Annotated in this window: 46 protein-coding genes and 2 riboswitches (2 of these 48 only partly in view); of the genes, 11 read left to right on the top strand and 35 right to left on the bottom strand. The window is 34.8% G+C overall.

The window, feature by feature from the left end:
- A protein-coding gene (locus tag DMB71_RS16270; protein WP_111367861.1) for a DMT family transporter crosses the window boundary here: on the bottom strand, window positions 1-8 show its start. The gene continues 859 nt to the left of window position 1, outside the view; the window shows 8 of its 867 coding nt (coding positions 1-8); its start codon is at window positions 6-8; the stop codon falls past the left edge of the window.
- A 97-nt stretch (window positions 9-105) separates the two neighbouring features.
- Here DMB71_RS16270 and DMB71_RS16265 point away from each other — a divergent pair, with 97 nt between their 5' ends.
- Window positions 106-483: a heavy-metal-associated domain-containing protein gene (locus DMB71_RS16265; protein ID WP_111367859.1), complete on the top strand. Its 378-nt coding sequence runs from the start codon at window positions 106-108 to the stop codon at window positions 481-483.
- Window positions 484-778: 295 nt separating this feature from the next.
- On the opposite strand, the gene gldD is transcribed toward DMB71_RS16265, so the two are convergent.
- The 4 genes from gldD to mutY are packed head-to-tail and all read right to left on the bottom strand — an operon-like array spanning window position 779 to window position 4,184.
- Window positions 779-1,339, bottom strand: coding sequence for a gliding motility lipoprotein GldD (gene gldD, locus DMB71_RS16260; RefSeq protein ID WP_066032864.1), 561 nt, complete (start codon window positions 1,337-1,339; stop codon window positions 779-781).
- 1 nt (window position 1,340) lies between these two features.
- Window positions 1,341-2,636 carry a gliding motility-associated protein GldE gene (locus tag DMB71_RS16255; protein WP_111367857.1) on the bottom strand — a complete coding sequence of 432 codons (1,296 nt, stop codon included), beginning with the start codon at window positions 2,634-2,636 and terminating at the stop codon, window positions 1,341-1,343.
- 27 nt (window positions 2,637-2,663) lie between these two features.
- Complete coding sequence (locus DMB71_RS16250; protein ID WP_111367855.1) at window positions 2,664-3,101, bottom strand: single-stranded DNA-binding protein; 438 nt, start codon at window positions 3,099-3,101, stop codon at window positions 2,664-2,666.
- Window positions 3,102-3,137: 36 nt separating this feature from the next.
- Window positions 3,138-4,184 (bottom strand): A/G-specific adenine glycosylase, encoded by a 1,047-nt coding sequence (gene mutY, locus DMB71_RS16245; RefSeq protein WP_111367853.1) that lies wholly within the window; start codon window positions 4,182-4,184, stop codon window positions 3,138-3,140.
- A gap of 140 nt (window positions 4,185-4,324) precedes the next feature.
- On the opposite strand from mutY, the gene DMB71_RS16240 reads away from it, so the two are divergent.
- The 3 genes from DMB71_RS16240 (at window position 4,325) to DMB71_RS16230 (ending at window position 7,457) form a co-directional block, all read left to right on the top strand.
- Window positions 4,325-4,615, top strand: coding sequence for an HU family DNA-binding protein (locus tag DMB71_RS16240; protein ID WP_007805026.1), 291 nt, complete (start codon window positions 4,325-4,327; stop codon window positions 4,613-4,615).
- A gap of 411 nt (window positions 4,616-5,026) precedes the next feature.
- On the top strand, window positions 5,027-6,571 hold the full coding sequence (locus DMB71_RS16235) for an Rne/Rng family ribonuclease (RefSeq protein ID WP_111367851.1): 1,545 nt from the start codon (window positions 5,027-5,029) through the stop codon (window positions 6,569-6,571).
- 175 nt (window positions 6,572-6,746) lie between these two features.
- Window positions 6,747-7,457 (top strand): hypothetical protein, encoded by a 711-nt coding sequence (locus tag DMB71_RS16230; protein WP_111368064.1) that lies wholly within the window; start codon window positions 6,747-6,749, stop codon window positions 7,455-7,457.
- A gap of 5 nt (window positions 7,458-7,462) precedes the next feature.
- On the opposite strand, the gene pbpC is transcribed toward DMB71_RS16230, so the two are convergent.
- The 3 genes from pbpC to DMB71_RS16215 form a co-directional block, all read right to left on the bottom strand.
- Window positions 7,463-9,838: a penicillin-binding protein 1C gene (gene pbpC, locus DMB71_RS16225; RefSeq protein WP_111367849.1), complete on the bottom strand. Its 2,376-nt coding sequence runs from the start codon at window positions 9,836-9,838 to the stop codon at window positions 7,463-7,465.
- Between the two features lie 75 nt (window positions 9,839-9,913).
- On the bottom strand, window positions 9,914-15,595 hold the full coding sequence (locus tag DMB71_RS16220; protein ID WP_111367847.1) for an alpha-2-macroglobulin family protein: 5,682 nt from the start codon (window positions 15,593-15,595) through the stop codon (window positions 9,914-9,916).
- 194 nt (window positions 15,596-15,789) lie between these two features.
- On the bottom strand, window positions 15,790-16,233 hold the full coding sequence (locus tag DMB71_RS16215) for a nucleoside deaminase (RefSeq protein ID WP_111367845.1): 444 nt from the start codon (window positions 16,231-16,233) through the stop codon (window positions 15,790-15,792).
- A gap of 60 nt (window positions 16,234-16,293) precedes the next feature.
- On the opposite strand from DMB71_RS16215, the gene DMB71_RS16210 reads away from it, so the two are divergent.
- The 4 genes from DMB71_RS16210 to DMB71_RS16195 are packed head-to-tail and all read left to right on the top strand — an operon-like array spanning window position 16,294 to window position 20,606.
- Complete coding sequence (locus DMB71_RS16210) at window positions 16,294-17,097, top strand: hypothetical protein (RefSeq protein WP_111367843.1); 804 nt, start codon at window positions 16,294-16,296, stop codon at window positions 17,095-17,097.
- Window positions 17,097-17,732: a hypothetical protein gene (locus DMB71_RS16205; protein WP_111367841.1), complete on the top strand. Its 636-nt coding sequence runs from the start codon at window positions 17,097-17,099 to the stop codon at window positions 17,730-17,732. The genes DMB71_RS16210 and DMB71_RS16205 overlap by 1 nt, the downstream gene beginning before the upstream one ends.
- Before the next feature lie 52 nt (window positions 17,733-17,784).
- Window positions 17,785-19,572: a 1-deoxy-D-xylulose-5-phosphate synthase gene (locus tag DMB71_RS16200; protein WP_111367839.1), complete on the top strand. Its 1,788-nt coding sequence runs from the start codon at window positions 17,785-17,787 to the stop codon at window positions 19,570-19,572.
- Window positions 19,573-19,604: 32 nt separating this feature from the next.
- On the top strand, window positions 19,605-20,606 hold the full coding sequence (locus DMB71_RS16195; RefSeq protein WP_111367837.1) for a DUF3078 domain-containing protein: 1,002 nt from the start codon (window positions 19,605-19,607) through the stop codon (window positions 20,604-20,606).
- Window positions 20,607-20,676: 70 nt separating this feature from the next.
- Here DMB71_RS16195 and DMB71_RS16190 read toward each other — a convergent pair whose 3' ends face one another.
- A complete protein-coding gene (locus tag DMB71_RS16190; protein ID WP_111367835.1) occupies window positions 20,677-22,023 on the bottom strand; it encodes a deoxyguanosinetriphosphate triphosphohydrolase in 1,347 nt (448 codons plus the stop codon).
- Window positions 22,024-22,262: 239 nt separating this feature from the next.
- Entirely contained in the window at window positions 22,263-22,724 is a 462-nt protein-coding gene (locus tag DMB71_RS16185) for an Lrp/AsnC family transcriptional regulator (RefSeq protein ID WP_111367833.1), read from the bottom strand.
- Between the two features lie 157 nt (window positions 22,725-22,881).
- On the opposite strand from DMB71_RS16185, the gene metE reads away from it, so the two are divergent.
- Complete coding sequence (gene metE / locus DMB71_RS16180; protein WP_111367831.1) at window positions 22,882-25,203, top strand: 5-methyltetrahydropteroyltriglutamate--homocysteine S-methyltransferase; 2,322 nt, start codon at window positions 22,882-22,884, stop codon at window positions 25,201-25,203.
- 286 nt (window positions 25,204-25,489) lie between these two features.
- On the opposite strand, the gene DMB71_RS16175 is transcribed toward metE, so the two are convergent.
- Window positions 25,490-26,068: an outer membrane beta-barrel protein gene (locus DMB71_RS16175; protein WP_111367829.1), complete on the bottom strand. Its 579-nt coding sequence runs from the start codon at window positions 26,066-26,068 to the stop codon at window positions 25,490-25,492.
- Between the two features lie 148 nt (window positions 26,069-26,216).
- On the opposite strand from DMB71_RS16175, the gene gldA reads away from it, so the two are divergent.
- Window positions 26,217-27,113: a gliding motility-associated ABC transporter ATP-binding subunit GldA gene (gene gldA / locus DMB71_RS16170; RefSeq protein ID WP_111367827.1), complete on the top strand. Its 897-nt coding sequence runs from the start codon at window positions 26,217-26,219 to the stop codon at window positions 27,111-27,113.
- 331 nt (window positions 27,114-27,444) lie between these two features.
- Here the strand turns inward: gldA and DMB71_RS16165 are convergent, their stop codons facing one another.
- From DMB71_RS16165 to DMB71_RS16095, 15 genes are all read right to left on the bottom strand, one after another.
- A complete protein-coding gene (locus tag DMB71_RS16165) occupies window positions 27,445-28,845 on the bottom strand; it encodes a pyridoxal phosphate-dependent decarboxylase family protein (protein WP_111367825.1) in 1,401 nt (466 codons plus the stop codon).
- 112 nt (window positions 28,846-28,957) lie between these two features.
- Entirely contained in the window at window positions 28,958-30,181 is a 1,224-nt protein-coding gene (locus DMB71_RS16160) for a dicarboxylate/amino acid:cation symporter (protein WP_111367823.1), read from the bottom strand.
- A 78-nt stretch (window positions 30,182-30,259) separates the two neighbouring features.
- Window positions 30,260-30,913, bottom strand: coding sequence for a class I SAM-dependent methyltransferase (locus DMB71_RS16155; RefSeq protein ID WP_111367821.1), 654 nt, complete (start codon window positions 30,911-30,913; stop codon window positions 30,260-30,262).
- 221 nt (window positions 30,914-31,134) lie between these two features.
- Window positions 31,135-32,091: a methylenetetrahydrofolate reductase [NAD(P)H] gene (metF, locus tag DMB71_RS16150; protein ID WP_111367819.1), complete on the bottom strand. Its 957-nt coding sequence runs from the start codon at window positions 32,089-32,091 to the stop codon at window positions 31,135-31,137.
- Window positions 32,092-32,181: 90 nt separating this feature from the next.
- Window positions 32,182-34,857, bottom strand: a complete 2,676-nt coding sequence (gene metH / locus DMB71_RS16145; RefSeq protein WP_111367817.1) for a methionine synthase — start codon at window positions 34,855-34,857, stop codon at window positions 32,182-32,184.
- A gap of 232 nt (window positions 34,858-35,089) precedes the next feature.
- Window positions 35,090-35,548: a hypothetical protein gene (locus DMB71_RS16140; RefSeq protein WP_111367815.1), complete on the bottom strand. Its 459-nt coding sequence runs from the start codon at window positions 35,546-35,548 to the stop codon at window positions 35,090-35,092.
- A 29-nt stretch (window positions 35,549-35,577) separates the two neighbouring features.
- Window positions 35,578-36,582, bottom strand: coding sequence for a homocysteine S-methyltransferase family protein (locus DMB71_RS16135; protein ID WP_111367813.1), 1,005 nt, complete (start codon window positions 36,580-36,582; stop codon window positions 35,578-35,580).
- 328 nt (window positions 36,583-36,910) lie between these two features.
- A riboswitch (SAM riboswitch) is annotated at window positions 36,911-37,026 on the bottom strand.
- Between the two features lie 357 nt (window positions 37,027-37,383).
- Window positions 37,384-38,436 carry an NAD(P)/FAD-dependent oxidoreductase gene (locus tag DMB71_RS16130; RefSeq protein ID WP_111367811.1) on the bottom strand — a complete coding sequence of 351 codons (1,053 nt, stop codon included), beginning with the start codon at window positions 38,434-38,436 and terminating at the stop codon, window positions 37,384-37,386.
- Window positions 38,437-38,533: 97 nt separating this feature from the next.
- Window positions 38,534-39,115, bottom strand: a complete 582-nt coding sequence (locus DMB71_RS16125; protein WP_111367809.1) for a precorrin-2 dehydrogenase/sirohydrochlorin ferrochelatase family protein — start codon at window positions 39,113-39,115, stop codon at window positions 38,534-38,536.
- A gap of 209 nt (window positions 39,116-39,324) precedes the next feature.
- Window positions 39,325-40,098 (bottom strand): uroporphyrinogen-III C-methyltransferase, encoded by a 774-nt coding sequence (gene cobA, locus DMB71_RS16120; RefSeq protein ID WP_111367807.1) that lies wholly within the window; start codon window positions 40,096-40,098, stop codon window positions 39,325-39,327.
- Window positions 40,091-42,181, bottom strand: a complete 2,091-nt coding sequence (locus DMB71_RS16115) for a HEPN domain-containing protein (protein WP_111367805.1) — start codon at window positions 42,179-42,181, stop codon at window positions 40,091-40,093. The genes cobA and DMB71_RS16115 overlap by 8 nt, the downstream gene beginning before the upstream one ends.
- Window positions 42,182-42,262: 81 nt before the next feature.
- Window positions 42,263-43,507, bottom strand: a complete 1,245-nt coding sequence (locus tag DMB71_RS16110) for a sulfate adenylyltransferase subunit 1 (protein WP_111367803.1) — start codon at window positions 43,505-43,507, stop codon at window positions 42,263-42,265.
- Between the two features lie 118 nt (window positions 43,508-43,625).
- Window positions 43,626-44,543 carry a sulfate adenylyltransferase subunit CysD gene (gene cysD / locus DMB71_RS16105; protein ID WP_262489180.1) on the bottom strand — a complete coding sequence of 306 codons (918 nt, stop codon included), beginning with the start codon at window positions 44,541-44,543 and terminating at the stop codon, window positions 43,626-43,628.
- A gap of 152 nt (window positions 44,544-44,695) precedes the next feature.
- On the bottom strand, window positions 44,696-45,406 hold the full coding sequence (locus DMB71_RS16100) for a phosphoadenylyl-sulfate reductase (RefSeq protein WP_111367801.1): 711 nt from the start codon (window positions 45,404-45,406) through the stop codon (window positions 44,696-44,698).
- Window positions 45,407-45,432: 26 nt separating this feature from the next.
- Window positions 45,433-46,335: a sulfite exporter TauE/SafE family protein gene (locus DMB71_RS16095; protein WP_204251798.1), complete on the bottom strand. Its 903-nt coding sequence runs from the start codon at window positions 46,333-46,335 to the stop codon at window positions 45,433-45,435.
- A gap of 311 nt (window positions 46,336-46,646) precedes the next feature.
- Here DMB71_RS16095 and DMB71_RS16090 point away from each other — a divergent pair, with 311 nt between their 5' ends.
- Window positions 46,647-47,429: a sulfite exporter TauE/SafE family protein gene (locus DMB71_RS16090; RefSeq protein WP_111367799.1), complete on the top strand. Its 783-nt coding sequence runs from the start codon at window positions 46,647-46,649 to the stop codon at window positions 47,427-47,429.
- Between the two features lie 75 nt (window positions 47,430-47,504).
- On the opposite strand, the gene DMB71_RS16085 is transcribed toward DMB71_RS16090, so the two are convergent.
- The 9 genes from DMB71_RS16085 to DMB71_RS16045 form a co-directional block, all read right to left on the bottom strand.
- The gene (locus DMB71_RS16085; RefSeq protein WP_012023576.1) at window positions 47,505-47,915 is read right to left on the bottom strand and encodes an RrF2 family transcriptional regulator; all 411 of its coding nucleotides are present in this window, start codon (window positions 47,913-47,915) and stop codon (window positions 47,505-47,507) included.
- A gap of 135 nt (window positions 47,916-48,050) precedes the next feature.
- Window positions 48,051-48,551, bottom strand: coding sequence for an RDD family protein (locus tag DMB71_RS16080; RefSeq protein WP_111367797.1), 501 nt, complete (start codon window positions 48,549-48,551; stop codon window positions 48,051-48,053).
- 171 nt (window positions 48,552-48,722) lie between these two features.
- Entirely contained in the window at window positions 48,723-49,895 is a 1,173-nt protein-coding gene (locus DMB71_RS16075; RefSeq protein WP_111367795.1) for a trans-sulfuration enzyme family protein, read from the bottom strand.
- 122 nt (window positions 49,896-50,017) lie between these two features.
- Window positions 50,018-50,443: an OsmC family protein gene (locus DMB71_RS16070; RefSeq protein WP_073413581.1), complete on the bottom strand. Its 426-nt coding sequence runs from the start codon at window positions 50,441-50,443 to the stop codon at window positions 50,018-50,020.
- A gap of 129 nt (window positions 50,444-50,572) precedes the next feature.
- Window positions 50,573-52,987, bottom strand: a complete 2,415-nt coding sequence (gene thrA / locus DMB71_RS16065) for a bifunctional aspartate kinase/homoserine dehydrogenase I (RefSeq protein ID WP_111367793.1) — start codon at window positions 52,985-52,987, stop codon at window positions 50,573-50,575.
- A 1-nt stretch (window position 52,988) separates the two neighbouring features.
- A complete protein-coding gene (locus tag DMB71_RS16060; RefSeq protein WP_239452990.1) occupies window positions 52,989-53,972 on the bottom strand; it encodes an alpha/beta fold hydrolase in 984 nt (327 codons plus the stop codon).
- A gap of 76 nt (window positions 53,973-54,048) precedes the next feature.
- Window positions 54,049-54,156, bottom strand: a riboswitch (SAM riboswitch).
- A 191-nt stretch (window positions 54,157-54,347) separates the two neighbouring features.
- Window positions 54,348-54,563, bottom strand: coding sequence for a hypothetical protein (locus DMB71_RS16055; RefSeq protein WP_111367788.1), 216 nt, complete (start codon window positions 54,561-54,563; stop codon window positions 54,348-54,350).
- Between the two features lie 640 nt (window positions 54,564-55,203).
- The gene (locus DMB71_RS16050; protein WP_111368061.1) at window positions 55,204-56,292 is read right to left on the bottom strand and encodes a homoserine dehydrogenase family protein; all 1,089 of its coding nucleotides are present in this window, start codon (window positions 56,290-56,292) and stop codon (window positions 55,204-55,206) included.
- A 153-nt stretch (window positions 56,293-56,445) separates the two neighbouring features.
- Window positions 56,446-57,671, bottom strand: partial view of an O-acetylhomoserine aminocarboxypropyltransferase/cysteine synthase family protein gene (locus tag DMB71_RS16045; protein WP_111367786.1) — the 3' portion only. It continues 79 nt past the right edge of the window; the window shows 1,226 of its 1,305 coding nt (coding positions 80-1,305); its start codon lies off the right edge, out of view; the stop codon is at window positions 56,446-56,448.

The raw sequence follows: 57,671 nt of genomic DNA, 5'->3' as shown, positions 1-57,671 counted from the left end.
GTTTCCATAAATTGTATTTTGATGCAAAAATGTAATATTTTTGTAAACTGACAATTTAATTTTTAAATTTTGTAAGAAAATTAACGTAATAAATAAAATTCACATATGAAAATTTCAAAAATCTTATTCGCTGCAGCAATCGCTGGTTTAGTGTTCGTTGGCTGTAAAAAAGCAGAAGACAAAAGTCTTGAAGTGGTAAATAAAGAAAAAAGTGCTCCAAAAGAACTCAAACCAATCGCTGCTGAAAATCTTCAAACAGCAAGTTTTACAATTGACGGAATGACGTGTGCCGTTGGGTGCGCTAAAACTATCGAAGAAGAATTAGCAAACCTTGACGGAGTTGAAAAAGCAACTGTTGATTTTGATAAGAAGACAGCAACGGTAAGTTTTGATAAAACAGTCCAAAACTCAGAATCTTTGACAAAAGTAGTTCAAGAAACTGGAGACGGAAAAACATATAAAGTTTCGAATTTTAAGTCTTAAATTCGAAATTCAACAAAATAAAAATGGCTGTTTCAAAAATAGAAACAGCCATTTTTATTTTCATCCTAGATTGTTCCTGCAGGAACACCTCGTTGGTAGAAAATTATATTATTGTTGATTTTTACGTTCCGTAGGAACATCTGGTTTTGAGATTTTTTTTACAATTCTGCATATCAAACATTCCTACGGAACATAAAACATCTGGTTGTTTTTTTTACCAACGAAACATTCCTACGGAATGAGACCCTAATATTAAAAATGAGAAAAGGATTCAAATTGAATCCTTTTCTCATTTTTATTTCCATTTCAACGTTTCCATCAAACGTTGCATATCATTCTTAACATAACTTGCAGCAGGCATAATCGAGTCAAAGTTTGGTTTTGCGTAAAAATACATCGAACCTATTAAAAAGTGTTTAGTACTGTCTGTAACGTAAAACTGAGAGTTTGTGGCTGCATTTCCATCAACTTGATAAAACATTCCGTAAACCTTTTTCTGTGGGTTTAAATATGGCTGTTCTAGAATATCATCGGCTTTAATAACGTGCTCGTAAGTCAGTTTTTGAGCATCACGTAACAATTTATCAATATTACCATTTACTGGCTTATATGTCAAATAAATGGTCGCTTTCATCTTGGGATACGTGATGGCAAATCCGCACTCTTTCTCTCCTTTGATGATGGCATCTTCATTCATTTGAAAAGTGAATGGGCAAGTGTTTTCAAAGTTAACATATTTTGCTTCTGGATAATCTAATCGCAGAAAACTAGCTGGTTTTGGCAGAACATCATTTTTACAGCTTATAACCGTTAGCGCAAGCAAAATTGCTGTTATTGAAAGTATTTTATTAAGCATTTTAATTTATAGTTACTTTTATTTGTTTTACACGCTTTTTATCAACTGTTTCTACGGTAAAAATACAGTTTTCAAAAGGCACTTTTTGATCTTTTTTAGGGAAATTGCCCAAAATCTCTAGAATAAATCCAGCTAAAGTTTCGGCTTCGCCTTTATGAGCTTCAAAAACATCTTCGTCAACATCTACAATTCTGTAGAAGTCTTTCAGGTTTATTTTTCCTTCAAAAAGAAAATTATTCTCATCTATTTGTGAGAAGTTCAGGTTTTCATCATCAAATTCATCACTAATATCACCAACTATTTCCTCGATAACATCTTCTAAAGAAACCAATCCAGAAGTTCCGCCATATTCATCAACTACGATTGCTAAGTGGCTTTTTAAGCTTTGAAAATCCTTCAATAGATTATCCAGTTTTTTATTCTCAGGAACAAAGAACGCTTCTCTTATTAAAGAAGTCCAATCAAACTCTTCCTTATCAATATGAGGAAGCAAATCTTTTACGAAAAGCACGCCTTCAATCTGATCAATATTATCTCGATAAACTGGAATTCTTGAAAATCCTGTTTCAATTATCTTAGGATAAATTTCTGCGAATGTCTCTGTTATTTCCAATGCAAAAATATCAATTCTTGGACTCATTACCTGCTTTGTATCAGTATTTCCGAAAGAAACAATTCCTTCAAGGATTTTCTGTTCTTCTGTCGAAGTTCCTTCCGAATCTGTAAGTTCCAATGCCTGAGAAAGTTGATTGACAGAGAAATTACTTTTTTGCTTTCCTAATTTGTTTTGAAAATATATCGTAACGGCACGCATCGGCAAGCTAATCGGAGTAAGCACTTTATCTAAAAATGCCAACGGATAAGCGACACGTTTGGCAAATCGAACGCTGTTTCTGCTTGCATAAACTTTAGGAAGCACTTCGCCAAATAATAAAATTAGAAAAGTGACCAGAATTACTTCGAGCGTAAATTTAAAAGCTGGCGAACTAACACTAGCAAAAATACTCTGTCCTAAATAAGCAAATAGGATTACTACACCAATATTAAAGAAGTTATTTGCAACCAATAAAGTTGCTAAAAGCTTTTTAGGCTTATCTAATAAGTTTGAAATAATTTTTCCTTTTGCAGGATTATCATTTAAAGAATTGTCGATATCTTGCTGTGATAAAGAAAAAAGAGCAACTTCAGCACCAGAAACGATTGCTGAAAGAAATAACAAAATAAAAATTCCGACGAAACCAATAATTAAATTGGCGTCAAGATTGGTAGAAAAAAGTAAACTGGGCTCTGGGTCCAAATTGCATAAAATTAGTTAAACATCACTTTAGAAAGGCAGATCATTGATTGGAAGCCCTTCAGGAGCATCAAAGTTAGTATTTTTTGGCGACTCCGCATCCTGGTTTTGCTTTGTATATGCAGTTTCTTTTTTGGTAGTCAGAAAAGTAAACTCTGTAACCTGAATTTCTGTAGTATATTTTGTCGTTCCATCTTCAGTCTGCCACTGACGAGATTTTATTCTTCCTTCTACATAAATTTTATCTCCCTTAGAAAGATATTTTTCGCAAATCTCTGCGGCTTTATTACGCACAACCAAATTATGCCATTCTGTAGAGGTAATCTTTTCATTGGTCGTTTTATTGATATACACCTCATTGGTAGCCAGCTGAAAACGTCCGATGCAGTTTCCTCCATCAAAATAATGCATCTTTACATCATCGCCCAAATGGCCAATAAGCATCACTTTATTTAATGTTCCGTTCATAGTTTTTGGTAGTATTTCTCCCAAAGATACATTTTTTTAGCAATTTATTTCTTGCTTTTCTATAAAATTATATATCGCAATAGGAAAAGGAAAAGTTTTTAATTTTTGAGAATCTATTCCGTTTTCGATTTTCTCCTGTACTTTAATTTTCCAAAATTGAATATGAAGATGTTGGTGCGAAAGTTTATGTACGATGGTCGATTCACTGTAATCTTCTATACTTATAATGGTGTATTCAGGAAAAATTTCTTCTTTTGCTTTTTTGGAAACCTCATTAAAACCAATAATCGATTCTGTTTCCAACAAAGGAAACTCATATAAATTAAGCCAAATTCCTTTTTGGGTTCTTTTTTGGATTACTGTCTTTCCTAAAACATCTTCCAAAATCAAATAATTAAAATAACGATTGGTTACTTTAAGTTTTTTAGATTTAACAGGAAGCATATTTACTTTTCCTTTTTGCAATGCAGCACAGCTTTCGTTAAAAACACAAACAGAACAATCCGGACTTTTAGGAACACATTGCAGCGCTCCAAACTCCATTATAGCTTGATTAAAAATCGCTGGATTATCTTTTGGCATTAATTCTTGCGCCAAAGCCGTAAATTCTCTTTTAGTAGCGGGAAGCGCAATATCAGACTCAACATCAAAATAACGAGACAGTACGCGAAAGACATTTCCATCTACAACAGGAACCAATTCATTATAAGAAAAAGAAGCTATCGCAGCTGCAGTATACTCGCCTACTCCTTTAAGTTTTAGAAGTTCTTTATACGAATCAGGGAAAACTCCATTTAAATCATTACTTATATATTGAGCCGTTTTATGAAGGTTTCGAGCGCGAGAATAATAACCTAAGCCTTGCCAAAGTTTCAAAACCTTCTCTTCGGGGGCGTCTGCCAAATGTTTTACAGTAGGAAATTCCTTGGTAAATGAGAAAAAGTAAGGCATTCCTTGCACAACTCTTGTCTGCTGAAGCATAATTTCTGAGAGCCAAATCTGGTACGGATCGACTGTTTTTCGCCACGGCAAATCACGTTTATGCTGTAAATACCATTTTATCAATATGTTATGAAAATCCATTGCAAAATACTTAGATTGCAAAAGTAAATGTTTATGTAATTAAAATTTAACGAATTAGCTTGATTAATTATTTTTTTAATTCCTATATTTGCAAACTCAAAAAAATAGTACACCATTTATAAAATAAAATAGGAAAGAAAATGACGAAAGCAGATATCGTAGCGAAGATTTCAGAGAAACTAGGTCTTGAAAAAGGAGACGTTCAAGCAACAGTAGAAACTTTTATGGAAGAAGTTAAGACTTCTTTAGAAACTGGAGACAATGTATACTTAAGAGGTTTCGGTAGTTTTATCGTTAAAACTAGAGCTGAAAAGACTGGAAGAAACATTTCTAAAAACACTACTATTAAAATTCCAGCACACAACATTCCTGCGTTCAAACCTGCAAAAGTTTTTGTAGAGGGAGTTAAAACTAACAACGAAGCAAAATAATATTAATTAACATAAATCTGACACAATATGCCAAGTGGTAAAAAAAGAAAGAGACATAAGGTAGCGACTCACAAACGTAAGAAAAGAGCGAGAGCTAACCGCCACAAAAAGAAAAAGTAGTTTTAAACTACTTTTTTCTTTTTAAACGTTCATTGAAATTTGGGAAATTTCAAAAATTCAAAAAAAGAAAATCCAAAATCCAAAAATTAAGGCTTCAACGTCGATTTAGTTTGAATTTGGAATTTATAAATTGAAATTTAACTTTCCCAGCCGGGTTAATACCTGTTAAAAATATTGTTTAATCCATCCTTACAATTCAGTTATGAGTTATGAGTGTTAAGTTATGAGTTGTAAAACTTGAAACTTGAAACTTAAAACCTGAAACTAAAAGTCTGGATAAAAATTTACAGTGTGAATAAAGAATTAATCATTAGATCTAGTTCTGATGCAGTAGATTTTGCCTTATTAAAAGATGGAAAACTAATTGAATTACACAAAGAAGAAGAAAAAAGCAACTTTCAGGTTGGTGATATTTTTATTGCCAAAATCAGAAAACCAGTTGCTGGACTTAATGCTGCTTTTGTGAATGTTGGCTTCGAAAAAGATGCCTTTTTACATTATCATGATTTAGGTCCAAATCTAGCTTCTCAGCTGAAATTCATAAAACTTGTAAGCGCAGGTAAATTAAAAGATTTCTCCCTAAAAACCTTTCAGTTTGAGAAAGAGATTGACAAAGATGGCATCATTACTGATATTTTAAGTGCCAATCAATCTGTCTTAGTTCAAGTAGTTAAAGAACCTATATCGACCAAAGGCCCAAGAATAAGTGCTGAGCTTTCTCTTGCCGGAAGATTTATCGTTCTAGTTCCTTTTTCTGATCGCGTTTCTATTTCTCAAAAAATAGAAGACAAAAAAGAAAAGGATCGTCTAAAAAAACTTGTTCTATCGATCAAACCTAAAGGATTTGGTGTTATTGTTCGTACAGTAGCCGAAGGCAAAAACGTAGCCGAATTAGAAAAAGATTTGCAGAACCTGCTTGGCAGATGGTCTGCAATGTGTAAAAAATTACCAACTGCTCATCATCCATCAAAAGTATTAGGAGAGCTTAACAGAGCTTCTTCAATATTAAGAGATGTATTCAACGATACCTTCAGCGGTATCCAAATAGATGATGAAGAGTTGTACCATCAAACGAAGGAATATCTGCAAGAAATTGCACCTTCAAAACAATCGATTGTTAAGTTTTATCAATCAAATGACACTCCGATTTTTGAGAAATACAATATAGAGAGACAAATCAAAACTTCATTTGGCCGAACTGTTTCCATGAGTAAAGGTGCTTATCTTATTATAGAACACACTGAAGCTCTTCACGTTATAGACGTAAACAGCGGAAACCGTTCTAATAAAGCGACCAACCAAGAAGACACTGCCATGGAAGTAAATATGATTGCTGCAGCAGAAATTGCCAGACAATTGCGTCTGCGAGATATGGGCGGAATAATCGTAGTTGATTTTATCGATATGTCTAATCCAGAAAACAGGAAAGTTTTGTTCGACTTCTTGCGAGAAGAAATGAGCGACGATAAAGCAAAACATAAAATATTACCGCCTAGTAAGTTTGGTTTGGTCCAGATTACAAGACAGCGAGTAAGACCAGAAGTCAATATCAAAACCAGAGAGGAAGATCCTAACAAACATAATGGCGAAATTGAAGCTCCAATTTTAATCATTGATAAGATCACCGCTGATTTAGAAAGACTTTTAAAAACCCACAACAAGGTTGTGCTTAATACACACCCGTTTGTGGCTGCATACCTCAGCAAAGGTTTTCCATCATTACGTTCAAAATGGTTTTTTGAACATAAGAAATGGGTGAAAATCATACCTCGTGACGCTTACACGTACTTAGAATATCATTTCTACGATAATAAAGGAAATGTTATTTCAGAATAAAACCAAAAACCGCCTTTCGAAAGACTGGCGGTTTTTTTTGTTCCAAATAGCAGATAAATATTATTTTTCTTACTTTTACAGGCTAAATTATTATATAATGCCTTTTACTATCTTTAAGCCAATTTTCAAAGTCTTACTTTATACTTTTTTTTCTTTGTTCTTATTCAATTCAAAAATGTCAGCTCAAAATGATACAATTTTTTTTGACAAAAACTGGAAAACAACCAACAAAGGTAATGCCATATACTACCGCACTAAACCTTATAAAATTAAGACGAAAGATGCTACAGGCTACAAGATACAAAACACTGATTCTCTTTTTGTTATTAAAGATTATTATCTAGACAATAATCAGCTACAATTTCAAGGTTATGCAAGTGACTTTGATGCTAAATACTTATTCGGCAAAGCCGAGTGGTTTAGTAAAGAAGGAAAAATAGTCGATGCGAGCAATTTTGATTATCGAGCAAACAAGAATACAGGATTTAAAATCCCTGAATCGCCTATTTTTTACATTGATTATAAAATAGCCAACAAAAGCCTCTTAACAGGAGGTATAGAATTTTGCCTGTCTTGTAAAAATCAGAGCAAACTATTCTTAGGAGCAGGTTTTGGAATTACAAACAGCTACAATGGAAATTATTATGGTCTTCCTGATATACACTTATCTTATAACAGAGAATTGTTATTTATAAAAACGGGAAGCTCTCATAAAAATGCCTATGTTTTAGGTGGGTTTACATTTTTAAATGCAATTGATTTAGGATTTGGCTATTCTTTTCCATATACAAACGAAAAAATGCCTGTTTACAAAGGTTTTACTACCTCGCTTACTTTACGTTTTTCAAATAATAAAAAAGCTTTTGGACAATTAAAGGTTATGTAAGTATTTTATTCCCTAACAATTTCAATTTTTCTTCTTATTTCATTTCCTGAAGCATCTACAACTGTGACATAATGTATTCCCGTTGTGGGAGTAATTGGCAGTTCATGGAATGTTTTTGTTGTTGCTTTATAAACATCATCAACATACCAAAATAACTCTTTATCTCTTTCAGAATAAGCCACTTTTAAAATTACAGGCTGAACGTTACTATTAAAATCTTTTGTCAAATAGATTTTACTATTTGCTTTTGGATAAATAAAATCCATTGTTGTGGTCTGTGTTCCTTCGCATCCTTCTTTAAATGGTGGCAAGGGCAGGTATTCTATATGTTGACTTTTGTAATACCACGCCATAACTGGAGGCAGTACAAACCAGTTTTTAGTAACAATATTATCAATACTTTCACAACTGCTGTTTACTTGAAATTGCTCCGTTTTATCCAAATGAATTGTTCTATGATATGGACAGACCTTAGTCGATTTTCCTTTTTTAGTAACCCATTGTTTGATTTTCGGACAATTATCTTTTGCCAAATAACCACTTAAACGGCAAACTTCAACTTCCGCCAAATCATTATAAGGCGTATCAAACCATCTTTGTCTTGGAAGTAAATTAAAAACATCAAATAAAATTGGCGCCGCACTGGTAACTCCGGTTAAAGTTGGTCTTCCTTCTCCAGTTGCATTTCCAACCCAAATTCCAACCACATATTTTGAATTGGTTCCAATAGCCCACGCATCTCGGTTCCCGAAACTGGTTCCTGTTTTCCATGCAATTTTCAGCGAACTGTCATAAAATTTCCAAGCTTCATCTCCTTCGGGCCTGTTAACCTCTTCCATGGCGTTATACGTCAACCAAATTGATCCAGCGCCCAAAATATTCTTCTGATCGGTTTCTGAGCCAAAATCAGGCTTAAAATCGTTTTTATAATTTAATTCTGTGAACTCATTTGTTCTATATTGACTTTTATTTTTAGTATAATAATTTAACGTTGAAGATAAATTGGCATATGTTCGGCATAAATCCCATAAATTACTTTCTGCACCTCCCAAAATCAGGGACAAACCATAATGATCAGGCGTTTTATTAATGTTTTTTAATTTGAATTTTTGAAGCTCTTCATAAAACTTGTTTACAGTAAATTCCTGAAGCATTAAAACCGCTGGAATATTCAGCGAACGCGATAATGCACGATGTGCCGGAACAGCCCCGTCAAATGTCAAATTAAAATTTTGAGGTGTATATCCCGAAATTTGGGTTGGAATATCAGCCACTAAAGTATTAGGTAATAACTCACCATCATCTAGCATCGCTCCGTATAAAAGCGGTTTTAAGATACTTCCTGTACTTCTTGGCGCATCAATAATATCAACATCTTTTTGGTGATCTGAATCTGCTGGAGAATTCCCAACATAACTCATGACATTTCTGCTCTGAACATCAATTACCAAAATAGCCAAATTATGAACTTCGTTTTGTTTGTATTGATTGTAATAATATCTCGCAATTTGATTTACACGATTTTGTAACGCATAATCAATCGTAGTTTTTACTCTGGTCCCTTCTTCGTTTTTTGCCACTCTTTGCAATAAATGAGGAGCAATTTGAGGCAAATCATACGGTTTTTGCGGCAATGGTTCTTCTATAGAAAGCTCATAAGTCTGCTTGTCAATAACACCTTCCTGATGCAGTTTTAATAAAAGTCGGTTTCGTTTATTTAGTAATTTTATTTGATTTTTTCCTGGATAAATTAAACTTGGTGCATTCGGCAAAACAGCCAAAACAGCATTTTCTGCCCATGATAATTGATTAGACTGAACGCCAAAATAACGCCAAGAAGCCATTTCTAATCCTACAACATTTCCACCAAAAGGCGCATGTGCCGCGTACATTTCGAGGATTTCGTTTTTAGAATATCTTAATTCCAATCTTGTAGCCAGAATAATCTCAATCAGTTTCTCAAAGTAGGTTCTGTTTTTCCCTTTTCTTGAAAGTCTGATTACTTGCTGCGTCAATGTACTTCCTCCTCTAACTACTCTTCCTGCTTTTCTATTTTGTTTAAAAGCATTAATCATTGCGCCTGGATTGAAACCCGGATGTTTATAGAAATATTCGTCTTCAAAATAAACGATACATTTCTTGAATTTATCTGGAACACTGTCCTGCGCAGGAAAACGCCATTGTCCGTCTCGGGCAATTTTAGCTCCTAAAAGTTCTCCTTCTTTGCTTTCTATTACCGTAGAGTATGGTTCTTTGAATAAAGTTCGAGGTATCGAAAAATAGTAAATCAGCAAGAGCAGAAATGCAATTGCTGATTTTATTTTGTTTCTTTTTATCCAGTTTAAAAGGCGCTGGAAAAACGCTTTTAATTTATTTTTCAATATTCTTTTTTTTCGCCACGAATTCACGAATTTAAATTATAAGAGATAAATTCGTGAATTTGTGGCTAATAAATTTTACTTCACAACCTCAACCCAGAATCCTTTTGTTCTCGCCAAGAACGTATTATCATACATTGCTTCGCATTGTAATCCAGGCAGATAATAATTTCCTAAATACGATGCATTTAGCAGAATTCTGAAAACTTTGGTTTCTCTAGCTTTCATTCCGAAATAGAAATTTGTTCTGTCATCGCGAATATCAATATAATCAGCGATGTTGTTTACCGCATCTCCGTAATCCGTGAAACGAGTATTTACAATTTCGAATCCTGAAGGAAGAATTTGTGACAACGCTACGTTTTGAACACTTTCTCCTCTTTGATTTTTAATTGTAACCTCTGCAACAAACTCAGTTCCCTGATTGATTTTTGAAACATTGATTATGCTTCCTTTTCTGTTTTTGAAGACAATAGAAGCGGTCACATCACTTTGAACAGCATTTTCCTGTCCGATTGGCAATATTCCTGTATTCAATACACGAACATAAACCGTATTGGCTTTATTGTTTTTCAGCGTAATGCTGTTTGTTCCCGAAGCAACAGACAAACTGCGATCTGCAACCGATTTACCTGTCTTTATGGTTTCTCCTTTTCCGTTTTTACTAAACTGAATATTGATTCCTTTTGGACCGTTGCTAACCACAAATTTCGACATCGCATACAAGCAGTAAGCTGTTGTTTGTGTACTCATCCACTGATTAGCTGACATTTCTTTAGCCAATTTTGTCGCTGTTACAAACGCTTTTTGTTTCTGGTCTAAAAGAAGCATCGTTTCAAGAGCCATTGCTCTATTTCTTTCGCTCGAACCATAATAGTAATAACTGTATTCATCTGAACTTCCGTCAATACTTGTTCTTAAAAACAAATTCTGTCCAGCCGATTTTTGTCCTGCCAAAACATAAGCCGCTGCCAAACGAAGCATACTTTCGTTTGAAATCCCTTTTGTTTCACGCAATCTGTTCATTGATGATAAGTCGGCATTTCCAGCTAAAGCTAAAGTATACAAACGATACGCCTGAGCTAAATCATTTCCATATTTTGGCTCAAATCGCCATTGTTTAGCTTCTTTCTGCTGATACGACAGCCATTTTGATTTGAAATTAATTGGCAACACATATCCTTTTTTCTCTGCTTCAATTAAGAAATGTCCAGCATAAGAAGTTCCCCAATCGTCTGCAATAGCATTTCCTTGCCAATAAGGCATTCCGCCATTTGATAATTGGAAATTACCTAATCTTTGAATTCCAGCTGCAATATTTTTCTGAATCAAATCTTTGCGTTTTGCATCAATATCTGCAACATCTCCCAAATACAATTGAGGGAAAACTGACGAAGTTGTCTGCTCTACACATCCGTGAGGATATTGAATTAAGAATTGTAACCTTCCGTTCAAATTCATTGATGGCATTGACGAAACTTCCAATCTTGCTTTATTGCTTCCTGCAATTCCAAACGTTTTCCATGAAATTGTTTTAGTGCTATTTGGCGTTAGAACAACATCGGTAAAAGTACTCGTAACCGGATTTGGATTCGTCATATCGATTTCAACATCATAAGTCGATTTCTCACTTCCAGATGTTGCAATAACCTGAACTTTTGCAATTCCAGTTGCAGAACCTACAACTAAATTAAAATAGGCCATTTTCTCATCTGGCTGTGCAAAACTTAGTTTCTGAACTGCACTTCCCGCTACTTTCAATCCGTTGCTTGTTTTTACCTGAATCGTTACATTTTTAATTTTGTTTTCAGTCGCAAAAACCGTCACAGGCAATGTCACTTTTTCTGATGGCGAAATTTTTCTTGGCAACGAAGCTAAAACCATCAACGGACTCTTAACTTGTGTTGCTTTCTCAACACTTCCGTAAGCGCTTGTTTTTGCATCTCCTGCCACAACCATTGTTCGAACAGAGCCAATATATTTTGGAAGTTTTAACTCATGTGATTTCGTCTCTCCTTTTTCTAATTTAAATGGACCGTAGTACAATACAACAGGTTTAAAACGGTTTGCTTTTTTAGCTTTTCCGCCTCCTAAATCCTGATCACCGCCAATACTGAAAATCTGGTTTATTTTTCCGCCATATGCGCCAATTACATCATCGTAAACGTCCCAAGTTTTTACGCCCAAAGCTTCGCGAACATAGAAACTATCCCATGCGTTTGGTGTTTTAAAACGAGTTAAATCCAGAAGACCTTCATCAACAACTGCGATTGTATAGGTCATTTCTTTACCTGATTTTTCGCCTACTTTTACTGTAAATGATTGTTCTGGTCGCAAGACATCTGGCATATTAAGAGTTGGTGCTAAAATGGTATTTTTATCTACCACTTCAATAGGTACAATTCCATACATACGGATTGGCGAATCGTTTTTGGTCGAAGCATGAGGCTGTAACAATGTAATATTGAAATAAACGTTTGGCGCCATTGCTCCTGTAATTGGAACCTCAACTTTTGTTTCTCCATTTTTAGTTTCAGTCCAAATAGTCTGCACAACTCTTGATCCGTTTTCGATAGAAATTAAAGCACGACCGCCTTCACTTGAAGGGAATGAAATCTGTGCTTTTTCTCCTACTGCATAATTCTTTTTATCGGTAGAAAACACTAACATATTTGCTGTAGAAGCATCTCTATTACGCGTTTTTCCGGACCAGATTGGCCAGTCGATATTTACGGTTAAAGAAGTAGCATGTCCACTTTCTCCGTCTTCAACACGAATTAAATAACGTCCCCATTCTTCATCTGTCAAAGCAAATTGGAAACTTCCTTTTCCGCTAGAATCAGTATTAATGACAAATGTTTTGTATGAAGTCGTTGCATTCGACGAGTTGTAATTTGATAAATTATCGCTTGAAGAATCCCACCACCATCTCCAATCTACTTTGTAAACTCTTACTTCAAGATTACGAACAGATCTTGGCCTTCCGTTTTCATCAACCGTAACCACATCAAAACGATTGTTTGCTCTCGTCTCAAGCATGCTATACTTGTTCAGTTCCGGAGTTTTAAGTCCTACATAAGTTTTATACGGAGAATAAGTCGTTGACATCACATCTGTGCTAAAATCCCCCCCTTCTTCATATACTTTTGTAATAAATGAAGCGCGAAGCATTCCTGGAGCTTGGCCTTGTAATCTTGGTTGAATATTTACTGAAGCTTTTCCGCTTTCATTTAATTTCCCAGAGAAAACATTAATTTCTTCCGTACTGAATTGGCGCGCCAAATCATCAAAAGTATATTTTTCATAACCTTTAAAAGTGGTTGCTTGTTGCGAGAATTTAGCCTGCATTTCTACATTCAAATTCTTAGCAATTGCGCCATGAAGCCATGTTACTTCAAGATTATCTGTGTTTGGATACGAAGCAGAAAGTGTTTTTCTGCTAAATGTATTTTTGATTTTTAAACGATTCGGTTTGATTGTTTCAATCTTTATACTCTTATAGAATTTTGCTCCACCAACACTTACCATCGCTTCCCAATTTCCTGTTGGTGCATCTTGATTTGTTGGCACTATAAATGCATAATGATTTAAATCGTTTGTTTTTTGAACCGTTTGATAAACTGTTTTACCATTCGGATCATTTAAACGAAATTTGATTGGATGCGATTTTGGAAGTTTATTCGCGGCGTCATTCAAAATGAAAGACAAATACAAATTGTCTCCAGGGCGCCAAACGCCTCTTTCTCCGTAAATAAATCCTTTTAAACCTTTTTGTAAAGTCTCTCCAGCAACATCAAAATTACTTACAGATAATGAAAGTCCGTCATCCAATTTCACATAAGTCGATTGATCGCCTAAAGTAACAATTGCAAAATAGGCAAACTTGTCCAATTGGAAAGATGCAATTCCTTCACTGCTTGTTGCTTCTGTTGCTATTTTCTGTTGTTGGAAGTTATATAAATCCACTCTTGCGTTTGAAACTGGTTCTGTTGTAACGATATTATTTACAGCAAATAAATACGATTTATTTTCGCCTCTTTTAGCAATAACTCCTAAATCTGAAGCTAAAATATTGGTTGCAATTCTCGCATTGTAATAGTAAGAACCTGTACAAGGATCTTGGCTTTCTCTCCAATCGTAATCATCATAATAGTAATCGTCGTAAGAGTTTCCACTATAGTTTACGTCGTTTTCATCAACTTCTTCTTCCTCAGTTTCATCGTCATTACCTTCTGATGTTTCGCATTTATAAAGCGAGTATTTCTTTTTATAAACAAATTCAACTCTGTAAATCGCTCCTGGTTCTGGTTTAATAATTTTAGATAAATCTAAAGCATACGTATTCCATTTTGAGAGATTTACGAGTGTGCTTTCCTTTAAATTTAAAGTAGTTTTGGCTATAGGCTGTGCTACTTTCTTAAGATTTTGTCCGCCATTTAATTCGTTATATTGAAGAAATTGCAGAATATTGTTCTTGTAAATTTTATAAACCTTAACATCTACCGCGCTCAGATTTACTGCTTCAAAATTCAGTTTTAAATTATTTGAACTTGGCAAAATCGTTCCGTTTTTAATAAAACGAACGTTTGGTTTTATCTGATCAAAAGAAATTTTCTCTGTGTAATTGTTTTCCAGTTTTTTACCGTACTGGCTTTCTATTCCCTGAAAAACTTCTAGCAATAATTCGCCCGTTATAACTTGTTCAGGTTCTTCGTCTGGCACATATTCAACAGCTTCTTCTGCAACTGCAGCGGCAGAATCTACAGCAACTGCAGCAGAATCAACTACAACTGCGGCGGAATCTACAGCAACCGCAACTGGTTCTTCCGCAACTACTGTTACAGCTTTTTCTTTTTTAGGTGCATTTTGATTTGTAAAATATACTTTTAGTAAATTCCCTTGTGTAGAAAATTTCAGATTATTGGTATTTTGAATCGAAACCAATCCAGCAAAATCCTGACCTTTTTCTAAAGGTTCAGAGAAATTGATTAAAACCTGCTGATTGTTTCCGTCTGGAACTTCAACTTTAATGACTTTAAATTCGTTAATGCTTGTAATTGGGAAATCGATTTGTCCTTTCTGGTCAATATCAAAATCATTTCCATCATAAATAATTTCTAGATTTGAAGCTTCTGACTGGCGCTGAATACTGTCAATTATAAAACGGAACTCTTTTGCAGGTCCGTTTGTTTTCTCAAACTTAATTTTAAGATTATTGCCATTATGTTTGGCTTCAACCAGTTTTTGTGCAGTTTCCAAATCAATATTATCTGCAGTTTTTAAAACACAGTTTAAATATTGATATTCTTTACTGTAGGATTGAATATCGCCAGTGTTGATGGTAAAATCCTGTTTTACCGTTTTAACTGTAAAATTGAATTTTGAAAGTTCTTCTTTCTCTTTTGGAATGGCGGTTAACTTATCTAAGTTTAAAGTAACTTGATATTCTGTTCCAGGCGCCAATTTTTTTTCTGGAATAAAAGCTAAAGTGTTTGTTGAAAGTGCAATAACTTTTCCGTGAACACTTGGCGAAATATCAAACAAATCGTCGTCTAATTCCTGATTAGGTTTCCAATCGTTTTTATCGAAAGCCAAAACCACACGGATATCAGAATCTGCAGAAACGATACCGCCAGTAAAACTGGTTATGTAATCTTTAAATAACGAAAAATCAGAATTGAAATCTGCAGCTGATTTGCGCCCGCAGGATTGAAAAACAAAAAATACGAGAAATACGAGAAATAATCCTTTTGCCTTCACTTTTATTGAGAGTTAAATGGTTAACAAATTGAGAATTTATTGGATTTTACTGCTAAAAGCTATAACAGAAAAATACAAATTAAATCACGATAAAAGTAATTTATTTTTTAATTTATTTAAGAAGAAAATTCCGAAACAAAAATATTTAACTTTTGTTGAAGGATAGACACTATTGTAGAGATGGTCAAAAAGATTTATTTACGCCTTTCCAAAAAAAATCGTTTCATTAAATCGGCAGCTTCATTGGCCATAACACCAGAAACTACAGTAGTTTTAGGATGTAGTTTTGTTCCCATATTTAAAAATCCACGCTGTTCATCTCGTGCACCAAAGACAATTTTAGAAATCTGGCTCCAGTACAAAGCACCTGCACACATTTGACAAGGTTCAAGCGTTACGTAAAGTGTACAGTCTTTCAAATATTTTCCACCCAGAAAGTTTGCGGCAGCGGTTATAGACTGCATTTCGGCATGCGCTGTAACATCATTTAGCAACTCAGTCAAATTGTGGCTTCTAGCAATAACTTTATCTGCTACAACGATTACAGCTCCAACAGGAATTTCGCCTTTTGAGTAGGCTTCTTCTGCTTCCTGCAAAGCTTTTTTCATGAAATATTCGTCAGTAAAAGGATTTTCCATAAGTGCAAAAATAAAACTTTACACATTATTTTTATTACATTTAAATTCTGAAATTTGAATATGGAAAGAAATTACAAAATCAGCATTCCTGAACCATGCTCTCAAGACTGGAACAAAATGACGCCAAATGGAAATGGCCGTTTCTGCATGAGCTGTTCTAAAACGGTTGTTGATTTTACCTCGATGCTTCCAGAAGAAATTCAGCACTATTTTATTCAAAATAAAAATGAAGGGGTTTGTGGGAGATTTAAAAACTCGCAACTAGAAACTATCACGATTCAAATTCCTAATCGCGTTGTGTATTCTCAGACAAACTATCATAAAATGTTTCTTCTCGCTTTGTTTATTGCAATGGGAACAACTTTATTTAGCTGTGCAGATAAAGAAGGAAATAAGAAGAAAATTGACCAAATTGAAATTGTTGACAATAACACACAAAGTCAAGATGAAGATGTTCCAGCATGTTATGGACATCAATTTGAACCTAAAAAAACAAAATCTGTCGGAGAACTTTCTAAAGGATTTACAACTGGAGTACTTGTAATGAATGAAAAACCTTTGAAATATGATGTCATTTTTAGTTCAATTGATTTAGATATAGCACCATATCCAAAAGATGGAATGAAAGAATTCCATTCTTATTTTTCAAAAAATCTTAAATCTGCAAAACAGGGAGAAATTTCGGTTTTATTTGTAATTGAAGGCGACGGAAGTCTTAGTAATTTTAATATACTTAAAAATACAACTTCTGCAAGTGAAAAAGATATAGTCAAAGTTTTAGAAAAATCACCTGAATGGATTCCTGGTAAATTAAAAAACCGTATTGTTCGATCGTCTTTCGTGTTGCCAATTACATTTAAATAATGGAAATAAACCGTGAAATAGCTACCCCGACAAAGCAATACAAATTGCTTTTAGTATTCTATACAGTTATAGCAACGGCTTTCTTTGGCTGTCAAAACAAAGAAGATAAGCAACAAAAAGTTAAAAGTATTGAAGTTGTCAAAGATACTTTTACAGCAAAACCAAATGTTTTAGATACAACTGTAATTAGCACTAAAAAATTAGATCAAGCACAAGATTTACCAAAAGCAGAGCAAACTGAATTAAAACAAACGACACCAATAGCAACTAAAGAAGTTGATGAAAACAAATCTTCCAAATCTGATAAAGTAAAAAAAGATGATTCTGCCTCAACTCTAAAACCCCTTTCAAATACAAATGCAGAATTTCCTGGTGGAATAGAACAATTTCATAACTTTTTTATGAAAGAGTATAAAAAACCAGAAGACGTGAGTTATTGGAAACTCAATTTCACTCTTGCTTTTGCAGTCGAAAAAAACGGTACAGTATCTTTTCTTGAATGTTCGCCAGCAGTCGAAGAACCACTGCAAAAAGAAATTATCAGAGTTCTAAGTTTATGTCCGAAATGGCAACCGGGAGAATCAAATGGAAAAAAAGTCAGAATGCAATATTCTGTTCCTATTTTATTGAAATAACACTCTGGGGGAAAATTAAATTTAAAACCGTAAATTTGCTTTTTACCTTACAATGAAAAGCGATTTACTTTCCAAAATATACAATCCTGCCGATTTGCGTCTTCTAAAAGAAGAACAGCTTGCTCAAGTTGCTCAAGAATTGCGTCAGTTTATTATTGATATTGTTTCTGTAAAAGAAGGGCATTTAGGGGCAAGTTTGGGCGTTGTAGAACTTACAATTGCTTTGCATTATGTTTTTAATACTCCTGATGATTTATTGGTTTGGGATGTTGGACATCAGGCATACGGACATAAAATATTGACCGAAAGAAGAGAAATTTTTCATACCAATAGACAAATTGGAGGAGTTTCGGGATTTCCGAAAAGAAGCGAAAGTGTTTATGATACTTTTGGTGTTGGACATTCTTCCACTTCTATTTCTGCAGCACTCGGAATGGCAATTGCTTCTAAATTAAAAGGTGATTTTGATAAAGAACATATTGCGGTTATCGGCGATGCTTCAATCGCAAGCGGAATGGCATTTGAAGGCTTAAATCATGCCGGAGTTACCGACGCCAATATTCTAGTCATTTTAAACGATAATGCCATCGGAATTGATCCAAGCGTGGGCGCTTTAAAAAAATACCTTACTTCGGTTAAAAACGGGAAAAATCCACGACAGAATAATATCATTAAATCTTTGAATTTTGATTATTCGGGGCCAATAGACGGTCATGATCTTCCTAAATTAATAATAGAATTAAATCGTCTTAAAAAGATAAAAGGTCCAAAATTCCTTCATATTGTAACTACAAAAGGAAAAGGATTGCAGCAGGCCGAAGAAAATCAGGTGAAATATCATGCTCCTGGAAAATTTGATGCCTCAACTGGAGAAATTCATTTAAAATCTGAAGAAAATCTTCCTCCAAAATATCAGGATGTTTTTGGTTTAACCATTTTAGATTTAGCCAAAAAGAATGAAAAAATAATCGGAATCACGCCCGCAATGCCATCGGGGAGTTCATTAAAATTTATGATGGACGAATTCCCAGAACGTGCCTTTGATGTTGGAATTGCCGAGCAACACGCTGTAACCCTGGCGGCAGGAATGGCGACACAGGGCATGATTGTGTATTGCAACATTTACTCCACATTCTTACAGCGTGCCTACGATCAGGTAATTCATGATGTAGCCTTGCAAAACCTGCCAGTTATTTTTTGCTTAGACCGTGCTGGATTAGTAGGTGAAGATGGCGCAACGCATCATGGAGTTTTTGATATTGCTTATCTACGTTCGATTCCGAATATGGTCATCTATGCTCCGCTGAACGAAATTGAACTTCAAAACATTCTTTACACCGTTCAATTAGGAATAGACCATCCAATAGCAATTCGATATCCAAGAGGCCGCGGAGTCCTTCCAAATTGGGAAGTAGAAAATTTCGGACATTACGAAAAAATAAATTGGAACGAAGCAAAATGCTTGAAAGATGGTACGAAAGTTGCTGTGCTATCGGCCGGAACAATTGGAAATAATGTTATAGAGGCTTTAAAGGAATCTACCAATTCTAACGAAATCGCCCACTATAACTTTAGCTTTATTAAACCATTAGACGTCAATACTTTGAAAACCATTTTTTCAACTTTCGAACGTATTATTACAATCGAGGATGGAGTTAAAAATGGTGGTTTTGGAAGTTCAGTTTTAGAGTTCGCAGCATCAAATAATTTCAAAAATTCTATTGAAGTTTTGGGTGTTCCAGACGAATTTATCGAGCATGGAACGGTAAATCAACTGCAAGAATTGTGTAAAATTGACGTTAAAAGTTTAATAAATCTTTTTTCTAACGGTTCAAAATAATTATTTTGCGAAACCAAAAAAAAAATACCTAAATGAAATTATTGCGTTCTACCCTTTTGCTATTATTGCTTTTGTGTACTTCTAATAACTTTGCCCAGATTATACAAACCACTTTAAGTCCGAATCAAGCGCCTAAACCGCCGTCCAACTGGAGCAGAAAGAATCAGGTTGGTTTTGACATTTCCGAAATTGCTTTTGTGAACTGGAGCGCCGGGGGAACAAGTTCTATTTCGGGTTTATTTAAAGGCGAATTTAATAGAACTTACACAAAGAAAAATCATAAATGGGTAAACGAGCTTATCGTAAAATATGGTTTAAATAAGCAAGACGGAATCGAGCTAAGAAAAACAGACGACGCCTTTCAGTTTAACTCTACTTATGGTTTCAGAAAAGATACTGCTTCAAACTGGTATTATTCTTCTAAATTAAACTTCAATACACAATTTACAGACGGTTATAATTACCCAAACCGAGATGTGGCAATCTCGAAACCTTTCGCACCAGCTTATATCTTTCTGGGAGCCGGAGCAGAGAATTCAAATAAAGAAAAAAACAGAGTATTTTACTTCTCTCCTATTACGTTAAAAACTACTTTAGTACTTGATCAATATCTTGCAGACCAAGGTTCTTTCGGGGTTAAGAAAGCGGTTTATGCACCAGATCCGCTAGATCCTACTCAGCAGATACTAATTGAAGGAGGGCAAAAAGTAAAAGCCGAATTTGGTATACTTTTTACAGCTTATATGAAAAACGAAATCTATAAAAACGTTTTTTACGAAAACAGATTAAGCTTGTATACCGATTACTTAAACAAATTCGGAAATGTAGATATCGATTATGACACGCGTCTGGATCTTGTTGTTAACGCATATGTAAAAGCCAACATAGGAGTTCACTTAATTTATGACGACGATATTAAAACAAAAAAAGATGTTGTTGACCCAGCTACAGGAGCAACAACACAGGTAAACGACGGGCCAAGAATGCAATTAAGACAAGTTCTAGGAGTTGGTTTGGTTTACGCTTTCAAATAAAATAAGAATAATAAAAAATGCCTCTTTCAAAATTCATGAAAGAGGCATTTTTTATTGCAAACGAATCGATTTAACGCTTTTTCTGTCCTTGAATTGTTTCGTACAATTCAAGAGCATTTCCATCTGTAAGAAGCGAAACATAATGACATATATGCAGTAAACGTTCGTATAGATTAGTTTTGTCTAAATGATGTTTCTCTGGCAACATTTTTAAAATCAATTTATCATAATTTGAAGCTGTTCCGTCATATTTATTATTAAATGCTGTAATGAATTTGTCCAGCAATGTTTGAATGATTTGATAACCGACAATTTCTTTCTCAATCACTTCGCGGCTTTGGTAGATTTTATCAACGCTTAGTTTGATAATATCATTCATCTGAGCTTTGTATTTGCTTTTGTCTGTTAAAGCATATGGAAAGTTACCCGCCAAAATTGCTTCCTCATTTTCAACAAAAACATTTACAGCATCATTAATTAAAGTACCAATTGCCAAAGCTCGCAAATAACTAATGCGGTCTTCTTTTGTGGTTAACGATTTATATTTAGAAACTCCAATATTGTCTTTTACTAGATTAATCAAATATTCTAAAGCAAAATCTTCAGAAACCAAACCTAAATTAATTCCGTCTTCAAAATCGATAATGGTGTAACAGATATCATCTGCTGCTTCAACTAAATAAGCCAATGGATGTCTTTCAAAACCAATATCTTCACCAGATTTATTGGCAATCATTCCCATATCTTTGGCTACTTCTTCAAAGAATAATTTATCAGACTGAAAGAATCCGTATTTTTTATCGGAAATATTATTTGTTGGTTTTTTCGGAAGGCTTTCTTTCGGATATTTCATAAAAGCTCCCAAGGTTGCATACGAAATACGAAGTCCACCTTCTATTCCTGGACGGCTTGCTGTAAGAACTGAAAATCCGTTAGCATTTCCTTCAAAATCAATTAAATCCTGCCATTGTTTATCGGTAAGCTGATTTCTGTATTTTTGACCGTTTCCGATAGAAAAATATTCACCAATTGCTTTTTCTCCAGAATGTCCAAAAGGTGGGTTTCCAATATCGTGCGCCAACGAAGCTGCAGCCACAATAGCTCCAAAATCGTTCATATGATAACCATGAACTTCTTTCAGATAAGGATATTTTTCAATGATCTTCTTTCCAACCAAACGCCCAAGCGAACGCCCCACAACAGAAACTTCTAAACTATGCGTTAAACGCGTATGCACGAAATCTGTCTTAGAAAGCGGAATAACTTGTGTTTTATCTTGTAAACTTCTAAATGCTGAAGAAAATATAATTCGGTCGTAATCTACTTCAAATCCTAAACGAGTATCATCTTGTTCTACACGTAATCTTTTGCTTGTATCGCCCTGACGTTTTAATGATAAAAGTTGTTCCCAGTTCATTTGATTTTAGATTGTTGATTAAAGATTTTAGATTGTTGATCTAAATTGAGGATTTTAAAATTTCAAAAATACGTTTTATTTTAGGATAAAAACAGACAATAGATTAAGTTTAATTCGCTACGAATTCACGAATTTTTAGAAAGCATTTCGTTTAAAATAATCCGTGAATTCGTGGCGAATAAATCTGAGCATCATTTTTAAAAAATCAATTTAATCCTCTTAATCTGTGGCAAAAAAAATTAAAATTCTAAAGCAGTACTGTGTTTGATTTCACCCATCACAAAAATGCTATTTGTGTTTCCGATGTTTTCTATCGTTGACAGTTTGTTCATTACAAAATCCTGATAACTAGCCATATCTTGCACTAAAATCTTAAGCATAAAATCGTAATCTCCAGCAATGTTATAACATTCGATAATTTCTGGAAGCGCCACAATATCTTTCACAAAATTGCTTCCAACATTTTTAGCGTGCTCTTTTAAGCGAACATTACAAAACACCGTCATTCCGCGATTCATTTTCTGTTTGTCTAAAAGCGCTACATATTTGGTAATATAACCGTCTCTTTCGAGTCTTTTAATTCTTTCATAAACAGGTGTCACGGTTAGAAATAATTTGCTTGCTAGATCTTTTGTATTGATATTGCAATCTTCCTGAAGGTATTTCAGGATCTGCAAATCGGTTTTATCTAAGTTTTCCATAGTTTTTTTTACTGCTAGAAGTTCATTTTAAACAATTTCAAAGTAATTAAATCTTTAAAAATCTATTTCAAAAACACTTTTTACTGAAATAAACTTCAAATGTAAGTTATAAAAACCAAGAATGTAAATTTGTTCAGTAAAAAATACTGAATCAAAAATGAAAACAAACAACTTAGGTTACCCAAGAATTGGCAGCAACAGAGAACTAAAAAAAGCCAGCGAATTGTATTGGGCGGGAAAAATTTCGGCAGAAGAACTTATAGATGCTGGAAAAGAAATTCGTCTTAAAAACTGGAAATTACAAGCCGAAGCAGGAGTTGATTTAATTCCGTCTAATGATTTTTCTTTTTATGATCAAGTTTTAGATTTAACGCTAACGCTTGGAGCAATTCCGGCACGTTATCATGAATTGGCAAAAAGCAATTCGTCTCTAGATTTGTATTTTGCAATGGCAAGAGGTTCTCAAAAAAATGGACAAGATGTTGTGGCAATGGAAATGACAAAATGGTTCGACACCAACTATCATTACATTGTTCCTGAATTCACAAAGAATCAAAAGTTTGAATTGTTTTCTGAAAAAATAATCAATGAGTTCAAAGAAGCAAATTCATTAGGAATCAAAACAAAACCTGTTTTAATCGGGCCAGTTTCTTATCTTTTATTAGGAAAAGAAAAAGAAGAGGGGTTTAATAGAATTGATCTTATTGATGCTTTATTGCCTGTTTATTTCGAGATTTTAGAAAAACTGCAAGCCGAAAATGCAGAATACATTCAGTTCGACGAGCCTTTCTTAGCTTTAAATTTAACTGATAAAGAAAGAGGCGTTTTGACGAAAGTGTACAATGAAATCAACAAAAGTTTCCCAAAACTAAAAGTTGTTTTAGCTAATTATTTTGACTGTTTTGGAGAAAATCTAGGAACTGCTTTAGCACTTCCTGTTGATACTTTTCACTTAGATTTAGTTCGTTGTCCGCTTCAATTAGATGACATTTTAGAATCTGGAAAATTGGCCTTAAACGTAAATCTTTCTCTTGGAGTGGTTGACGGAAGAAATATCTGGAAAAATGATTTTAAAAAGTCTTTAGAATTAATCAAAAAAGCTACTGATGCCCTAGGAACTGATAGAATTTTGATTGCTCCTTCTTGTTCATTAATTCACAGTCCATGCGATTTAGATTTAGAAACAAACGATCAGACCTTAACTCCTGAAATCAAGCAATGGCTAGCTTTTGCTAAACAGAAAATCAGTGAAATTGTTCTTTTAAAACAATTTGCTTCAAACGAAGTGAATCCTGAAAATTCAGCTGATTACAAAGAAAATGTTTTGGCAAACGAAAACCGAAAAACTTCGAAATTAATTCATAACAACGAAGTTAAAGCACGCGTTGCTGGAATCACAGCTTCTGATGATAAACGTAAAAGCACTTTTGCATCAAGAAGAAAAAGCCAAATTGAAGCTTTAAAACTGCCTTTATTTCCAACTACAACAATCGGGTCTTTCCCTCAAACAGCAGAAGTGAGAAGCTGGAGAGCGAGATTCAAAAAAGGAGAATTAACAGCTCAGGAATACAATGATTTAATCGAAAAAGAAACCGAGGCAACCATTCGTTTTCAAGAAGAAACCGGAATCGATGTTTTAGTTCATGGTGAGTTTGAACGAAACGACATGGTAGAATATTTTGGAGAACAATTATCAGGATTTACTTTTACGAAAAACGGCTGGGTTCAGAGTTACGGAAGCCGTTGCGTGAAACCGCCAGTTATTTACGGAGACGTTTCTCGTCCGAATCCAATGACAGTAAAATGGTCACAATATGCACAATCTTTAACTCCAAAATGGGTAAAAGGAATGCTTACTGGACCTGTAACAATCCTGCAATGGTCATTTGTACGAAACGACCAGCCTCGTTCTGAAACTTGTACACAAATTGCTTTGGCTATTCGCGATGAAGTTGTCGATTTGGAAAAAGCTGGAATCAAAATCATTCAAATTGATGAGCCTGCTATTCGCGAAGGTCTTCCGCTAAGAAAAGAAGAATGGGCGAAATACTTAGATTGGGCAGTTCGTGCATTCCGAATTTCGGCAAGCGGAGTAAACGATGACACTCAAATTCATACACACATGTGTTATAGCGAATTCAACGACATCATTCAAAACATTGCCGACATGGACGCAGACGTTATTACAATCGAATGTTCACGCTCGCAAATGGAACTTTTGGATGCTTTTGCAGACTTTAAATATCCAAACGAAATTGGCCCTGGAGTTTATGACATTCACTCTCCACGCGTTCCGTCAAGCAAAGAAATGGTTCGTTTATTAGAAAAAGCTTCAGCTGTTATTCCAATTGACCAGTTGTGGGTAAATCCAGATTGCGGTTTAAAAACCCGCCATTGGGACGAAACTAAAAAAGCATTGATCGAAATGGTTGCAGCAGCTCAAGAAATGCGAACAGCAGTAGAAAATCCTGTGACTTAATTCTTTTTAAATAGTTTTTGTTTTTATGCTAGCAAATGAGGCCGAATATTAGTTATGATTCGGTTCGGCTTCATTTTGTTGGTATTTATTTTTTTAGGAGCAAGAGAATTTAATTTTCAAAACAACTTTAGTCCCGCTATACACTATATCTTTTATGGTGAACCCCACCATAAAAGGATATCGTTCCTATCGGGGCTAAATCAGAAAATCTAGTTTTCATAAGTCCCACCACAAAAAAAGCGCTCCGTTTGGAGCGCTTTCTGAAATTGAATATAAAAACTAAAGATTAGAAGTTTTTAGAGATTCCAATGCTAGCTGTTTTACCAAAGTTGAAATTAAATCTGCTAACATCTGGACCGTTGTTATCATAATTTAAAGTTTCGTATCCTAAACCACCAATGCTAAAGTTAAGACCAAAACCATTTTTCATGTTAATGAAAAGAGCTGGAACTACACCAATATACATTCCATCTGCTTTGTATTTTGTGTAGTTTGATCCAACGTAATCTTTTTCAGTTTGATTTTGGAAACCAGCTCCTAAATCTGCGAATACTGAGAAAGTTTGGCTTAATGGCATTGTGTAACGTACAAATGCACCAAATTTAGAACTGTTTGTTTTGTATTCGTTTACACCTTGATCATCTTTTGAAGAAGCAACTGTAAACTCACCTCCAACTGTCCAGTTTTCGTGAAATTGGTAACCTACTTTTGGAGAAAAAGCAAATTCGTTTGATTTTCTTTCAGCATTACCGAAATCTCTTGTTTCAGAAGAATAAGAGATGTTACCACCTACTAATACTGTTCCTTTTTGTGCGTTTGCAAAACTGCAGATAGCTAAAGCAGCCATCACTAGAATTTTTTTCATGATTTGGATTTTATTTTAATTTTAGCATTCCCTTAACAATAACGATGCCGTGAATGCTGGGCTGTCCAATTTTTTTATAATTACTTTAAGAGATAAATTTTTAGCAATCGAAACTATTTCTAGTTACTTTTGTAACAAATAAAAAGTCATGTCGATAGAAGTAAACAGTATATCAAAAAGTTACGGAGAGCAAAAAGCTTTAAATGAAATTTCTTTTAAAATTGAAAAAGGAGAAATCGTAGGATTTCTTGGTCCAAACGGAGCTGGAAAATCTACTTTGATGAAAATTTTGACCACTTATTTACTTGCCAATAGTGGCTCAGCCCTTGTAAATGGTCACGATGTCATGACAAACGCAAAAGAAGTCCAACGTTCTATTGGGTATTTACCAGAACACAATCCTTTATATTTGGATCTGTATGTTCGTGAGTATTTGGCTTTTAATGCCGATGTTTACAACGTGCCAAAATCAAGAATTGAAGAAGTAATTCAACTGACAGGACTGACACCAGAAAGCCATAAAAAGATTGGAGAGCTTTCTAAAGGATACCGCCAACGTGTTGGATTGGCAAATGCTTTGCTTCATGATCCAGAAGTTTTAATTTTGGACGAACCAACTACAGGTCTGGATCCGAATCAGTTAATGGAAATTCGTAATGTGATTAAAAATGCGGGGAAAAATAAAACAGTTTTTTTATCCACACACATTATGCAAGAAGTTGAAGCAATTTGTGATCGTGTCATAATTATTGACAAAGGACAAATTGTTGCCGACAATAAATTAGACCATTTAGTAACTGCCGATAAAGAGCAAGTTATTGAAGTAGAGTTTGATTACAAAGTTGAAGAACAGCTTTTGGCTAGACTAGAAAATATTTCTTCGTACGTAAATACTCATGACATGACATGGGAGCTGACTTTTGTTACAGACAAAGATATGCGTCCTGCTATTTTTGACTTTGCCAACGAAAATGGGTTAAAGACTTTACAATTGAATCAAAAAAATAAAAATCTGGAAGCTGTTTTTAGAGAAATCACAAAATAAGTTATTCAGTTTTTCAATAGAAAAGCGGTTTGTTTTATAAAAAACAGACCGCTTTTTTATTTCACATCATAGTCCTTTTCTTTACAAATCAACAAACTAGAGGTTTTTCGTAAAAAATAATTACTATTTTTATTTAGACTTGTTATAAATAATATTATATTTGGCAAATCAAATTTTGAATGCCACGATAAGTCATGCATACTTCTTCTATAGAAACAATTGCATTTACATACCGCATATAAATTTCGTTCTTTAAATACCTTGTTTTTTGTTTTTTTTGTGTTAGTCAAGAGCCTGTTCCTTCAAACAGGCTCTTCTACTTTTATAAGGTTTATAATTCTGAAAGCACTTCTCGCATTTCTTCAATTACAAGTTTTACATCATCTTCTGTAGTTCTCCAATTCACAAAAGAAGCTCTAATTCCCTTTTTATTTTGATAAACGGTCGGAGTCATAAATACTTTTCCAGTATCATTCAAAGCAGACAAAAATTGAGTTACTTTTTCCTGATTGTGTTCTCCTTTCAGCGTAAAGCAGACATTATTAAGACGAATTGGCGCTAACAGCTCAAAATCATTTTCTATTAAGGCATTTCCAAAATGCAAAGCCAATGCTGTACTATCTTCGATAATGTCTTTAAAACCTTCTTTTCCGTAGGCTTTAAGGGAAAACCATACGGGTAACGCACGCAAACGGCGTGAATTTTCAGGAAGCACATTCAAATAATTAAAATTCTCCAACGGATTGCCTAAATAGGGCGCATTTGAATTCTGAAAGGTTTCAATCTGAAGATTAATGTGTTCTTTTTTAATTAAATAAAAAGCGCTTTCATAAGGCACATTTAGCCATTTATGGCAGTCAATAGTAATACTGTCTGCGCCATCCCAGCCTTTTACATAATGCTTGTATTTTTCTGAAACGGCAGCAAATCCACCAAAAGCACCATCAATATGCCACCAGAAATTGTATTTTTCTTTTAATGCTGCAATGGCTTCAAAATCATCAAAATCGGCAGTATTTACCGTTCCTGCACTCGAAATCAAAATAAAAGGTTTTCCGTTTAAAGCTTTGATTTTTTCTTCTAAATCGGCAATATCCAAAGCTTCACGATTACCTTCAATTGTTTTTACAACCGTATAATTCTGGCTTCCAATTCCTAAAAGTGACAAACATTTTATAGAAGATGAATGCGGTGTTGCTGTTAAGATAGTAATTGGTTCTGAAATTCCGTTTTTAGCAAAATCTTTTCCTAACTGCTTCCCAAACCATTGTCTTGCAACGGCAAGAGAAGTAAAGTTTGACATTGTAGCACCAGTAACAAATCCGCCTAAAAAAGAATCAGGAAGTTCTAATAATTGCAATAATAAATTGATGGTTTCGAATTCTATTAATGCTGAATTTCCGCCTTGAGATGTTACTGATTGTGTATTTTGATCATAAACCGATGCCAGCCAATCTCCCACAATAGATGCCGGTGTTGAACCGCCTGTCACAAATCCCCAATATCTCGGCCCAGAAGAAGAAACCATCAATGGAGCCAGTCTCTCATTAAATTCCTTTAAAGCTTCTATAGATCCTAAACCTAATTCGTTTAAAACGGTTTTAGTATCAATTGAATAAGTATTGGACGTTGGAACGTTATCAATATTATTAAGGAAATCAATTCCTTGCTGTTTTGTTTTTTCTAAGATATTCTCAAAATTATTGAGATCGTGCTGTAATTTTGAATTCATATTATATAGTTGTTTACATCACGCATTGTCAGGCTGAGAGAAGTCGAAGCCATTCAACACGAGAAATGTTGCTTTTAGTGTTTATTTAAAGTATTGGAAATTTATAGAGTAGCTACCACTTTGTCTTTTCGGAGAATCTAGAAACCATCATAGAGCAGATTACATCTCCGTTAGCATTTAATAAAGTAGCAATTGGATCAACCAATGTTCCCAGAATCATGGCAACTGGAAGCGCCTGTTCCATAGGAAAACCATAAACTGTTATGGCTAAAATTTCTCCAATATAGCCTCCGTTCGGGATTCCGCCTTCGACAATTGAAACGATAACTGTAATTCCGAGTGCCAAAAGAATTGTCATCGGATCTGAAAAATCTTTACCAAACATGGCAAATAAAAAAGTTATTTTTAAGATAGATGACATACTCGACCCATCTTTGTGCAAAGGCGCTCCAAGCGGAATTACCAAATTACGCACATGAGCCGGAATTCCCATTTTTTCTGCTGCTGCTAAATTGGCTGGAATAGTCGCAATACTGCTGCAGGTTCCAACTGCTGTTAGAGAAGGCATTATATTATTGCTCCAAAAAACTTTAAAAGCTCTTTTTCCGCCAGCAACAAGTGCATATAGACTAAAGAAAGTAAAGAAATAAAACACGCAAGCAGCATAATAAACTGCCATTGGTTTCGCATAAACTCCAAGTAATTGCGGTCCGAAAACTCCAACTTGATAAGCAAAATAAGCACCTAAACCAATAGGCGCAAATTTCATGATAATGTTTAGAAGCTGTTTCATCACCTCGTTTCCTGAATCGAGAAAACTCTTGAAAGCGCTTCCTTTTTCTCCTGATTGCAATGTGGCGAAACCAACTAAAAAAGAGAAAATAATTAATGCCAACATACTTTTTCGAGACAATAATTCGAAGAAATCATTGGCTGTAAGCAGTTTCGCAATTTGTTCTCCTGCCGATCCTGAGGTTACTTCTTCAAACGGAACTTTGGCAATTGCAATATCTTCATGTATCGGAAAAAGATAAACAGCGCAAATCATCACAATTGCTGAAATCAGAATTGTTGCCAGAAAAACCAATATCATTATGATAAAGAGTTTTCCAAGCTTTTCTGTACGTTCCAAATTCGCAACAGAAGAACCAATCGTAAAAAAAATAAGCGGAATAATCGCTGTGAAAAGTAAATTCAGAAAAATATCACCAAGTGGTTTTATGATCAAAACATCTTCTCCAAATACTAAACCAAAAATACTTCCGATTATAATACCGCCAAGAAGCCATAAAATACTGCTGTAACTCTGCAAAAAATTGATTTTCTTCACTTCCATAGTGTAGAGAATTATAATTCAGAAGGGTTAATAATAAAAAATGAAAGTACTCAAAAAAAGATTGCGAAAATTGATTCGTTACTTTTCCAAAACAATCGTAGTAAAAACCCTTTCAGCAAGTTCGCCTGTTTTGCTTTTTACTTGTTCTGTCTGACTTTCAATATAAACAATTTTAAAAGCTGTTTTTTCAATTAGTTTTTGTGCTTTTTCTGTGTTGTAAAGCTCAAATTCAAATTGAGTAAATGGAAGTTGCTTCATGAAATCTTCCTGTGCAAAAGTTACACAGAAATTTCCATTTGGCTTTAGAACCCTATAAATTTCTGAAAGCAATTCTTCAGGCTTCTGCCAGAAATAAATAGTGTTTACAGTAAATATTTTATCGAATAATCCATCCTCAAACGGAATCGTATTTCCGTCATAAAGCGAAAAGAAAGCTTGTTTTTGAGAAACAAAATTTCGATTGATCTGGCGCGCTTCCTGAAACATCAGTTCCGACATTTCCAGTCCGTAGTATTTTAGTTTTTCTGCTTGTTCAAACAGAAACTCAACGTGTCCTGCATTTCCGTGGCCTAATTCCAGAATTCTGTTTTCGCTAGATATATTTAGATTTTTAATGGAATGTTTGGTCATATTGATGTTCGTTTCGTTCATCATATTGGCCATTTCAATTCCTTTTTCTCCCGATGGATGTTTTAATTGAGAGGCTATGGCTTGTAGTTCTTCTTGTTTCATAATGGGTATTTTTAAATTCCAATTAATCCCGATAGCTATCGGGACCAAATCCCAACTTTTTTGTCATTACGAGGAACGAGGAATCACACTAGAAACTCCACAAAGTAGATCGCCAATCTTTGTCGAAACCCGAGTGAGATTCCTCGTTCCTCGGAATGACAAACTATACTTGAACAACTTTGTCAAAGTTTAAAACTTTGACAAAGTTCCTCGCAAAGACTTTAAAATACTTGACTTGCAATCTGGCGAATATTCTCCGATTTTCCCATTGAATAATAGTGTAAAAACGGAACTCCAGCTGCTTTTAATTCTAATGACTGCTGAATCGCCCACTCTATTCCAACTTGTTTAATTTCAGCGTTATTTTTGCATTTATCTACAGCATCGATTAAATCTTCTGGTAAATCGATTCTGAAAATCTGTGGCAGAACCTGTAAGTGTCTTTGAACAGCAATTGGTTTAATTCCAGGAATAATCGGAATCGTAATTCCCATTTCCCTTGCTTTTTCTACAAAGGCAAAATATTTAGCGTTGTCAAAAAACATTTGTGTTACTACGTAATCTGCTCCTGCGTCTACTTTTTCTTTTAATCTTTTTAAATCTGACTGTAAAGATGGTGATTCTAAATGTTTTTCAGGATAACCCGCAACACCAATACAGAAATCCGCTTTGTTGTCAGCATCCATTACTTCATGAAGATATTTTCCGCAGTTCAAATCGTTGATTTGTTTTACCAAATCAATTGCGTAGTGATTTCCTCCTGCTTTTGGCACAAAAGACTGTTCGTCTTTCATAGCGTCTCCGCGAAGTGCCATTACGTTGTTGATTCCTAAATAATGACAGTCAACCAGCATGTACTCGGTTTCTTCTTTAGTGAAACCACCGCAAAGCAAATGCGGAACAGTATCTACATTGTATTTATGTTTTATAGAAGCGCAAATTCCAAGCGTTCCCGGACGCATACGAGTCAGCTTTTTGTCCAAAAGTCCATTACCGCGGTCAATGTAAATATACTCCTCGCGAGAAGTTGTTACATCAATAAACGGCGGATTAAACTCCATCAACGGATCAATATTGTCGTATAATTCCTGAATGCTTTTACCTTTTTGAGGCGGAATAATTTCAAACGAGAATAATGTTCTTCCTTTGGCCTTTTCTATATGTTCTGTTACTTTCATTTCTTTTTTTGTTTCAGGTTTCAGGTTTAAAGTTTCAAGTTGCTGTAGAGAACTTGAAACCTGAAACCTGAAACTAAAATAACTTTTTCGTTAATCTGCTATATTAGGGTTTAACCATTTCATTGCGTAATCAAGCGGTACATTTCGGCGTTTGGCGTAATCTGTCACCTGATCTTCTTTTATTTTTCCTAGTCCGAAATAACGGCTTTTTGGGTTTCCGAAATAATATCCTGAAACCGATGAAGCTGGCCACATCGCCATACTTTCTGTCAACTTCACTCCTATTTGTTTTTCAACATCTAAAAGCTTCCAGATTGTTGGTTTTTCCAAGTGATCTGGACAAGCCGGATAACCTGGAGCCGGACGAATTCCTTTATAGCTTTCTTTAATCAATTCTTCGTTGGTTAAAGATTCTTCGCTGTCATAACCCCAGAAATCTTTACGCACTCGCTCGTGAAGATATTCGGCGAAAGCCTCAGCAAAACGATCGGCAAGCGCTTTCACCATAATCGAATTATAATCGTCTAAATTCTTTTCATATTCCGCTGCCCATTCGTCAACACCAAAACCTGTCGTTACGCAGAAAGCTCCCATATAATCTTCTATTCCGCTTTCTTTTGGTAGAATAAAATCAGCTAAAGCGATGTTTGGTGCGCCTTTCGTTTTTTGCGACTGCTGACGAAGCGTTAAGAATTTCTCTAGAACTTTTCCGTTTTCATCACGCAATTCGATATCGTCGTCATTTACCTGATTTGCAGGGAAAATTCCGTAAATACCTTTTGCTTTTAGTTTTTTCTCTTCTAAAATTACTTTTAGCATTGCCTGAGCATCGTTAAAAACTGAAGTCGCTTCTTTACCCACAACTTCATCAGTCAAAATTGCTGGATATTTTCCGTACAATTCCCAAGTTTGGAAAAATGGCGTCCAGTCAATATACGGAACCAAAACATCCAATTCTACTTCGATGGTTTGTGCGCCAATTACTTTTGGTTTAACTGGAGTATATTCAGACCAATCCAATGGTAATTTATTTTTACGAGCATCTTCAATCGTCAAGAAGTTTTTATCTCTTGAACGATTTAAAAATGTTTCTCTAAACGAGTCATATTCTGCACGAATATCTGCAGCATATATTTTTCTATTATGATCTAATAGGTTTCCGGCAACGGTAACGGCTCTTGAAGCATCGTTAACGTGAATTACGGTTTCTCTGTATTGAGGTGCAATTTTTACAGCTGTATGCGCACGCGAAGTTGTTGCTCCACCAATCATAATCGGGATTTTAATATCTTGTTTGTCTAATTCTTTGGCCAAATACACCATTTCGTCAAGCGAAGGTGTGATCAGTCCGCTTAAACCTATGATATCCACTTCATGTTCAATTGCAGCCGAAATAATTTTCTCTGGAGGAACCATTACTCCTAAATCTACAATCTCATAATTATTACATGCCAAAACCACCGAAACGATGTTTTTACCAATATCGTGAACGTCACCTTTTACAGTCGCCATCAGGATTTTTCCGTTTCCTTGTTTATCACCGGCTTGTTTGCTGGCTTCGATAAAAGGCAATAAATAAGCAACCGCTTTTTTCATTACACGAGCCGATTTCACCACCTGAGGCAGGAACATTTTTCCACTTCCGAATAAATCTCCAACTACATTCATTCCGGCCATTAAGTTGATCTCGATAACTTCGATTGGCTTTGTTGCGGCTAAACGTGCTTCTTCAACATCTTCTTCAATAAAAGTATCAATTCCTTTTACCAATGAATGCGTAATACGATCTTGAACCGATCCTAAACGCCACTCTTGAACCGCTTTTTCATCTGTTTTTGCTTCACCTTTTACACTTTCAGCAAAATCCAAAAGTCTTTCGGTTGCGTCGTCTCGTCTGTCCAGAATTACGTCTTCAACGTATTCTAATAAGTCTTTCGGAATATCATCATAAATCGTAAGCATCTCTGGATTCACGATTCCCATTGTCATTCCGTTTTTAATGGCATGGTATAAGAAAACCGAGTGCATTGCTTCACGAACCGTATCGTTTCCTCTAAAAGAGAACGAAACGTTACTCACTCCACCACTGATGTGCGCGTGCGGAAGGTTATCACGAACCCATTTTGTTCCTCTAAAGAAATCCAATGCGTTCAATCTGTGCTCTTCCATTCCCGTTGCAACTGGGAAAATGTTTAAATCGAAAATAATATCCTGCGGGGGAAAATCTACTTTGTTCACCAAAATATCATACGAACGCTGACAGATCTCCACTCGACGATCGTAATTATCAGCCTGACCAACTTCGTCAAAAGCCATAACAATCGCTGCCGCTCCGTAACGTTTGATTAATTTAGCGTGGTGAATAAAAGCTTCTTCTCCTTCTTTTAACGAAATAGAGTTTACAACGCTTTTTCCCTGAACTACTTTAAGACCAGCTTCAATGATTTCCCATTTCGAACTGTCGATCATAATCGGTACTCTCGAAATGTCTGGTTCTGCCGCAATTAAATTCAAAAATTTAGTCATTGCTGTAACACCGTCAAGCATTCCTTCATCCATATTAATATCGATGATTTGCGCTCCTCCTTCTACCTGCTGTCTTGCAATATCAAGTGCCTCGTCGTATTTCTCTTCCTTGATTAATCTTAGGAATTTTCTTGAACCTGTTACGTTTGTACGCTCACCCACATTCACGAAAACACTTTCCGGCGTAATAATCAACGGTTCTAATCCTGATAATACAAGGTCTCTTCTTTTTTCTGTCATTTCTTTTTAAAGTTACTGAGATTCTAAGATGCTTAGATTCTGAGTTTTTTTTTATTCTATATTTTTTAGGTCTATAAACCTGTAATCTTTTTATTATTTTGGGCGTGTTTCGCCGCGGCGAACCGGGCTATCCGTTACAAGTCCTCGCACTTCCTTCGTCAGGCTGTGGGCTTTTCACTTCTATCCCTCACGCAAACTCGGTTTCATAAGAAATTCATTCTATTTGATTCTCTTAATTACCCCCTTTATATTCAATTTGCCAGTTAAGGCTATCTAATTTTTCAAGAGTGATATAATACTTTTTACTGTAAATATTTTTAGCAAATATTGTTTTCCAGCCGTATTTATCTACACTATTCTTTTCTACAATAAACAACCTTGCTTTTTTATCTTCTAATCTTTGAAAATAATTATCCCAATATCTCGGTCTATCGCTATTAGCAATCATTTTTCCGCTCATGATTTCCTCAAAAACAAATGGAGCATCATAATCCCCTCTTTTACTTTCATTAAAATCATCTTGATATTCATAATAAAAGCCTGAATCATTCATACTATCATTTTCAGATAGAATGCTATATATTATTTTATCAGAACTATTTTTAACAATCAGTTCTCTTGTATCTAACTTATCACAAGAACAAAAATTTAGTAAAATAAAAACTAGAAGAATTTTACTTGCTTTTAGCATAATTTTTTATTTGTACAGAATTTTCTAAATTATTCAAAAACAGGCGCAACTCTCGGCTTATAATCCTTCGCAACCTCAGCCATTAATCGAATATGATCTGGTGTTGTTCCGCAACAACCTCCGATGATATTAATTAAATTGTCTTCTAAATATTCTCTAATAAAAGCCTGGGTTTGTTCTGGTGTTTCATCGTATTGCCCGAAAGCGTTTGGCAATCCTGCGTTTGGATGCGCCGAAACATTAAAACTTGTATTGTGCGCTAATGTTTTTAAATACGGTTTCAACAAATCGGCTCCAAGGGCACAATTGAATCCTACACTTAGCAACGGAATATGCGAAACTGAAATCAAAAACGCTTCAACTGTTTGTCCAGAAAGTGTTCTTCCTGAAGCATCGGTAATCGTTCCTGAAACCATGATTGGAATATCCAGATTACGTTCTTCCTTTACTTCTTCGATGGCAAAAAGTGCTGCTTTTGCATTTAATGTATCGAAAATCGTTTCTACTAAAAGTAAATCACAGCCGCCGTCCATTAAAGCTTCTGCTTGTTGTTTGTAAGCAATTCGCAAATCGTCAAATGTTACAGCTCTGTAACCCGGATCGTTTACGTCTGGCGACATACTTGCCGTACGGTTTGTCGGGCCAATTGAACCGGCTACGAAACGTGGTTTTTCCGGATTTTTTGCGGTAAACTCATCGGCAACCTCGCGTGCAAGTTTTGCCGATTCGTAGTTTAACTCGTAAACCAAATCTTCCATGTGATAATCGGCCATACCGATTGTCGTTCCTGAAAAGGTATTGGTTTCTACGATGTCAGCACCTGCTTCAAAATAAGCGGCATGAACATCGCGGATTGCTTGTGGTTGTGTTAGGGATAGTAAATCGTTGTTTCCTTTTAACGGATGCGGGAAATCTTTAAAACGCTCTCCTCTGAAATCTTCTTCTGAGAAATTGTAGCGTTGCAACATTGTTCCCATTGCTCCGTCAAGGATTAGGATATTTTTTTTTATTGCTTCTTGTATCGTAATTGCCATGTTGTAATTGCCGCTAAGGCGCTAAGGCACAAAGCTTTTTTAATTATAATTTTGAAGGCTCTATTTAAACCCGACAGGTTTTAAAAACCTGTCGGGTTTAACCTTCGATATTTTTTTACTTTAATTCCAAAAACTCACTATTGCTGGCTCATTAGCCCCGATGGAAGCAAATATCCTTTTATTCTGGGGTTCAGAATAAAAGATATTTGTGTACAGCGGGAACTATTGACTGCAAAAATGCGCCAATGATTCGCTCCTTCTACTGAATTGCTTCGGTAAATATTGTATGTTGTCTGGAAAAGTTTTGAGAAATACTTGTAATGTATTTGTGTTATCTATCTTTAATACTTGAAAATTAGTAAAAAGTAGAATTTAGCACCTTCTTTATGATAAAGGGTTGCTAAGGTTTCATTGGGTCTATCCCTCCGCCTTTCGTGATAACGAACAATAATTTTAAGAACAGTGCAAAGGTATGAAATAGGGTTTCGATTTGCAAATGTTTTTTTTCTAAGGTGCTGAGGGACTAAGATGCTAAGGTTCTAAGTTTTTATTAAGATGCTGAGACTCTAAGACACTGAGTTTCTAAGTTTTTTTTTTAGCTTCTGTTTTTGAAATATAGCCCGCGGTTTCAACCGCGGGACCGTATTGTGATTATGCGATGCGTTTATTCGTTGTCTTCCAGTGGTTGAAACCACTGGCTATGTTTTATATACTTTGCTAAAAAATAAAGCTCAAACTTTTTCAAGTTTGAGCTTTCTATATAAAAATCTTAGTGTCTTAGAAACTCAGTATCTCAGCAACTTAGACTATCGCTTTAACAACCGCTTTTGGAGCCTCTTTACGAGTTCCGTCGAAACCGTCTACTCCAGAAACTGTTGTATATTTCAATACGTATTTTTTACCTGGATTGATGATTGAGTAAGCAGCCTGGCACATTAAAGTTGCTTCGTGGAATCCGCAAAGAATCAACTTTAATTTTCCTGGGTATGTGTTTACGTCTCCAATGGCGAAGATTCCTGGAATGTTCGTTTGGTAATCTAATGCATTGTTTACTTTAATGGCATTTTTCTCGATTTCTAATCCCCAGTCTCCAATTGGACCTAATTTTGGCGTTAATCCGAAAAGCGGAATGAAATAATCGCAGTCGATTTTACGGTGTGCGCCGTTTTCTTCGATATCTAATGACTCTACGCGCTCTGCTCCGTTGATTCCAACAACTTCTGCAGGAGTGATTAATTTGATCTTTCCTGCTGATTTTAATTCCTGTACTTTTTCTACAGAATCTAAAGCTCCTCTGAATTCGTTTCTTCTGTGAATTAAAGTTACTTCTGAAGCTACATTTGCTAAGAAAATTGACCAGTCTAACGCTGAATCTCCTCCTCCTGCAATTACAACTCTTTTATCTCTGAATTTCTCAGGATTTTTGATGAAGTATTTTACTCCTTTATCTTCATAAAACTCGATATCTTCGATAAGTGGTTTACGAGGCTCGAAACTTCCTAAACCTCCAGCGATTGCAATAACCGGCGCGTGGAATTTAGTTCCTTTGTTTGATGTTACAATGAAAGTTCCGTCTTCTTGCTTTTCAACTGTTTCAGCACGTTCTCCTAAAGTAAATCCTGGTTCAAATTGTTTAATTTGCTCCATTAATCCGTCAACTAAATCTCCGGCTAATACTTCTGGGAATCCAGGAATATCATAAATTGGTTTTTTTGGATATAACTCTGATAGTTGTCCTCCTGGTTGTGGAAGCGCATCTAAAATGTGGCATTTTAATTTTAGCAATCCTGCCTCAAAAACGGCAAATAAACCTGTTGGGCCTGCTCCAATTATAAGTATATCTGTTTTAATCATTATGTTGTTGTTTATAATCATTCTTAATAACGCAAAGAAACGAATAAATCCTTGTACTTTCAATGATTTTTATCATTAATTTCTTTCCGAAACTTTTTTACTCTCTATTTTTTAATGAAGAGGTAATCTCATTCATTCGTTTAACTTTTTCTTCAAAATTGCCTTTTAAGGTTTTTCGATATTCATTCAGGTTTTCAACCATTTGATTGATATCTTCCGGAATTACTTCTTCGAAAAACTCACGCAATCTCTTTGCTGTGGTCGGTGATTTTCCGTTTGTCGAAATGGCAATTTTGACATTTCCTTTTGTTACGATTCCACCCAGATAATAATCGCATAAATCTGGTGTATCGGCGATATTGCAAATCAGATAACGCTTTCTCGCTAAATCGTAAACCTTTTTATTTACTTTCAAATCGTCTGTACAGGCAATTACCATGTGACGTTTTTTGAGCATTTTCTTTTTGAACTTCGATCTTGTCAATGTTATCGAAGGATGCTTTTCGGCCAGAATTTTTATTTCTAAATGAAATTCTTTTGCCACTACCTCAACATTTGCATTCGGACTTGATTTTAGCAAGAATGAAAGCTTTTCCAGACCGACATTTCCTCCGCCTACAATCAAGACATTTAAATTGTGAAGCTTTAGAAATATTGGATATAATTCGTTTTGTTCCATGTTACCAATATGTTGTTCCTAACGGAACAATTAATAATGCAAACTTCGGGTTAAAACCTGACGCTACAAAATCGGTGGCAATCAGATGTTCCTAACGGAACATTATTACTGTGAAAACATTTTTTTTCTACCGATCAATTGTTCCTAACGGAACATTTATTGAAACCGTTTATTTTCTACCGATGAGATGTTCCTAACGGAACATAATTCTATCGAATTTCTTCTTTTGATAGAAATTCTTCGTAAAAACCTTTTAATTTGTTGCTTTCGCGGACAACTTCGCCTAAAACAATAATGGCTGGTGAACCTAATTGTTTTTGTTTTACAACTTCTAAAATCGAATCTACTGTTCCAATTCCAACTTTTTCTTCTGCCGTTGTTCCGTTTTGAATGATTGCAACAGGCAAATTTCCTCTATCTTCTTTTTGAAACAAATCGATTATTTGAGGCAATTTGTGCATTCCCATCAAAATCACGACTGTTGCAGATGATTGTGCTGCTAAAGCTACATCTGAAGATAATTTTCTATCTGAAGTTGTTCCCGTAATTGCCCAAAAGCTTTCTGAAACTCCTCTTTTTGTGATCGAAATTCCCTGACTTGCCGGAACTGCCACTACTGATGAAATTCCCGGAACTACGATTGTTTCAATTCCGAAGCTTTCTGCAAAATCAACTTCTTCTCCGCCTCTTCCGAAAATAAATGGATCTCCGCCTTTTAGTCGAACTACATTTCCGTAAGTCAAAGCATTATCAACAATCAATTGATTGATTTGATCCTGCGTATAGGCATGATTTCCGATTCGTTTTCCAACAAAAATTCTAATCGCATTTTTAGGTGCGTAATCCAGAATTTCTTCGTTGGCCAAAGCGTCGTACAAAACCACATTAGCTTCAGCCAATGCTTTTACAGCTTTCAGCGTAAGTAAATCGGGATCGCCCGGACCTGCACCTACTAAAGTTATTTTGGGTTTTATATTATGCATTTGCTAATTCCTGTGCTCTGAAAGTTTCGATTTTATCAAAGAAAACAGTTGCTTGTGCAATGTAATCTTTAGCGAAAGCTTCAGATGGTTCATTTTTATTAATCTGGTAAACCAAATCTTTAAAAGTTGAGTTTAATTCAATTTTATTAGTGTCGATAAAAACAGTATCAAACAAATCAACGATTCCTGCGTGGTGATTTGTTTTTTGGTTTTCTGCCAATAACAATGCTTTTGCACCGTTTACAAATCCTGCGTAAGCATGATAAATCGCATCTGACCATTTTTTCTCATCGAAAGATTCCTGAGCCAAAATGAGTTTCTCTTTAGCTTCAAACAATAATGTTGCAACTAAATCGATCACAACTCCAGCACATTCTCCAACTCCAACTGCTTTTACGTAATTGTCTGCGTTACCCCAATCCACAAAATCGGCTTCTGTTAAATTGGTTACATCTGCATACGGTTTTAAGATTTCGTAGAAATACTTTTCTCCTTTTGAGTCATAATAATCAAGGAATTTTTGTCCGCTTCCGTTAGCATCAAAATCATTTAAGATGGTACGCAATGCATCAGGACCTCTACGGCTTGGCACTTTAATTACTTTATCAGCAAAACGTCCTGCTCCGTTTCCTAATCTTCCTCCACCCAATAAAACTTGTAAAGCCGGAGCTACTAGTTTTCCTGAGTTGATAGACATTCCTTGGAATCCAATTGCAGACATGTTATGTTGTCCGCAGGCATTCATACAGCCTGAAATCTTAATTTCGATTTCGCGGTTGTTTAAATACTGTGGATATTCTGTACTTAAAACTCTTTCTAATTCTTCTGCAATACCGGTACTACTTGCAATCCCCAAGTTGCAAGTATCAGTACCCGGACATGCCGTAATATCTCCAACCGAATTATATCCTAATTGAACAAAGTCAAGTTTGGCTAATTCTTGATAAAAGAAAGGAAGATTCTCTTCTTTTATGTTTCGTATTACAATATTTTGACGCAATGAAAAACGTAATTCATTTGCTCCGTAATTTTTAATTAAATCGGCTAATAATCTTGCTTTATCGGTATAAAAATCTCCTAATAAAACTTTGATTCCGATTGCATAATAACCGTCTTGTTTCTGTTTGATTACATTCGATTTTTTCCACGCTTCATACGCTTCTGTGTCTTCGATTGTAACTTGTGGAACTTCTAATAACGGTTCTGTAATTGGTCCGTCGAAAGCAGTTGTATCAATTTCGTATGTTTCAAAAGCGATTGCTTTTTTCTCTTTTTCAACCAAATCAAGGAAAGCATCTTTCCCCATTTCTTTGATTAAGAATTTCATACGCGCTTTCATTCTTTTTGCACGCTCTCCGTATCTGTCGAAAATACGAATGATTCCTTCTGCTGTTGGAATGATTTCGTTTACGGGAACGAATTCTGAAAGTAATTCTGCATGCGCTGGCTGAGATCCTAAACCTCCTCCAAACATGATTTTGAAACCTTTTTGTCCGTCTTTTATTTTCGGAATAAATCCTAAATCGTGTAGATAACTCAAAGCAGTGTCTTCATCTGAAGAAGAGAACGAAATTTTGAATTTACGTCCCATTTCCTGACAAATTGGGTTTCTCAACAAGTATTGGAACAAACCATGTGCATAAGGCGAAACATCAAATGGCTCGTTTACATCTACACCTGCTAATTCGCTCGCTGTAATATTTCTAACGGTGTTTCCACAAGCTTCACGCAACGTAATATCGTCTTTTGCCAATTCTGACCAAAGCTCAGGCGTTCTATCCAAGCTTACATAGTGAATCTGGATATCCTGACGTGTTGTAATGTGCAAACGTCCTGTAGAATATTTGTCTGAAACTTGTGTAATACGCACCAATTGCTCGCTGGTAACTTTTCCATAAGGCAATTTGATACGAATCATTTGAACGCCTTCCTGACGCTGACCGTAGATTCCGCGCGCTAAACGAAGACTACGAAAACGCTCATCATCAATTTTTCCTCCGCGGAATAAGTGAATCTTTTTTTCTAATTCGATAATCTCCTTCTGAACTACCGGATTTTCTATTTCTGTTCTAAAACTTTCCATTTCTCTTTAGTTGTTGGTTGTTAGTCGTTGGTTGTTGGTTTGCTGGCAGATAACGATCAACCAAAAACCATCAACTATCAACTAGCGAATGAATCCTACTCCTGCTGTTGTGTTTGTTGCTGTATCAATTAAGATGAAAGCTCCGTTTGATTTGTTTTCGTTGTATGAATCAAAATATAACGGCTTGCTTAATTTGATCGTTACTTCTCCAATTTCGTTTATGGCTAATTGTGAAGCTTCTGTCGTTCCAGAGTAATCTGTTGCAATTGTATTTTTAATGCTTTCTACTTTTGCTAAAACTCTGTTGGTATTGTGCTGTACCAAATATTTAGTTCCCGCAACCAATTTTTTACTGTCCATCCAGCAAACTGTTGTCGTAATATCTTTTTCAATTTTTGGGAGCTCATCTGATTTTACAATCATATCACCTCTCGTTACATTGATATCATTTTCTAATTCGATTGTAATTGAAGAACCTGCTGTAGCTTCATCAAATTGCTTATCGAAAAAGTGAATTTTAGATACTTTTGATTCTGTTAACGATGGAAGAACTGTTACAGCATCTCCAACTTTAATTGAGTTTCCGTACAATTTTCCAGCGTATCCTCTAAAATCGTGGTATTCTTCTGTTTTTGGACGAATAACCGTCTGAACTGGAAAACGTGCTTTTCCTGCTTCGTACACATCATGAGAATGTAATCCTTCTAAATGCTCTAGAACAGTTTGCCCTTCATACCAAGGCATATTCTCCGATTTGTCCACAACGTTTCCGCCGTTGATTGCACTTAACGGAATGTAACTTACGTTTTGCTCTTTGAAAGTACTTTTTGCATTTAAAGCCTCAAAATCAGCTTTGATTTTATTGAAAACTTCTTCAGAGTAATCTACTAAATCCATTTTGTTGATAGCAACAATTACTTCTTTCACTCTCAATAAATTGTTGATGAAAAAGTGACGGTAAGTTTGCTCAATAACGCCTTTTCTGGCATCGATCAAAATGATAGAAACCTGAGAAGTCGAAGCTCCTGTAACCATGTTTCTAGTGTATTCTACGTGCCCTGGAGTATCGGCAATAATGTAACTTTTCTTTGCAGTCGAAAAATAAATGTGCGCAACATCAATCGTGATTCCTTGCTCTCTTTCTGCTACCAATCCGTCAGTTGCCAAAGAAAAATCAAGGTAATCGTATCCTTTTTGTTTACTGCTTTTTTCGATTGCTTCTATTTTATCAGTTGTCAACGATTTTGTATCGTACAATAATCTCCCGATCAAAGTACTTTTTCCGTCATCTACACTTCCTGCTGTTGCTATTTTTAAAACGTCCATCTTATATATTGTTTCAGGTTTAAAGTTTCAGGTTTCATGTTATCTCGAAACTTAAATCTGTATGTTTTTGTTTTCTTGATTCTAACTTTTAATTTTTAATTCTCGATTTTTAACTGAATTAAAAGTATCCTTGCTGTTTTCTCTTTTCCATTGCAGCTTCAGAACGTTTATCATCGATTCTGGCTCCTCTTTCAGAAATGGTTGATGATCTGATTTCACCAACTACTTCTTCGATTGTTGCTGCGTAAGATTCAACAGCTGCAGTACAACTCATATCTCCAACGGTTCTGAAGCGAACAATTCTTTCTTCGATTTGTTCGTCTTCTTCTTGGTACACAAAAGGAGAATGCGACCAGATTAAACCGTCTCTCAAAAAAACTTTTCTTTTATGCGAGAAATAGATTGACGGAATCTCGATTTTTTCTTTCTCGATATAACTCCAAACATCTAATTCTGTCCAGTTTGAAATTGGGAAAACACGAACGTTTTGTCCATTTTCAATTTTTCCATTTAAAATATCAAACAATTCAGGTCTTTGATTTTTTTCGTCCCATTGTCCGAAATCATCACGAACAGAGAAAATACGTTCTTTTGCTCTTGCTTTCTCTTCATCACGACGCGCACCCCCAATACAAGCATCAAACTTAAATTCTTCAATCGCATCTAAAAGTGTGGTTGTTTGCAAACTGTTTCTACTAGAATATTTTCCAGTTTCTTCAACTACTTTTCCTTCATCAATAGCATCCTGAACATTACGAACGATCAACTCTAAACCTAACTCTTCTACCAATTTATCTCTGAAAGCGATTGTCTCAGGAAAATTGTGTCCCGTATCAACGTGCAAAAGAGGAAACGGAATCTTAGCAGGGAAAAATGCTTTTTGCGCCAAACGCACTAACGTAATAGAATCTTTTCCTCCTGAGAAAAGTAAAACCGGTTTGTCAAACTGTGAAATTACTTCTCTGAAAATGTATATCGCTTCACTCTCTAAAGCGTTTGTTTTTAATACTGAACTCATTGTTTTTTTGTTTGATATTTTGTTTGTGGATTTTTTTGTTTCAGGTTTAAAGTTTCAAGTTTTTCACCTAATCTAAAATCTCCACTCTTTATTCTATAATCTTTATTCTATAATCTTTATTCTATGCTCTAGCAAAAAGTCTTGCCTCTTGCTTCTTTCTTCTAAAAAGTCTACTCTTTTTTAGCGCTATGTAAACCACACTCTTTATGGCTTGATTCCCACCACCATCTTCCTGCTCTGATGTCTTCTCCTGGGAAAATTGCTCTCGTACAAGGCGCACATCCAATACTTACGAAACCTTGTTTATGTAAAGCATTTTGAGGAACATTGTTTTCTGACAAATACGTTTCAACTTCTTCTAAAGTCCATTTTAGTAACGGATTGAATTTGATGATTTCGAAATTTCCGTCGTATTCAAACAAACTTAAATCTTGTCTGTTTTCTGATTGTTCGGCTCTTAATCCTGTAATCCAAACTGAATTTCCTACCAAAGCTTTTCTCAACGGAAGCACTTTTCGAATAAAACAACATTCTTTTCTGTTTTCAACTGAATCGTAGAAGCTATTTGGCCCTTTTGTCTGAAGCAAATTTTCAACTGATGCTGCTTCTGGAAAATAAACTTCAATCGCTCTTTTGTATTTTTTTAATGTTTTATGAAAAACATCATACGTTTCCTGAAATAATCTTCCTGTATCTAAAGTAAACACCTTAATATCTGTGTTACTTTTTGCAATAAAATCGGTAATTACCTGATCTTCCTGACCGAAAGAAGTCGAAAAAATGACTTTTCCCGGAAATTCTTTTGCTAAAAAAACTAAGGTTTCGTCAAGCGAAAGATTTTTAGTTTTCTCTAATAATTCTTGTACAATAATCGCACTCATAAATCTTTTCCTTTCTAAAATTATCTTTACAATAATTTAGATAATGTTTTTAAACTCAATATTATAATTAGAATCCCAACTGCAACCATCATTGGTTTTCTTTTGATTTTATTTACTAAATAAGCTGCCAAAGGCGCTGAAACGACTCCTCCTAAAATCAATCCGATGATCACCTGCCAGCCGTGGATTCCTCCGAAAAGCATAAAGGTGATACCGCTTGCAAATGAAATCGCAAATTCAGCTGCGTTTACTGACCCAATTGTATATCTTGGATTTCTTCCTCTTCCTAATAAAGTAGAAGTTACGATTGGCCCCCAACCTCCGCCTCCAACAGAATCCATAAATCCGCCAAAAACAGCTAAAGCGCCCAATTTTTTAGTTTTCTTTTTTACTATACTCTTTTTTAATGCCTTTCTGATAATAACAATTGCTAAAATCATCATATAAACTGCAATAAAAGGCTTAATAACGTCGCCATCAATTACATCAGACAATAAATAAGCTCCTGTAATCGAGCCTAAAACTCCGGGAATCAATAAATGCTTTACCAGTTTTTTATTAATGTTTCCGAAACGATGATGCGAAAGTGCCGATGCTCCCGTTGTAAACATTTCTGAAACGTGAACTGCTGTACTACTCACAACTGGCGGCACTCCGTAAGCCAATAAAAATGACGTTGAAGTTGCTCCGTAACCCATTCCTAAAGTACCATCAACCAATTGAGCAAAAACTCCAATGGCCAAAAACACTAAAAACTCCGCATTAAAACCATTCACAAATCCATCCCACGTAAATTCTGCGTGATGATTATAAATTAGTGTAGCCACTAAACCTAACAACAAAAGTACAGGTATCACAACCCATAAATTTTCCTTTGATAAAGCATTAGACTTTACCGCTGTGTTGTTTAACTTAAGTTCATTTTCCATGTTTTAAGAATTTGTTTTTGCTCTTAAAAATCCATTACCCTATCGGCTTAGTAGATTACTTTGCAAATGTACTACATATTTTGAAATATCAAAACAATATATTTACTTTTTTACAAGAGCTATTCTACTCTAAACCAATATAGAAGATATTTAAAGAACGATTAGTAAATTAATTTAACAAATTATGCACTGCCTCTTAAAATCTAAACAGCGCACCCTAATTTTGTGATTTGTAAAAATACACATTTAATCTCTACCAAATCTATAGGATAATTGTAAAAATGTTATTATTTTAGCGCCAAATTTTTTTTATGGATTTTCAGATTGGTCTTGTAATTGCGGGTTTAACAGTAGGCTTTATTGTTGGGTTAACAGGTGTTGGCGGTGGTTCTTTAATGACTCCTATTTTATTATATTTTGGCATTTCTCCAACAACCGCAGTAGGAACCGATTTACTTTACGCCGCTTTTACCAAAGCTGGAGGAGTATTTGTACATAATAAGAAGGGAAACATCAACTGGAAAATTACAGGCTGGCTTACTTTAGGAAGTGTTCCCGCCGCCTTATTGACTTTATGGATTTTAAATAGTATTAAAACCGATATTGAAACTATAAATCGCGTTATTAAATACAGTTTAGGATGGGCCTTATTGTTTACTTCTGTAGCAATTATATTTAAAAAGAAACTTTTGGCTTTTTCTCAAAAGCATGCTGGAGATAAGTTTCATAGCGAAAGCACGACTCAAAATATGCTGACTATTGGAATTGGCGTTTTATTGGGAGCAACAGTAACCTTAACATCTATTGGAGCTGGAGCACTCGGAACTGTCACTTTATTTTTTCTTTATCCATTATTACCGACTCCTCGTTTAGTTGGAACCGAGATTGCGCATGCTGTTCCTTTAACTTTAGTTGCTGGAATCGGACATGCTTCAATGGGAAATTTAGATTTAGGATTATTAGGTCAATTACTAATGGGATCTCTTCCAGGAATCTATATGGGAAGTATGCTAAGCGGAAAAGTGCCCGATCAATTTCTTAGAAATGCTATTGCAGTAATGCTTTTTATGGCTGGATATAAATTGATATTTTAGCATTCAAAACATATATAAACAAAAAGACCAATTCAAAAATAATGAATTGGTCTTTTTATTTGGTTTAAAGCATTTCTAAAAAGCAATATCTGCCAAAGAATTACTTTCTAATATTTTAAGTGTATTATCTCTAACCTCTGTCATTAAACGTCTTGCAGCACAGGTTGATTCATCATCGCAGTCATCGCATTTTTCGTAGAAATTATGGCTTGCACAAGGCAATAACGCAATTGGTCCTTCCAGAATGCGGTATACTTTAGCCATACTGATATCTTTGGGATCTTTTATCAGGTAATAGCCTCCGCCTTTGCCTTTTTTTGCTCCCAGAAAACCTGAATTTCTTAGCAATAACAAAATACTCTCTAAAAATTTAATTGAAATGTGCTCGCTTTTTGCAATTTCTGCAATTTGTACAGGCTCATTATTCTCACGTCTCGCTAAATAAGTTAAAGCTTTAATTCCGTATTTTGTTTTCTTTGAAAGCACTATTTTATATTTTAAATTGTAGAATGCAGATTTTAGATTTCCTAAAAATGAACAAACTCCATATTATTCTGCAACAAAAATAGACTTTTTAAATGAGAAAAATAATAGTTAGATAGTTAAATTCTACTAATTCTATCAAATTACTTCGTTAGTCCCAATTAAATTGAATTCATGAAACATTCTCATTTCTTCTTCCAAAGCTTTTTTGTTAACTACATAAGTATGAGAGATAGAATCATGCCAACCTCGCGATCCTCCCAAAAAAGTAAATGCATCAAACGGAATAAAACGACACAAGCTTCTTCTAAAAATAGTGGCAAAATCTGGTTTTTGTCCATTTTCATCTACCACAACAGTTCCTGTGATAAATTTTGCAATCGATCTTGCAAACAATCCTTCCATAACCAAATAATAAGCAAACGAAATAACAATAGCAATAACATTCCATCCAAAATCTCCCAGATTATCCATCCAAACTCCAAGCTCTATAAATCCTAAACCAATTAAAACTCCCAGAAAAACGGTAACCATTACAAAGACAACAATCGAAAAGAACAGATCTATAAGGTAATTTAAAAAACGTGCTCCGCTGGAAGCTAGCAATTTATCATCTAGAATGTAAGTAGTGTTGCTCATATGTTAATAGGTTATTTTTACTAAATATAGTTTGTTGATTACAACAAAAATATACTTTTTACATCAACAACCATAAAAAAGAATGACGATTTTTAACAGTAATAAATTTACAGTTAAAAATCGTCAAAATATAATTCAGAAATCTAAAAATCTGAAGTTTAAAATCTTAAATTAAAAAAGCGCTTGCTTTAAATCTGCGATTACGTCTTCTACAGTTTCTAAACCAACAGAAACACGAACCAAACCTTGTGTGATTCCAACTGCTAGTTGATCTTCTTCAGATAATTTGCTGTGCGTTGTAGACGCTGGATGCGTAACAATTGTTCTTGTATCTCCAATATTTGCTGATAATGAACAAAGTTGAATTGAATTCAAGAATTTTCTTCCAGCTTCAATTCCGCCTTTAATTTCAAATGCGATGATATTTCCACCCGCTTTCATTTGCTTTTTAGCGATTTCGTATTGTGGATGTGATTTCAAGAACGGATATTTTACACTGTTTACGTTTGGATGGCTTTCTAAAAATTCAGCCACTTTTAAAGCATTTTCGCAGTGTCTGTCTACACGAACAGCCAATGTTTCTAAACTTTTTGAAAGAACCCACGCATTAAACGGTGATAAAGCTGGCCCTGTATTTCTTGAAAATAAATAAATCTGTCTGATTAACTCTGCATCTCCAACTGTAACTCCACCTAAAACTCTTCCTTGTCCGTCAATTAATTTTGTCGCTGAGTGAATTACTAAATGTGCTCCAAATTTAATTGGCTGCTGTAAATATGGCGTTGCAAAACAGTTGTCAATAATTAAAATCAAGTTATGTTTTTTAGCAATATTTCCTAACAATTCTAAGTCAATTACATCAACTCCAGGATTTGTTGGAGATTCGGCGTATAATATTTTTGTGTTTGGTTTAATGAAACTTTCGATCGTTTCTGGTTTATTGATTTCGAAATAAGAAGTTTCAATATTCCATTTTGGAAAATAAGTCATAAACAAAGCGTGAGTCGAACCGAAAACACTGCTTGCAGAAACAATATGATCTCCAGAGTTTAACAATGCCGCAAAAGTAGAATATACCGCTGCCATTCCTGTTGCAAAAGCATAACCAGAATCAGCGCCTTCCATTTTGCAAATTTTCTCCACAAATTCGGTTGTATTTGGGTTGCTGAAACGGCTGTAAATATTTCTTTCTTTTTCTTCTGTAAAAGAAGCTCTCATGTCTTCAGCATCTTCAAAAACGAAGCTTGATGAAAGGTACAAAGGTACCGAATGTTCTAAATATTGCGATCTTTCTAATTGTGTTCTAATGGCTTGTGTTTCAAAACCAAATTCTTCTGTATTCATTGTGTTGTTTTTTGTTTTTTTTGTTTGAAGTTTCAGGTTTAATGTTTCAAGTTATTACTAAACTTAAAATTCAAACTGTCTAAAGAAATTTTCTAATTTCCTTAATTGACTAATTATCTAATTTACAAAGCTTCGTTGTTCAAGACAACTTTGTAGCTAATTGTTGCTGTTGGCTCAACCGTTTTAGCAACTGAACAGTATTTTTCAAATGAAAGTTGCGCTGCTTTTTTTGCTTTATCAGGATTGATTTCTCCTTCTAAATAAAAAACCACATCAATTTCTTTAAAAGGTTTTGCTTCTTCGATTTGAACACGCGTTCCTTCTACCTCAGCATTAAAAGAAGTGATTTCCTGACGTTGTTTCTTTAAAATTGAAATCATATCGATAGCGCTGCATCCTGCAACTCCCATTAACACTAATTCCATTGGGCTAGCACCCAAATCGCTTCCGCCAAACTCGGCTCTGCTGTCAACGTCAACTACGTGTCCGCGTTCATTTTTTACTTTAAAATGAAATGCGTCATTTACTCTGTTAAGTGTTACTTTCATTGTGTTGTTATTTTTTTGTTTTTTTTTATTCTTGTCATTGCGAGGAACGAAGCAACCCCACTACAATTACACAAAGCTTGATTTAGCAAATGTGATTGCTTCGTTCCTCGCAATGACAAACTAGACTTTTTACCCTTTATCAGACAATCTCAAAATATCTCCAAAAACTCCTCTCGCTGTTACTGCAGAACCTGCACCGGCTCCCTGAATAACAATTGGACGATCTCCGTAAGATTCTGTGTAAATTTCGAAGAAAGAATCAGAACCTTTTAATCCGCCTAATGCAGTATCTTTTGGCACTGAAACTAATTTAACTTCTAGATTTCCTTTGTCATTTTGTAAATCTCCAGACAATTCACCAATGTACCTTAAAACGTGATTTGGCTGTTGGTCTGCTTTTATTTTAGCATAAATTGGATCGAATTCTTTCAATTTAGTCAAGAAATCAGCAGCGCTTCCTTCACGTAAGTGGTCTGGAATTAGGTTTTGAATTGATATTTCTTCAAACTCGTTTTGCAAGTCTAATTCTCTAGCTAAAATTAATAATTTTCTACCAACGTCATTTCCGCATAAATCCTCACGCGGATCTGGTTCTGTATATCCGTTATCAATCGCTTCCTGCAAGATTTCGCTGAACGGAGCGTCTTTTGCAGAGAAATTATTAAATAAATAGCTCAATGTTCCAGAGAAAACCCCTTTAATTTTAGTAATATTTTCTCCTGAAAGGTGCAATAATTTGATTGTATCAATTAAAGGTAATCCTGCACCAACATTGGTTTCATATAAGTAATTCTTTTGATTTTCTGCTAACGCTTTTCTCAATTCTTTATAAAAACCGTAGCTTAACGTATTGGCCACTTTATTTGAAGAAATCAAGTCGAAACTGCTTTCTACAAGCGGAATATAGTTTTCTACGAAAGCCGCACTTGCCGTATTATCGATTGCAATTAAGTTTTCTAAATGATGTTCATTCGCATAAGCGATAATATCTTTTATTGTATAAGCTTCTCCTTTTGTCTGAATATCGTTTTTCCAGTTGTCTGTAACTCCGTATTTGTTCAAAAGTAGCTTTTTTGAATTCGCTATAGCGAAAACATTCAGCTTAATATCTTTACGTTTTTCAATTGCTGAAGCCGATTCTAAAATCTGGTTGATTAAAGTTCCGCCAACCAATCCGTGACCGAAAATTGCGATGTTGATCTTTTTAGAAACTCCAAAAATCTCTCCGTGAATAACGTTTAGCGCTTTGTTTAATTCCTCTTTTTTAACAACCAAACTCACGTTTTTACCCGTAACCGTATTGTTAAACAAAATCGGAACAATTTTATTTTTGATTAAAGCCGTATAAGGTTTGTGGAAAGTGCTCAAATCCTGACCAATAATCGAAATTACCGATACGTTATCTGTAACTGTAATCTGATTTACGTCTTTAGAATAAAAGTCATTTTCGAACTCTTTTTCTAATTCAACCATTGCAAGAGTAGCTTTTTCTGTTGCCACCACAAGACCGATTCCTCTTTCAGATGAACCTTGAGAAATGATACTTACACTGATATTGTGATCTCCCATTACTTTAAAAATTCGGGCATCGACTCCTGCTTTTCCAAGTAATCCGCGCCCTTCAAGATTTACAAGAGATACATTTTCTAAAACAGAAAGCGTTTTAATTCCTTCTTTCGAAGAATCTGAAGTGATTAATGTTCCTCGGTTTTCGTGATTGAACGTATTTAAAATACGTAACGGAATATTTTTCTCTAACAAAGGAATAATCGTCTTAGCATGAAGAATCGTTGCTCCAAAATTGGCTAATTCGTTCGCTTCATTAAACGATAAATATTCTATCTTCTTAGCATCAGCAACTAAATCTGGATTTGCAGTATAGATTCCGTCTACGTGCGTGAAGTTTTGAAGTTCTTCTGCATTTAAATAATTTGCGATTAACGAAGCGGTATAGTTACTGCCATTTCTACCTAAAGTAGTTGTGTCGTTGTTGTTATTAGATCCAATGAAACCTGTAACTATATTAACCGTTTCTCCGTTATGTTCTTTAAAATAATTGACTACGTTTTTCTTTGAAAGCTGTTCTAATGGCTGTGCATCACCAAATTTAGAATCGGTTTTCAGCAAATCTCTTGTGTCTACAAAATTGGCTGGAATTCCTTTTTCCAATAAAATTGCTGTCAATAATTTAGCCGAAAGCAATTCACCTTTTGACAAAATCTGATCTTTGATTTTTTTGCTATAATCGCCAATTAAACTTACACCTTCAAAAAGTTTGTCTAAGACGTTAAATTCTTCAGACAAATCAACTTGAGGATAATCTGATATTTGATATTTTTTAAAATTCTCTAATAATTCTTTATAACTGCCATTTTTAGCAGCAATGCTTAAGATAAATTCAAGCTCGTCTGTCGCATTTCCGCGCGCAGAAACTACAACGGCAATTTTTTCACCTTGATTTACTTTATCAGAAATGATTGAAACAACTTTGTTAAGTCCTTCTCCGTTTGCTAACGATTTACCTCCAAATTTTAATACTTTCATTTTATTTCTTTATTGTTTCTGCCTTAAAAATGTCGGCAAGTAAATGATCTAATTGTTTGTACTCGATTAAAAAAGCGTCATGTCCGTGAACCGAATCAATTTCGCTGTAGATAACATTGTCTTTAAATTTCTTTAATTCTTCGTAGGTTTCTACGTTTTCTTTTGCTGTGAAAAACAAATCTGAATTGATTCCTATGATATGAATTGAAGCTTTTGTTTGAGACAATAAGTTTTCAAAACTTTCACTATTTCTAGTAATATCAATTGTTTTAAGCAACTGATTCATTAATTTATAAGAAGACAACTGAAATCTTTTCTGCAATTTTTTCCCGTGATGCGCCAACCAGCTTTCGATATTAAAAATCAAAAGATCTTGATTGATTGTTCTTTGGAATTTTTCTTTGAAAGATTCTGGCGAACGGTAACAAAGCATTGCATGAATTCTAGCGTCTTCGATTGGTTTTGAAGAATTGTTTAGAATTTGCTCTTGCAGGAAGCAATTGGCAATAAGCCAATCTGTCGATTTCCAATCGCTTGCAATCGGAATAAGGTTTTCTGTAATATTTGGCGCTAAAGCTAAGATTTCCCAAGCGATTCCGCCACCAACAGAACCTCCGATAATTGCAAAAAGTTTTTCAATCTGTAAAGCTTTTACACCTTCGATAAAGATTCTAGCAATATCTCTCGCAGTAAAGTCAAGATAGTTTTCGATTAAAAAAGAATTATTTCCGTTTCCAGGAACATCAAAAGCTAAAATGGTATAAACAGAAGTGTCTATGGTTTTACCTTCTCCAATTAAATCATTCCACCAGCCGTTTTCGCCCGTAACCTGAGAGTTTCCTGTTAAGGCATGATTAACCAAAACGATTGGTGCACTGTGCAAGGACTGACCTGCCAATGTAAAATGTAACGGGATAGAATGAAAAGCTGCACCACTTTCTGTGATGAATTCTTGAATTATAATAGGGTTTGGTATATTTTCCAATTTCAAATCTGTTGTATTATGATTTGTATATGGAAATATTAGAAAGAAAAACTAGGTTTAACTAGAAAAAATCTTGTTGTTATCTTTCCACGTTTGGCGTGGTAGAATGTAGCACCTTCTTCGTTTTACCGAAGGGTTGCTAAGGCTTCATCGGGTCTAATCCCTCGTCCTTTCTTTATAACATTTCAATACGTGTTTGAACTTAACGAGTGCAAATTAACTACTATTTTCTTAAACAAACAAATTTTATCTAAAAGTGTTTGTTAAATTTCTGAGACTTACTTTAGCAAAAACTATTATACGCAAAAATTTACCGAACAAAAATGCCCAGTAAAATTAAGCAGGTTTTACCCTAGTTTATGATGCTTTTTCTGTTTAGATAAAAAGCGTGTCATTTTCTTTTGAATACATCAAAAACAATAAAGAGTTCGGTGCTTTTTTCTCAGCTCCTTTAGCTTCTTCTGTGATTCCAGCCTCAGTTATTCCGAATCTTGGATGAGCCAATTCGTTTGTTGGCGGCGGATTATTTTTTCTTGTCCTTCTGTTTTTCAAATTTGAAATTTTTTCTGCTAAGTAGTTCAATGTGCTCATGATATTAAGTTTTAGTTAAGTTGTGTTTTATAATCTTTATTTCTCGTTTATCTTTTTGTTAATTCGTTTTATCGAATAAAAAAACCCTTTTGGATTTTTATGATACCAAAAGGGTTTAAGTTTTTACACTCACGTATACTTTTAGTATCAACAGACGTATGCGCAAATAAGCGCGACAGTAAACATCTTGTTCATCTGTAAGGATTTATTCATCTGTGATTTATATTGTATTTTATTTAAATTCTGCATTTGTATTAAATTAAAAAGCCTCCTAGATATTTCTTAGGAGGCTCTTACTATATTATTATTGTATTCTTACAATTTTTTTAAGCAATAGACACCCCAGCCTCGGTCTTAACCGAAATGGCACAAAACATTTTGTTGACTTTTAAGTTCATTTGATTTCTAGTAGTTTTTGGGTATAACAAATATGCAAATATTTTTTTTATTACACAAATTAAATTCAAGAATTTAATTACAAAAATCGTTGAAAATGTGTTTTTTAGCGTCAAAAAACATCTTACAAAAATGAAAACGAAATAACACAAGTAAAAAACTTACAAAACAAGCTTAATTTTCTTCATAACTCCATTTGACAAATCAATTTATCAAAGAACTTTTTTCTTTTTTTTCTAAAAAATTACAGCCAAACCGCTTCTTTAGTCCTAATTCGCTCTACAATTTTTAGGATATCGGTTATAATTCCTCTTGAAATTGCCTGTTTACATGGCGGAGCGCTCTGAATTACGATCGGAGTATCGGCGTAAGATTTGGTATAAATCTCAAAAATAGTGTCGGAACCTTTCAATTGTCCTATTGGAGAAGCTAATGGTTCTGAAATTAATTTGGCTTCTAAAGTGTTTTTTTCCACATCAAACTCTCCTACAAAACGGAGCACATGATTTTCTGCCTGAGTAATTTTGGCGATTTTAAAAGATTTATCTACAGCCTCTTTGTCGAGCACTCCATTTTTTTCTAAATGCTCTTCCGTTATAAAGGGTTTGATTTTAATGTCTGAAAGCTCAAAATCTTTTCCAATTTCTCTGGCCAATATCAAAAGTTTTCTTGCGGTATCATTCCCTGATAAATCTTCTTTAAAATTTGATTTCATTAAACCTAAAAGACTGGCATCTTTTAAAACAGACGAAAACGAAACGTCTTCTGATGAAAATCGATTGAAAACATAACTCAGATTATCTGAGAAAACCCCTCGAATCTTTGTGATTTTTTCTCCCGAATAATACAAATCTCTTAAGGTCTGCAAAACAGGAATTCCAGTTTCAACAGATGTTTCATACAAAAACTCTTTGTCGTACTTTTTAAGATTTGCTCTCAGTTCTTTATATAGATCTATCGGAAGTGTATTGGCTTTTTTATTTACAGCTACAATATTAAATCCGTTTTTAATTAAGGTATTGTAATGTTTCACCAATTCATCACTAGCTGTTGCATCTACGGCAATTAAGTTTTCAAATTCATTTTCTTGTGCAAATTCGACAATATCTTCTACCTTAAAAGGAACTGCCAATTGTCTGAAATTGGTTTCCCAAGAATAGCCTACGCCTTCTTTCTCAAAAAAAGCAACCGTAGAATTGGTTATAATTGGAAAATGAAAATCGACATTTTTGCTTTCGAGAAAAAAATCCTGACTTTCAATAATCTGATTAATCAAAGTGCTTCCGATATTTCCAATTCCGAAAAGGATAATGTTTATTTTAAGCTTTGACATAATTTCTAACATTTTAGTTTTCAACTATAGTTAAGACTTACTGCTGTGCGTCTCTACATATGGTTTAAATTTTATAATGGTGTTTTTCATAAAAAATTACCTTTAGCAAAACCACTCGCTAAAGGCAATTTTTCAAACAAAAAACAAAAAAACCTAATTTTTATTGATACTGAATTGAGAAAGCGACACGCTCTCAAAAACAGTTTGCAGATCTGCAATTAAATCTTCTATATCTTCAATTCCAACAGATAAACGAATCAAATCTTTAGAAACTCCTGTTTCTATTTGTTCCGCTTCTGTTAATTGTTGGTGTGTAGTACTTGCTGGATGGATAATCAGTGATTTTGTATCACCAATATTGGCTAATAGAGAGAATAATTTTGTGTCGTCTACTACTTTTTTGGCCGCATCAAAACCTCCTTTTAATCCGAAAGTGATAATTCCGCTTTGGCCTTCTGGTAAATATTGTTTAGCTAAATCATAATATTCATTTGATTTTAAACCTGGATAATTTACCCAGACTACCTCATCTTGTTTTTCTAACCATTCAGCTAAAGCCAAAGCATTTTCACTATGTTTCTTGATTCGAATTGGAAGCGTTTCTAGTCCCTGAATAATCTGAAAAGCATTAAATGGACTCAAAGCAGCACCAAAATCACGTAAACCTTCAATTCGAGCTTTTGCAATAAAAGCTGCATTTCCTAAAGCTTCATGATATACTAATCCGTGGTATCCTGCAGATGGCTCGGTAAATTCTGGGAATTTTCCGTTTGCCCAATCAAAGTTTCCAGCATCAATGATAACGCCTCCTAATGAAGTTCCGTTTCCTGCGATATATTTAGTTAAGGAGTGAATTACAATATCGGCACCATATTTAATTGGGTTTAATAAATAAGGTGTCGCAACTGTATTGTCTACTATAAATGGTACTTTGAATGCTTTGGCTTCTGCCGAAATTGCTTTTAAGTCTAGTACGTCTAATTTTGGGTTTCCAAGAGACTCAACAAAGAAAGCTCTTGTATTTTCTTTTGCTGCTTTGGTAAAGTTTTCAGGCTTTGAAGGATCTACAAATGTGGTTGTGATTCCTAATCTTGGCAGGGTAACTTTTAATAGATTGTAAGTTCCTCCGTATAAACTATTTGATGCAACAATATGATCTCCCGCTTTTAGCAAAGTCAATAAAGTTGTGGAAATTGCCGATGTTCCAGAAGCGGTTACTACTGCTCCAATTCCGCCTTCAAGTGCCGCCAGTCGCTGTTCCAAAATATCGTTTGTCGGATTATTCAATCTTGTGTAAATAAATCCAGCTTCGGCAAGACCAAATAAATTGGCGGCATGATCTGCGTTATTAAATACATATGATGATGTCTGGTAAATAG

This window comes from Flavobacterium tistrianum, assembly GCF_003254545.1.
GTDB lineage: Bacteria > Bacteroidota > Bacteroidia > Flavobacteriales > Flavobacteriaceae > Flavobacterium > Flavobacterium tistrianum.
Note: the sequence above shows the minus strand (reverse complement) of the source record. Positions and strands in the feature narration are given on the sequence as shown.

Coding starts and splice junctions, on each gene's coding strand:
- DMB71_RS16265 (WP_111367859.1), top strand. CDS start 106: ATGAAAATTTCAAAAATCTTATTCGCTGCAGCAATCGCTGGTTTAGTG.
- gldD (WP_066032864.1), bottom strand. CDS start 1,339: ATGCTTAATAAAATACTTTCAATAACAGCAATTTTGCTTGCGCTAACG.
- DMB71_RS16250 (WP_111367855.1), bottom strand. CDS start 3,101: ATGAACGGAACATTAAATAAAGTGATGCTTATTGGCCATTTGGGCGAT.
- mutY (WP_111367853.1), bottom strand. CDS start 4,184: ATGGATTTTCATAACATATTGATAAAATGGTATTTACAGCATAAACGT.
- DMB71_RS16240 (WP_007805026.1), top strand. CDS start 4,325: ATGACGAAAGCAGATATCGTAGCGAAGATTTCAGAGAAACTAGGTCTT.
- DMB71_RS16230 (WP_111368064.1), top strand. CDS start 6,747: ATGTCAGCTCAAAATGATACAATTTTTTTTGACAAAAACTGGAAAACA.
- DMB71_RS16215 (WP_111367845.1), bottom strand. CDS start 16,233: ATGGAAAATCCTTTTACTGACGAATATTTCATGAAAAAAGCTTTGCAG.
- DMB71_RS16210 (WP_111367843.1), top strand. CDS start 16,294: ATGGAAAGAAATTACAAAATCAGCATTCCTGAACCATGCTCTCAAGAC.
- DMB71_RS16205 (WP_111367841.1), top strand. CDS start 17,097: ATGGAAATAAACCGTGAAATAGCTACCCCGACAAAGCAATACAAATTG.
- DMB71_RS16200 (WP_111367839.1), top strand. CDS start 17,785: ATGAAAAGCGATTTACTTTCCAAAATATACAATCCTGCCGATTTGCGT.
- DMB71_RS16195 (WP_111367837.1), top strand. CDS start 19,605: ATGAAATTATTGCGTTCTACCCTTTTGCTATTATTGCTTTTGTGTACT.
- DMB71_RS16190 (WP_111367835.1), bottom strand. CDS start 22,023: ATGAACTGGGAACAACTTTTATCATTAAAACGTCAGGGCGATACAAGC.
- DMB71_RS16185 (WP_111367833.1), bottom strand. CDS start 22,724: ATGGAAAACTTAGATAAAACCGATTTGCAGATCCTGAAATACCTTCAG.
- metE (WP_111367831.1), top strand. CDS start 22,882: ATGAAAACAAACAACTTAGGTTACCCAAGAATTGGCAGCAACAGAGAA.
- DMB71_RS16175 (WP_111367829.1), bottom strand. CDS start 26,068: ATGAAAAAAATTCTAGTGATGGCTGCTTTAGCTATCTGCAGTTTTGCA.
- gldA (WP_111367827.1), top strand. CDS start 26,217: ATGTCGATAGAAGTAAACAGTATATCAAAAAGTTACGGAGAGCAAAAA.
- DMB71_RS16165 (WP_111367825.1), bottom strand. CDS start 28,845: ATGAATTCAAAATTACAGCACGATCTCAATAATTTTGAGAATATCTTA.
- DMB71_RS16160 (WP_111367823.1), bottom strand. CDS start 30,181: ATGGAAGTGAAGAAAATCAATTTTTTGCAGAGTTACAGCAGTATTTTA.
- DMB71_RS16155 (WP_111367821.1), bottom strand. CDS start 30,913: ATGAAACAAGAAGAACTACAAGCCATAGCCTCTCAATTAAAACATCCA.
- metF (WP_111367819.1), bottom strand. CDS start 32,091: ATGAAAGTAACAGAACATATAGAAAAGGCCAAAGGAAGAACATTATTC.
- metH (WP_111367817.1), bottom strand. CDS start 34,857: ATGACAGAAAAAAGAAGAGACCTTGTATTATCAGGATTAGAACCGTTG.
- DMB71_RS16140 (WP_111367815.1), bottom strand. CDS start 35,548: ATGCTAAAAGCAAGTAAAATTCTTCTAGTTTTTATTTTACTAAATTTT.
- DMB71_RS16135 (WP_111367813.1), bottom strand. CDS start 36,582: ATGGCAATTACGATACAAGAAGCAATAAAAAAAAATATCCTAATCCTT.
- DMB71_RS16130 (WP_111367811.1), bottom strand. CDS start 38,436: ATGATTAAAACAGATATACTTATAATTGGAGCAGGCCCAACAGGTTTA.
- DMB71_RS16125 (WP_111367809.1), bottom strand. CDS start 39,115: ATGGAACAAAACGAATTATATCCAATATTTCTAAAGCTTCACAATTTA.
- cobA (WP_111367807.1), bottom strand. CDS start 40,098: ATGCATAATATAAAACCCAAAATAACTTTAGTAGGTGCAGGTCCGGGC.
- DMB71_RS16115 (WP_111367805.1), bottom strand. CDS start 42,181: ATGGAAAGTTTTAGAACAGAAATAGAAAATCCGGTAGTTCAGAAGGAG.
- DMB71_RS16110 (WP_111367803.1), bottom strand. CDS start 43,507: ATGGACGTTTTAAAAATAGCAACAGCAGGAAGTGTAGATGACGGAAAA.
- DMB71_RS16100 (WP_111367801.1), bottom strand. CDS start 45,406: ATGAGTGCGATTATTGTACAAGAATTATTAGAGAAAACTAAAAATCTT.
- DMB71_RS16095 (WP_204251798.1), bottom strand. CDS start 46,335: ATGGAAAATGAACTTAAGTTAAACAACACAGCGGTAAAGTCTAATGCT.
- DMB71_RS16090 (WP_111367799.1), top strand. CDS start 46,647: ATGGATTTTCAGATTGGTCTTGTAATTGCGGGTTTAACAGTAGGCTTT.
- DMB71_RS16080 (WP_111367797.1), bottom strand. CDS start 48,551: ATGAGCAACACTACTTACATTCTAGATGATAAATTGCTAGCTTCCAGC.
- DMB71_RS16075 (WP_111367795.1), bottom strand. CDS start 49,895: ATGAATACAGAAGAATTTGGTTTTGAAACACAAGCCATTAGAACACAA.
- DMB71_RS16070 (WP_073413581.1), bottom strand. CDS start 50,443: ATGAAAGTAACACTTAACAGAGTAAATGACGCATTTCATTTTAAAGTA.
- thrA (WP_111367793.1), bottom strand. CDS start 52,987: ATGAAAGTATTAAAATTTGGAGGTAAATCGTTAGCAAACGGAGAAGGA.
- DMB71_RS16055 (WP_111367788.1), bottom strand. CDS start 54,563: ATGAGCACATTGAACTACTTAGCAGAAAAAATTTCAAATTTGAAAAAC.
- DMB71_RS16050 (WP_111368061.1), bottom strand. CDS start 56,292: ATGTCAAAGCTTAAAATAAACATTATCCTTTTCGGAATTGGAAATATC.